We start from the raw sequence: 57,671 nt of genomic DNA, 5'->3' as shown, positions 1-57,671 counted from the left end.
AGGCCATCTTGTTGCTGTTTAAATTGACTCATTTCTCGCTTTAGTTGGTCTTTATCTTGGTTTAACTGCTGCAACACTTGCTGATGGGTACGTGCTAAAGATTGGCGCGCAAGCAGTTGTGAGCGGGAATTTGGTTTTCCCGCTCTTTTTAGGGCATCAGCCATTTTTTGATTCACTAGGACTAACTTGTCCCAGTTTTTAGCTTGGGCGTGAAACTGCAGCGCTTTTTCGAACTGCAGCCACTGCTCAATTGAGATTTGCCCAACCGGCTCTGACATCGGTAATTACCTTTGTGATGGGTTCAAGGGCGGTAACGCTGTTTTCAACGCTTGCAGTTACCAGTTGTCGACTGCAATAGTCATAGAGGCGGTTTAGGCCTGCGGCGACTTCACCACCGTTTTCAATATCGAGCATGGAGTCGAGTCCATGCACGATATTGAGGCACTTGTTGATACTCTGCCCTTTGTCTTCAAAGCTCTTACGCTGCATAAAGCCAGCTGTACGCTGAATTTCTTCTAACAGACCGTCGAGTAACATGCGTACCATCTCATGCGGATTGGCAGCTGCCGCTCTGGCATCTAAAGAGGTTTGTTTGTAAGCATTAAAGGGATCGTGCTCGTTCAACATTTTTTGTTCTTTCCTTAATAAAACAGTGCGCTAGCTGAGTTTAGCTGGCTAATGGTGGCTTCCATTGCAGTAAATTGAGCCAGATAAATTTGATATCTCTGCTCCATCTGCCTGTCATGATTGTCCATGCTGGTTTCGACTCGTTCGATCTGCTTCTCAAGGTTATCTTGCTTGAGATCCATAGAGCCTTGGAATTTAGTGAAGGGGTCGATGATAGTATCGAATCGGTCGATATAACTGCCTGTACCGGTAAACATGGCTTGTATCGCGTCGGGATCATCTTTTAGTGCTTTAGAGAGTTTATCTTGGTCGATATCCAGCTTGCCGTCACGGCCCATCTCAACACCAATATCCGATAGACGCATACCGTTTGGCGCAGCATCGAAGATGGCATCACGCATACCTTGTTGCAGCATTCGAATACTCGAGTCGCCCTTGAGTACGCCGAGCTGATCTTCGGTAATTGAAGAGTTGAAGTCGTCATCTTCTTCGTCTTTATCTTCATCTTCATTACTATCGCTGCTATCGTCATTCTCGTTATTGAGATCATCTAAGGCTTCACTGCCCATGGAGCGAGTTAATTTATTTATTTCATCCATCAAGTCGTTGAAGATATCGACGAAATCTTCAATTGCCTTTTCACTGGCGTCGGTATCAGATTGGATCTTGATACTACTGCTCTCTCCTGCAGCGTGGACCTTATTAAGCTCAATAGAGACGCCATCGATGACGTTGGCTAAGTTGTTGCTACTGCTCTTGATGTCGATGCCGTTAAGAGTCGCCAGTGCATCTTGCGCCGCTTTGCGCTCGGTCATTCCCCAGTCTGCACCATCCATCTTTACATCAATGGCGCTAGCTTCACCCGTCTCTTTTGATGTCAGCATAAGTTCGACCTGACCACCGGTTCTCACTAAAGAGGCTTGTACTCCAGGATTACCTGAGTGGTTATTGATGGCATCTCGTAGATCGGTAACCGTCTTTGTGCCATCAGCATTGAGAACGGCCATATCTATTTCTATGGTGTCTGCTGCGTTAGGGCCAACTTGAATGCTTAACATACCCGTCGTCGGTAGGATTTCGGTTTCGCTGGAAAAGCTTTTAGTTAATTGGTGTGCTTGCGCCAATTGCTTAACATGCAGATCATAGTTGCCCGTAGGCGCGCCACTTTCGACGGTGATCGAGGCATTATCATCGCTGATCGATGATGTTTTGCTCTCGAAAGCATCGCCATTGATTGTTTCCAATTTGCTGGTCATGCTATTTAGGCTGCGCTCGAGGATCTTATAGGCATCGAGCTGCGACTCATATTTGGTCATATTGCTTTCAAATATCTGATCTTTGCCCATACGTTCTGCGACGATAAGTTGTTCGGCGAATGAGGCGCCACCCATACCTGAAATCATTTGATCCTCCAATCTTGCTTCTATGCAACTGGCAATCTTTATGCCAATAGTTAAGTATTTGTTTTGTAGTGTTTTTGCTTGTTTTAGGGTGTGTGGTGGGTTAATTGATTTTCCGTTAGTCGCAGGGGAAGGGAAGTATTGCTTCCGCTTGAGACTTAGGTGTTATGTTCACCACAACCATGTAATTAGTAAGGCGACCTCAAGCAAGGGCCACTGAAGTTTTGCGGGGTATTTCTAACAAAAAAAAGGGCCCGAAGGCCCCTGATAGAAAGTTGGGATAATGGGGGGAGGATTAGCCCAATAGACCCATAACTAAACCAGTGTTTTGGTTTGAAGAAGACAGGATGTTAGTACCTGCTTGAACTAATAACTGGTTCTTAGTCATGGCTGCAGTTTCTACTGCGAAATCGGTATCCATGATACGACCAGCTGCCGCTTTAGTGTTCTCGGTAACGTTAGTTAGGTTAGATGCTGTGTGGCCTAGACGGTTGATGCTAGCACCTAGGTTAGAGCGTTGTGTACCAACGGCATCAATGATGGCGTCAACGTTGTCGATTTGAGCTTTAGCTGTTGCTGAGTCAGTGATTTCGCCAGCGAACAGTGTTTTAACTGCTGCAACATCAGTTTTAACCGTTAGCTGCTCAGATGCTGTGTTAGAGGCACCAATCTGGAAGCCTACACCTGTGTCTAAAGCGGTGAATAGCTTGTTTCCGCCGTATTCTGTGCTGTCGATAATACGGTTTGCTTCAGCGTTAAGTTCTTTATATTCAGCACCTAGCGCTTTGATGTCTTCAGCCGAGTTCACGCCGTTAGCTGCTTGTGTTGCTAATTCTTTTTGACGAGAAGCGATGTTGTTTAGCTCGTCTAATGCGCCATCGGCAGTCTGTAGCATAGAAGTTGCATCAGAAACGTTACGGTTAGCCGTTTCCATACCAGTTACGTTAGCGTTTAGGCGAGTTGCAATCTGTAGACCTGCAGCATCGTCAGACGCACTGTTGATACGTAGACCTGTAGATAGACGCTCCATAGCGTTGCTAAGTAGGTCGTTATTTTTAGTGACAGCATTTTGAGCGATGTTAGACGCGTTGTTAGTCATTACAGATAACATAGGATATTCCTTTGAGTTTTAAACTGATTGTTTGGTATCTATAACTTTAAAACGACACGCTAATTGAAAACTGAAAGTCATGGCCGATTTTATTTATTGACTTTAACTTAAGGCTTTGAATCAAAAGGTTTAAATATTTGGTTTTTTCATGGGTAATGACAAGGGAGGACTTTAGTTAATTGCTATTTTGGTCGCTTTCTATAGACATATCTAGGCTTGGCCAAAACTTGATTACAAAGAGAGCGAGAATGAAGCATTCACTCATTAGACCCGGTTTCGTCACTAACTTCAGCTGTATTGGCGGCGAGTGTGAAGATAGTTGTTGTTACGGTTGGAATATCCATATTGATAAGCAAAGTTACAAAAAAACATTAGCGCATAGCGAGCTGAAGGTTTTGGCTAAAACCGCCTTGAAGAAGGTCAAAAAGAGTGAGCAGGTGTGGGCGCAGGCAGTCCTAAATGAAGAGGGAGCCTGTGGCTTTTTAGATGAGAATAAGCTTTGTCAAATTCACGCTAAGGCTGGAGAAGCTCTACTGAGTAACACTTGCAAGACCTACCCAAGAATGTCACATATGAGGGGGGGAGATCGTTATGACAGTCTGTCATTATCTTGTCCTGAGGCGGCGAGAAATATTCTGCTTAGACCCGATGCGTTTAACTTGCAGCGTACTGAAATTGGGCACAGCCGTAGCTATAAGGCAGCCCCGCTTTGGGCGCAAAAAGCCTATGACTATTCGATTCAGTTACTGCTAAAACCTGAACAACCGCTGGAACTAGGTCTTACCGCTATCGGTATTTTGATGAACACTGTCGATAGAGCGGCTAAAGGAGAAGTTGAAAGTAGTGCCATCGATAGTATGTTTCAGCAGCTGATTGTCTTAAGTGATAACGGCCAGCTTAAGCAGCATTTTGAGGGGTTTAATCAAGATACTGACGTACACCAAATGCATGCATTTACCTCTATTCAGTTATGGCTAAATACTAATAAAGTGAGGCGTGGCCGGAGTCGATTTGAGCTAATAAACCAAGCTATTTGCTCAATGGCGGATGATGATAAAAACATTAGCATGAGCAGCATTAATCAGGCTTGGAAAGAGATTGCCGAACCTACATTAGGTGGCCATCAAGAGTTATTCAGTCGTTATCTGCTTTACTATTTTTACCACATGAACTTCCCTCAAGTCGATAAGCTCACACCATCGCAGGCCTTTAGAGTGATGCTGTTGGATTTCTTTATGTTGCGTTGTTATTTAGCCGTGATAGCCGCTAAAAATAATGGGCTGTCTGAGCACGATATCATTATGTGTTTTCAGGTGTATCACACCAATCGGCAGCATAAGGCTAACTACAGCCAATTCGCCGTTGATTTGCTAGATAAAGCGAAGTTTACAGATTTGGCCGCTATTTTGACCTTGCTGTCCTAGAGGTGAAGGCGGGGACTCCCGCCTTTTTTAGGCATATTTATGCTAGTAGGGCGGAGATCTGTGGCCGAGTGAAATTTGCTTGAGCCATTAATGAAGTCACTTGCAGGCTAAACGGTGAGGACTGCATCAGGCCGGTTACTTGAGTCAATGTTGAATCTAGATCCAGCTTAGCGTCTTTGTGTTGATTTACTTTTTGCAGCTGCTGCTTTAGATGTTGCTGACTGTTATTGAGCTCTTGTAGTTGAGATTCAACCTTGTGGCGAGTCTTGGCTATTTTAGCCATGGTCTGTTTGAGATCCGCGTGGCTATTGAAACGCCACTCTCTAGGATCCTGCCAGTTAAGTTCTTCACTGACTTTGATGGTTCTAGCATCACCCGCAGGCAAACGCTGCCCTTGCCCGGTCATCAATAATCCGGCTTGCACTTGCAGCCATTGCTGCTTGCTACTCTTGAAGATAATTCGACCTTCGCTACTACGAAGCACCTGCATATCCAGAGGCTTAAGCGCATTGTTGAGCCTGCTTACCAGCTCTGCCGGTTGTGCGTTCGCGGGTAAGAGCACTCGTACGGATTCACTGCCTAGCTGCATGTTGATCAGTTCATCACGGGGTTTTACCGCACTTAAGTCTACCGATTTCAAGCTGAAACTATGCTTGGCTGCGGGTCTTTGGCTAGATATAAGATTGAGTTGATGATCGACTAGAGGCTTACCTTGATAGCTGACCTCCAGTTGCGCTAGTTTTTGCTGTATCTGCAGACTAGGATTCATCTGCTGGCTGTCTAGTTTAGATGACTCCAGGTTAGATGAGAGTGATTGCTGGCTGTGACCTTGCAACTGCTTAAGCAGACTCTGTACTTGCTGTAGCCCCAGCTCAGCCACTTGAGATGCACTGATCTTATGCTGCCCCTGCGTGACCTTAGCCCAGCGGTTATAGCTCTCTAATCTGTGGCTTGGAATGCTAGCAACGTTTGCTTTGGTTTGCTCTTTAACTGGTAGCTGTACGCTAGCCGTGGGCGCAACCGTTTGGCTGCGCTGTTGAACATTGAGTGAGTCTGAAATCCCGTTGAGCATTAACTTCTCTTAAGCTGATTAGATCAAGGTTAAATTTAAATGTGATTGAACTTATATGTGATTAAACAGGGATAGCTGTGACACTTGCACAAAGGTTTGCTGAGTTATTTTAAGGGTTGTTAGCTTTAAGTTGTACTCGGCAGTGGCCTGAGCATAGTCTAAACCCTCTGTTTCACCTATCACTTCTTTATTAAAAAGTACGCGCTCTTCATGGGAAGCTTGCACCAAGCTTAAGGTATTTTGTTTACCACCTATGTCGGTGATAGCCGAGCTAATGCTGGTCAGGGTGTCATCTAAGCTGGTTTGCATATCAGTAGCAGCCTGACTAAATACCGGGTCGCCTGGAGCCAGTGTCGGGTCTTCGAGCGCCGCAATAAAGTCTTTGGTTTGGTTGAGGATATCTGTACTGCCGTTAGAGAAAATAAAGTCTGCAGCGGTGCTGTTAGCTGTCATCCAAGATGAACCAGAAGTTTGTACTTCACGAGTATTGGTATCGCCTTGATAGACATAGTTACCATCGGCGTCTTTGCCGATAGGAGGCGTATCCGTTTTGTTGCCTGAAAAAAGATAGTTACCGCTCTCATCTTTAGCGTTGAGGGTATCGGCAAATGCCTCTAATAACTCATTCATCTCGGCGGCGTAAGCGGCTCTATCTTCAGGCGATAAGCTGCCATTATTAGCCGAAACGGTAATTTCTCGCATACGTCCTTGCAACTCGACCATGCTCGACATATAGGTTTCAGAGCGGCTAAAGCTGGTGCTTAAAGACTCGGTATTTTTAATGTATTGGTTGGTCGCGGCCATATCTCGCTCATTGCCGATAACCTTTACCGCGCCGATAGGATCGTCCGATGGGCGCAGTATCGAGCTGCCCGTGGACATCATCTCGTTTAACTTGGCGATGTCAAATGTTGAGTTCTGCAGACTCTGTAAATTATTGCTGTAGAGATTAAGCATACTTACACGCATGAAGAGCTCCTTAAATACTGTTTAGAATAGTTTGAAATAGTTGATCGGCAGTCGAAATAACCTTGGCATTTGCCTGATAAGACTGTTGATAGATGATGAGGTTAACTCCCTCTTCATCCATGTTGACACCACTGGTACTGGCCCATTGTTTTTGGGCCTCCATCTGTAAGTTTTCTGCAGTCGTTTTTGACATCTGAGCTTGGCGAGAAGCCGAACCTAGTTCACCAATCTTACTGCCAAACGCGTCGCCCATGGTGGTGTCAACGCCCATTGAGCTAAAGGTAAAACTCTTGTTAGCAATGTCGACAAGCTCTTTAAGGTTGCTGTTATCGCCCGGAGTGCCGTCTTTACCAAAGGCAAGCATTTCAGCGTTGAAACCAGCGGTCATTTTTAGGCTGCCAGCAGGGTTTGTTGGGTCGTAGGTGAATAGGTCTTGGGTCGGTGTATTGCCATTCAAATCGGTACCGCCCGCGAGCACGGCATTAAACTCATCGGCCATAGTCATAGCAAGCTCATCGATAAATGCCATCGAGTCGACCAAGCTGTTATCACGATAGTCGATCAGCGCACCCAAGCTACCGCCTGCAGTTTCATCCAGTGGGAAGCTCGATTGGCCGAACTGAATGCTGATCTGGCTAAATTTAGGGTTGCTAGGATCTGGAGTGACTTCAAGCTTCGATGCAGTCGTACCCGACAGTAGCGGTTGCCCCTGAGCCAAAGAGATGTTGAGCATGCCACTAGAATCTTCGACCACATTGACGTCGATAATCGATGAAAGATCATCGATAGCTGAATCTCGCGCATCGAGCAGTGCCAAAGGCACATTGCCACTGGCATTCGATGATTGGATTTCGGCATTCAAGCTGGCGATGGTTTCTAATTGGGTATTGATCTCTTTTGCCGAGGCATTAATCTGGCCTTCAACTTGAGTCACTTGCGAGTTTAAGCCCTCACTGATTGAGTTAAAACGCTGGGTTAAGGCTTTTGCTTCGTTGAGTACACCTTGACGGTGGGCAATCTCGTTGGGTTGCTCCATCGCTGAGTTGAGTGAGGCAAACAGCAGATCGAGCCCTGCCGATATACTGTTACCCTCAGAGCCAAAAATCTGTTCTACCTGACCGAAATAGCTAGATTGGGTATTAGCATAGCCTAGGCCGCTGGTGGTGTTCCACAGCTGAGCTACTTCGTATTGGTCCGAGATGCGGCGAACGCCATCGACCATCACTCCTGAGCCGCTGCCGTAGACGCCATTACCCACAGAGCTTAGCATCACTTGCTGACGAGAATAGCCAGGTACCATAGCATTGTTGATGTTATTGGACGTGGCGGTCAGGGCTGCCATGCTGGCATTAAGTCCTGACATACCAATATTGAGCATGCTCATCTTGAATCCTTATCTCTATCGTTTTAAATGATGGCGAAGACTAATCAACACCGCAGTCAATTTAGGTTTGCGGCTTGGTAATAAATGGCAGTATCAAAGCCGGTTGCATCGCTGCGGTATTGGGACTGCTATTAACTTGCTTATTAGAGGCGACCATCTCAGGCTCAGACTTAAGCCCTGCCGATAATTGTTTGGTCATTACCTCTGCCAGCCCAGTGCTTTGCATCTGGCTTAGGCGTCCAGCAAGCTCGGCATCATGCCAGTCACGGTACATGCCATCATTTTGCGACGACAGTGGGCTGTCTTTGTCAGCCATCACGTCCGAGGCGCTGCGCATCTGTTTTAAAACGGTTTGCAGAAACTGGGCTTCAAATTGTTGGCTAACCAGCTTAAGTGCGCCTTGCTCACCGTTAGCCTTAATCAACTCACCCGCATCGAGTTGATTGAGATAACTGTGGTTATTGTCGAGTTTCATTAGATCACCACCAACTCTGCTTCAAGGGCACCAGCTTCGTTTAGGGCTTGCAAGATGGCCATCAGATCCATCGGTGATGCACCTAGACTGTTAACGGCGCGGACGATGTCATTAAGGGCAGTGCCTTCGGGCCAGACAAACATATGACCGTTGCCTTCATCGATACCGACCTGACTATCGGTGGTGACAACCGTTTCGCCCTGCGCTTGGCCCAGATAGGCACCATTGGGTTGGCTAACAAACTCCTGCTCAACGATGGTTACCGTGAGGTTGCCATGGCTGACTGCTGCCTTGCGAACTACCACATCGCCGCCCATGACCACAGTGCCAGTGCGACTGTTAAACACGACTCGTGGCGACTTTCGTCCCTGTTCGATTTGTAACTCTTCGAGCATCGACATAAAGGTAACGCGTTCGCGATTAGAGCTTGGCGCACGAACGATCACCTTGGCGCTGCTGTCGGCTTGAGCAACATCGGGGCCGAAGAGCTCGTTGACTGCACGTTCGATATTGCGGGCTGTCTTAAAGCTCGGGTCGATAAGGTTAAGTACTATGTTTTCATTGTCATTAAAGTTGCTGTGCATTGCCGCTTCCAGCAGTGCACCGTTAGGAATACTGCCCACGGTGGGTACATTGATGGTCACCGAGGTGCCGTTACGGCCTTGAGCCGATACGCCGCCGACGACTAAGTTACCCTGAGCCACAGCATAAATTTCACCATCGACTGCGCGCATAGGAGTCATCAATAGCGTGCCGCCACGTAAGCTTTTAGCGTCACCGAGTGATGACACGGTAATATCTAATGTTTGTCCAGGGCTTGCCAGTGGAGGTACCGTGGCATGAACGGCTACCGCTGCGACGTTTTTCAGTTTTGGGTCGGTCTTATCATCGATTTGCACGCCGAACTGTTTAAGCATGTTGACGATAGACTGACTAGTAAAACGCACTTGAGTACGGTCACCCGTGCCGTCTAGACCCACAACGAGGCCGTAACCCACTAGCTGGTTATCACGGAGCCCTTGTACATCGACAATATCCATCAGATAGCGATGCTGAGGCTGCGCCTTAACAGGGAGTAAAGGCGATAGGCTTAGCAACATACTGACCATAAAGATGGCTATTTTTTTCATTCACACAATCCTGACTTTTGAATACGCAAACAGATGATCACAGCGGGAACCAAGGGCTATTAAAGTAGCGAGCGGCCCAGCCCATGCGATTACTGTCGGAGATGGCGCCTTGACCACCGTAGATAATCCGTGCATCGGCGATACGCTGTGATGAGATAGTGTTGTCATTATCAATATCATCGGCACGGATCAGGCCTAACAAACGAAGATACTCATCACCTTGGTTTAGGCGTAACCATTTTTCCCCGCGGATCAGCAGGGCGCCATTAGGCAAAACCTTAGCGACGGTTACTGTGATTGAGCCCGATAGTTGGTTCTGTTGAGTGCTTGAGCCGGTGCCGTTAAAAGAGCGACCCATATTGGCTTCGCCGCTACCGGCAATACTGCTGGTGCCCGTCGTGCCTTGGCCGTCTATTGATACTCCACCCGATTTACTGGTTTTAGTATCGGCACGTTTACTCGAATAGGTTTTCTCATCCAGTGCTACCGTGAGAATGTCGCCTTCACGATATGCGCGCTTATCCTTAAACAGCGTCAGCATAAAGCCTGGACGGTAGACGCTACCGTTCTCAGCGTCCGGTAGGCTGTAATCAATTTCTGGTGGTGCCCACTCAGGTTTTCCTGGTGCTGTATCAGGTTCAGGAATATGAGCAACACAGCCAGACAGTAGTAACGTTAAACCTATGCCAAAGCCAATCCATAGAGATTGCATGTAGGAGCCCTTTTCGAGTTTCGTTGGTTGATAAGCCATGGTAGAGCCAGTCGATAAAGCGCTGGTTACAGCGCTTGATTGAGGAACTTAAGCATGTCGTCAGAAGCCGATACCACTTTGGCGTTCATCTCGTAGGCGCGCTGAGTCGAAATCATTTCGACCATCTCCTCGACCACGTTGACGTTAGCCCCCTCAAGTGCCCCTTGACGAATTTGCCCGAGCGCCTGATCGCCAGCAATACCTTCAACGGCAGCGCCTGATGCGCCTGTTTCGCGGTATAGGTTGTTACCACGAGCCTCGAGTCCAGCAGGATTCGTAAAGTTAACTAGGGTGATTTGCCCTAGCTCTTGTGCATCTGTCTGGCCTGCCATCTGCGCCGACACAATACCGTCACTGGCGATGGTGACAGTGAGGGCTTCTTCCGGGATCTCGATGTTAGGCACCAACGGTAAGCCCTGCGAGGTCACCATTAGGCCCTCGCTGTTGCGATAGAACTGACCATCACGAGAGTAGCTTAGCTCGCCGTTGGCCTCTTCGATTTGGAAAAAGCCTTGCCCCTCAATCGCCATATCCAACTGTTGGTTGGTAGTGAGCATGTCGCCTGGAGTAAACACCTTTTGAGTGCCGACGACACGGGTACCCGTACCGAGCTGCAGGCCTGATGGCAATTCATTCTGCTCATCGACTTGGCCACCAGGCTGGCGCTGCACTTGATAGAACAGGTCGTTGAAGGCGACGCGGTCGCGCTTAAAACCTGTGGTGTTAACGTTTGCCAAGTTGTTGGCAATGGTGGTCATCTTAGTATCTTGGGCGGTTAAGCCGGTTTTACTGACCCATAAAGCTGATTGCATCTGTGTTTCCTTTAAAGTCTAAGCTTTAAAAAATGTGTTTAAGCGTCGCGTAGCAGGCGGTTACCTGCTTCTGCGAGTTTTTCGGCGCTCTTCATCAGTTTGACCTGCACCTCGAATTGGCGGCTCAAGTCCATCGCGGCGATGAGTTCACCTACCGCTTGGACGTTACTGGCCTCGAGAAAACCGCTGCTTACGCTGACCTGCTCACTGGCGGGAAGAGGTTGACGGTCTGCGGGATACAGCAAGCCGTCTAAGCCTTTGCTCATGGCGCTGATATCAGGGTTAACCAGTTTGAGCTGGCCAACTTCTTCGATAATGCCGCCTTCGTCTGCAATGATGCTGAGTCTGCCGTCATCACCAACAAATAGTTCGCGATATTCAGGTAATACAATAGGGCCATCTAGGCCGGCAACGGGGCGACCGTCTAAGGTGAGCTGACCGTTAGCATCGGGGGTGATGGCTCCTGAGCGGGTATAGCCTTCGCCTTCAGCAGTCATTACCGCAAATAGACCTGAATCATTGATGGCTAGATCTAATGCTCTGCCTGTCGGATTCATCGCACCGGTTTGCTGGCTAAAGCCATTGCTTTGAGTCTGAGCCAATACGCGTGTCTGCAAGCTATTACCTGTAGGAGTCACGACCATAGCGTTGACTCGCTCTAGGTCCGCCTTAAAGCCTGTGGTGTCGGCGTTAGCTAGGTTGTTGGCGCGAATAGCTTGCGCCTCCATCACCCTTGCTGCGCCTTTGGCGGCGGTATATATCATTCTATCCATGAGTCAGCCTTAGATAGCGTTGAGCAAGGCTTGCTGCATGGTTGAGTTAGTATCTAACACCTTGGCATTAGACTGATAGTTACGCTGAGCCGTCATTAAGTTAACCATTTCGGCGGTTTGATCGACGTTTGAACCCTCAAGATAGCCGCCAGCGATTGAGCCTAGGGTGCCTGTAGTTGGTGTGCCGATAATTGGCTGACCCGCAGCGTTTGTTGCGGCCCAAGCGTTGTTGCTCACTGGCTCTAAACCGTTCGGGTTATTGAAGTCGGCTAGTACCACTTGGCCTTGTAGCTGCTCTTGGCCATTGGTATAAGTGCCATAAAGCATGCCACTATCATCTAAACGTATACCGTTAAGCTCACCCGAGGTGTAACCGTTCTGGCTTAGACTAGAGTTGTTATAGTCAGAAGCGTACTGAGTGCTCTTGTCATAGCTTAGGGCTAGGCTCATGTTTGATGCACCGCCGACAATATTGGGGTCGGTGATGTCGAGAGTGAGATCTTGTCCACCCGTGAGCATACCATTAGAGTCGAAGTTGAGCTGGTGGCCGCCAGCTGGAGTCACGTCTGTGTCGCCCATCATGTAGTGTACCGACCAAGTATTGTCAGCCGTCTTAACGTAGTATTGGGTGAGGGCATGCTCTTTACCCAGTGAGTCGTAGGCTGTTACCGTGCTCGATGAGTGATAGGTCGATGCGTCATCAGAATCGAACGGGGTCGCTGCCGGATCGATAGTCTCGACTCGGGCATCTAAGTTAGAGATCAGTCCGACTGTCGAGGTCGCTTTAGCGGGAAGAGCGCCAGCTTGAACTTGCAGGTCGGTGACATTACCCGTCTGTAGATTGCCTGTTGCGCCAACAGGGTAACCCTGTAAGCGACTACCCGCAGGATCGGTGATAAAGCCATCGGCATTTTGGTTGAACATGCCGGCTCTGGCATAAGTTGTGCTGCCATCTTGGCCGCTCAACATGAAGAAGCCTTCCCCTTGAATGCCCATATCTAGCTGACGACCGGTATAAGTTAAGCTACCGCCGGCAGAGAAGTTTTGGCTGGTGTTCATCACGTTCACACCGCCAGCTTGGCCGCCGTTATAGATGGCTGAGAACTCACTGCGACCACTGCGAAATCCAACGGTAGAAGAGTTAGCAATGTTATTACTGATGGTGTTTAGATCTTGTGTGGTTGCCTGTAGGCCACTTAACGCAATATTGAAAGACATGAATTAATCCTTTGCTAACCTGTTATGAAACTTCAGAGATTTCAAGCACTGAAATTGTGCCTAGACCATTACCTAGCTCAGCCATCATCATTCCCGATGCGCTGATAAAATGTATTTTTTCGATTTCAGCTTTTACGAAAGTATCAGCCTTTTTACTGACCTCTCCGGCCGTAGTGTTAGCCACAATGCTGTAGTCGCCCGGTGGCAGTTCTAATGCTTCTGGGTCGATAGTGAAGCCAGTATCTCCGGCTTCTTGCGGGCCCATTTCTAAGCTGTGTACCACTTCGCCATGTTCATCAACGATATCGATACTCAACTCTTCAACTGAGCTGCTGAGGTAAACTTTGCCGTCGAGTGGTGTATCGCCGAGGGTAAATTCAGAGGCGGGAACCATGGCATCTTTACCAACGAGTTGCGCCGACTGGACGATACCTAGGTTCTCCATGATCACCATCTGTGTCGATTGGTTAGCGCGCATCTGCTCTAAGCTTTCGACCTGAGAGAACTGAGCTAACTGGCTAACATACTCTGTACCGTCAATCGGATTCGTAGGGTCTTGGTTTTGAATTTGAGCAATCATCAAGGTCATAAATTCGTTCTTGATAGAGGCTGAGTCATTACCTGGTGAGTTAACCACATTATTAGTGTTGGTATTATTGGTGTTCGCTGTGCTGGTGACGTTCATTATTTCGCTCCTAACTGCAGTAAACCCTGCTGCATAGAACGAGCACGGTTCATGATCTCAACATTGGTCTCAAACGAGCGGCTGGCTGCCATCATGTCAGCCATCTCCTCAACGGTATTAACGTTGGAGTAAGCAACATAACCTTGCTCATCGGCGTAGGGATGATCCGGTTCATAGCGAAGGTCGAGTGGTGCATCTGACTGCACTATGGCAGAAACTTCGACGTGAGCTCCGGCGACTTGGCCTTCTTGAGTCTGCTTATAGATGGTCGAAAACACGGGCTTTAGTGCACGAAATGCCTCATCAGGGCTTTCTGCCGCTGCACCAGCATTGGCTAAGTTACTGGCAACCGTATTGAGTCGAATGGTTTGGGCGTTCATACCCGCACCCGCAATCTGGTAAATTTCTGCAAATGACATAGTGGACTTATTGACCTTCGATAGCTGTACGTAAACCTGAGATCTTCATATTGAGGAAGGTCAGGCTGGTTTGATAATCCATGGCGTTTTGTGAGTATCTTGCTTGCTCTTTGCCTAGTTCAACCGTGTTTTGGTCGGCCGATGTTTGATAAGGCACACGGTAGCTAGCCTGATAGCTACGGTCTGGAGACATGCCAGAATTGATCTGCAACATCACAGATTTGAAGTCGAGATCTCTCGCCTTATAGCCGGGAGTCTCAGCATTAGCTAAGTTACCTGCCAGCATCTTGCTGCGCTCGACTCTGAAATCTAACGTGTGCGGATGAATGCCTAATGCGGCATCAAGGTTGATAGCCATTACGACTCCTAGTATGGTATGTCCAGTTTTATTGCTGCTTGACTATTCAATTAGTGTGCCAATAGTTTTAAATGAGGTTTTTCAATGGTTTGCATAAATTTGTGGCACAAGATCGGAACCTGTGTTTCCTGCTTCCTCCTCAGTGTTTCCTGTTTACTTCCGCAGCAGAGTCTGGCGCAAGATTCGATGACAGCCCCTAAGCAGATTGAGCAAGCATTTACTCAGTTGTTATCAGAAGAATTAGGTCAGTGGCAGCAACAAGCCGGGCTAACCCAGCTAGATTCTGCTATTGAGATCAAGCTGCCATCGGGGGCAAAGAGGCTCGAACTTTGCCCTTCGAAAGTCAGCATCGATGCGGGCTCTGGTATTCCCTTGGGCAATGTGCAGCGTAAGGTGAGTTGTGATGCTCAGGGCTGGAGCCTCTACGTTCGAGCTTCGGTAAGTGTCAGTGTTAAAATTCCTGTCGCTAATCGTGTGCTTAAACGTGGTGAGCATATCTTGGCCGCGGATATTGATTGGAAAGTCGTTAAATTGCGCCCGTCAGATAGAGACTTAGTGACGGGGCTCGATGAGATAGTGGGTCGACAGGTGGTGCGTAAGGTACGGCGTTATCAAGCAATTAAAGCTGTGCAACTGAGTGCGCCGCAGTGGGTGAATATTGGTGACCGAGTCATTATCGAAGCCCGCAGCAATGGATTCTACGCTAATATGCCCGGTGAAGCGCTCGAAGGGGGCGGAGAGGGCGTGGCGATACGCGTCAGGAACCTAAGCTCTGGTAAAGTGATCAGCGCTTATCCGATCGCCAAAGGGCGGGTAGAGACGCAGTTTTAAGCCCTTAGCGGCAGCGAAAAGAGATTTAATTAATCACGGTGCTATTTCAGAATGGACTCTATGGTGTCGCTTTACTTCCTATAGTAGGCGTATTTGAGGCGGGCATTATGGAAATAAACAAGATAAACAGCACGATAAATGCTGAAATGGGCACTAGCAAGAGTAAGACTCAGGGCTTTATTCAGCCACTAGAGACTCCCGTTTTTGCAGAGATAAAGCCTCAGCAAGAGGTGAGTGCAGACTGCAGACTGATTGAGCATAGTCAGCAAAGCCTTGAACAACTTCCGGATTTTGATCTGGCGAAGGTCGCTGAAGTGCGTCAGTCTTTAATTGATGGCAGTTTTGAACTCGATATCGATAAGTTAGCCGACGCCATGGTGCTGCAGCATGGATGAGTCGGGTCAGAGCGTCAGTAAGCGAGAGTTAGTGCAGAGCATAGTGCGTGGTATTCGCCAAGATATCGATGGTTATAAGCAGCTTAAAAGTCTGTTGAAGCGCCAGCGCGAACTGATGCAGCGTCGAGATAATGCTGGCCTTAAGTATCATAACGAACACCAATCGAGCTTGTGTGACAGCCTGATGCACAAAGCTGGCGAGCGGCGCAGAATGTTGCAAGCGCTCGGTTTTGCGGGCGATGCTACTGGCATGGATGCGTTAATTGCCAGGCTTCCGCAATCATCGGCGAGCCAAGTCTCTATTTTATGGCAAAACTTGTTGCTGTTGGTCAAAGAGAGCCAGCAGGTTAATGAAGCCAATGGTAAGCTGCTGGTGGCTCAGCAAGAGGTGATAAGTCAGTTGCTTAATCGAGGTGGTGATAGCCATGTCGATTATGGTGAAATGCGTTAGGCTCTGCTTGCTGTCGCGTAGCGCGCGGCTAGATCATCTAACTGTTTCTGCTCCTGCTTCTGCTGTAACTGATGTTGCTGTTGCAGCCTTTCTCGATATAACCACTGTATGCCTTGCTGACGACCCAACTGCTTATGCCAAAGTTGATGCATTCTCTGCTGCTCCTGTTGTAGCAGCAGCTGTTTGCGGGTCAGTTGCTTTATCATCGGCTCGATGACTTGGATCATCTGGGCGCTATTTTGTAGCATCATTGCCGAGGCATTAGTGAGGTTTATCTGGGTGTAATCGGTCACCATCTGTCCGAGCTGGTGCTTTTGCTGATCTATGGTATCGATCTTACTCTGGGCGGCATTACGCTGCTGCCCAAGCTGGCTAAGTTTTTTCTCTTCTTGCTGACATAACCTGAGTAATTGCTTCATCTAATATTTTCCGTTGGCACCGTTTTAATCGTTACTTCATCTGGTCTTTTTATTGCTGCCCTGTAGATAGGGTAAATCCCATCTGGCTAACTAACTGCTCTAAGGCGCTGAGACTGCTTGTTAGGTCGGCTTGAGTGTGGGTTGCTTGGCGTAAAAATGCTGCCATCTGTGGATAGCTTCTCACCGCCATATCCATCTCTGCATCATGTCCCGCTTGATAGCCCCCTAATGGCAATAGCTCTTTAACCTCGTTATAACGGCTATTGAGGTGACGAAACCATTGCCCCTGTTCTAGACTACTCTGCTTTGCGACCTGAGTGGCTAAGCGACTGACCGATGCGCCAATATCGATTGCCGGGAAATGTCCCTGCTCGGCCAGTTTACGGTTAAGCACAATATGACCATCGAGAATTGCCCTTGCCGAGTCTGCAATGGGATCTTGCTGATCGTCCCCCTCCGTTAATACGGTATAAAAGGCGGTAAGTGTTCCGGTCGGGTGTTGGCTATTGCCAGCCATCTCTACCAAGCTAGGTAGCTGAGCAAATGCCGATGGCGGATAACCTTTGGTGGCTGGTGGCTCACCTAAGCTTAGGGCTATTTCACGCTGCGCCTGTGCGTATCGAGTCAATGAATCGACAAGCAGCAGCACCTGCTTACCCTGGTCGCGATAGGCCGCTGCAATATGGTGACATAGACGCATGGCACGCATTCGCATCAAGGGAGTGGTATCGGCGGGGGCGGCAACCACTACGGCGCGTTTACGCCCCTCTTCTCCTAGAGACTCCTCGATAAACTCTCTGACTTCTCGACCACGCTCGCCAATTAAGCCCACGACAACAACATCGGCTTCGGTAAAGCGGGTCATCATTCCAAGTAACACACTCTTACCGACACCCGAGCCCGCAAAAAGCCCTAGGCGCTGACCGCGGCCAACGGGGAGTAAGGCGTTTATTGATCGAATACCCACATCTAAGGGGTCACGAATGGGCTTACGTAATAAAGGGTTGATGCTCTTAAACTGCAGAGGCACGTGGGGGAGATGCTTGATACAACCTAGGTCATCGAGTGGTTGACCTAAACCATCGAGTACTCGGCCGAGTAGGCCAAGTCCCGTCGGTATCTGGCATCGCCCCTCTATGGGCATCACTCGAGCTCCGGGCATTAGGCCATTGGTGGGCTCGATAGGCATTAGGCAGAGGGTGTCTTTGTAGAAGCCGACGACTTCGGCCTCGACTAAGTGATTGTCGCGGCATTCGACATAGCAACGATCGCCAGTGCCAAGCTGACAACCAACGGCCTCAAGCAGCAAGCCGTTAACTCTGGTTAGTCGCCCGTAAACTTGGGCGACAGGGACCTTAGGCCAATCTAAAATATCGGCATTAAGCTTCAACGTCTGCCTCGTTTGTTACGCTGTCTACCTGTGATGAGTCTTGCAGGTGGGCTTCCACCTGAGCCATGCAGCGGTTGAGGCGGGTCTCTACCGATGCATCTGCGTCGGAAGTTTCACTTACAATACGGCATCCGCCAGCACTAATCGTTGCGTCCGGCACTAAGCTCCAAGATTGGATCTTGTCAGCGGCCAGCTCTTTGAGTTTGTCTACAGCACTTGGCTCCAGATGAATTTTAACTTGGCTAGGGTCATCTGGGAGGGCTGATAGGGTTTCTTCTATCAAGCTTAAAATTTGCTGTGGCTGTAGGGTTAGCTCGCAGCGGATAACCTGTAAAGACACGCGTCGAACAAGGTCGAGGATCAATGACTGCTGCTGCAAGATCTGCTGATTATGCCCCTCTTCGAGCAATGACTTTAGCGCGCCTAGTGGGGCAATAATACTGTTGAGCTGGTCATCGATATTATCTTTGCCTTTTTGCTGGCCTTCGATACGACCTTGGTTAAAGCCTGCAGCATAACCAGTTTGACGGCCTTCCTCTTCACCAGAGGTAAATCCGGCCTGATGGCCCTTTTGTACACCTTCGTCATAGCCTTTATCGAAGGCTTGCTGGAAGTCTTGCCAGTTAGCCGTTTCACTGCCGTTATTATCGAGCGGCGCAGTTAGAGGTGAAAAGCGATGACGGCGAGCATGGTGACCGATAAGGCGCCAGCGCGGATCGGTTTTTGTGATCAGTTGGCTCATTACTCTACCACCTGCTCTTCAAACAACTGCAGTTCGATTTGACCTTCATCCATCATCTGCTTAGCCAGCTCCATGATCTCTTTACGCGCCGCAATCGCTTGGCTTAATGGAACGGTACCAATTGCTTCAACTTGAGTTTCAATTGCCGAAGACATACGTTTTGGTAGGGCTCTAAGCAATGTCATCTTAAGCTCGCTGTCTATGCCTTTTAGCGCTAATGCCAGTACATCGGCGGGGACAATAGCCATGATCTCTTGCAGTGTTTCTGGTTTTTGTCGACCCAGAATAATGAAGTCGAACATGTTGTCGGCTACGTTATTTGCTAGCTGCTTGTCATGTAACTTGAGCATCTCCATTAACTGTTCTCTGTCGCCATCAAATCGATTGAGAATGTCGGCGACCTGACGAACACCACTAATTTGGGTGTGGCTTTTCTCCATTGCCATCAGCATGCAGCGCTCGACAAGCTGCTTAAGCTCATCAACCACTTCTCTGTCTAAATCGCCAAGCTGAGCGATACGAATAAGCACTTCATCTTGTCCTTCAGCTGGCAATCCTTGTAGTACTTGAGCGGCACTTTCAGGCGGTAATAAACCTAACAGTACGGCTTGTAGCTGGCAGTGTTCGTTGGCAATCTCACGTGCGAGCAACTGTGGGTCAACCCATTCTAGTCGTTTCACCAGTACCTTAATCTCATCACCATAGATGCTGTCGATTAGGCTTTTTGCCACCCGATCACCGAGTGCCAGATCTAAGGTTTTTTGTAAGTAGGTACGAGAAGCACGGGCGATACCCGACTGTTCTTGATAGCGGGTAAAGAATCGACCCAACACGGCCTCGGCTTCTTGTTGAGTAATACTCGATAGCCGCGCCATCTTATGACTTAGGTGCTGCACATCATTGCGATCTAAATGCGCCATGACCTGAGCTGCACCTTTTTCACCCATGCTAAGCAGCAACATGGCTGCTTGCTCTAGGTTGTCCATCTTGATTGTGAGTTCGTTATTCACTGTTTGGGTTACCTATCTTTTAACGCTAAATGCAATGAGATTAATTAAGCTTGATGAGTGTTTTGTTCACTATCTCTGTCGCTAATCCAATGGGAGATCACCTCTGCGACTCGTGCTGGTTCTTGGTTAGCGAGTAGACTTAGGTGCTCCATCTGCACTGTCAAAGGCGATCCTGGGGCTGGTAAGTTCAGGTTGCTGGTCCAGTTGCTGTTGATGTTGGCATTGTTGAGTGCAACCAAATTGTCCGCCGCTTCTTGGGCTGCATCTTGGCTCAAGTGTGCCGTTGCCGCTTCTGCTGGTGGCATCAATGGCTGTGTAGAAGGCAATGTGTCTTTAATATTGTGTTCAACGGTGCGGGTTAGATGCTGCACTAGTGGGCGTAATACAAAGAAAATCATGCCTAGGCCTAAAATCGCGCCGATAAAATAACGTAAATAGGCTTGATAGCTTTCGCCTTGCCACCACGGTAGCGGCTCAAATTCAGCAATTTTTACCGGGGCAAAATTGAAGCTGCTGATACTGAACTGATCACCACGAGCCGCTGAGTAACCAATGGCGTCTTGCACCATGGTGCTCATCTGGTCGAGTTGCGGTTGAGTCCAGCCTGTTTCGCCAGCCGCTTGGTTGTTGAGCAGTACCGAGATAGACAGGTTTTCTAGTTGCATCTGCTGGTAGCGGGTGTGTTTAACTGAACGACCGACTTCAAACTGACGACTCTCTTGTTGGTTTAGATTGCTAGTGCTGTTATTGGTCGCCGCATCTGCCGTTGGTGGTTGGTTGCTGAGTGCTCCAGGGATCCCGAGCGCCATATCACCGCTGGTTTGATTCGTGCTTTGCTTCTCTTGGCTAACAACGGTTTGAGGATCGAGGGACTCGCGTGTCTCTTCTACTTGGTTAAAGTTGACTAGTGCCGCCACTTGTACTTGGAAGTTGTCTTGGCCAAGAATAGGTTGCAACATGCTAGAGGCGCGATTGATTAGGCTCTGCTCTAACTCTTGGGTGTACTGCAGCTGTTTATCACGTGCTTGAGTTAGGTCTTGATTGGCATTAATTTCCGAGCTCAGGTGGTTACCTTCTTGGTCGACAATTTGTACTCGCTCCGGTGTCATGCCTGTTACGCTGCCTGCTACCAAGTTTGCGATAGAGGTGATCTGCTCAGGCTGCAAGTGTTGCCCGGCATAGAGATCTAACATCACTGAGGCCGAAGGTAACTCTGGTTGCTGACGAATAAACAGGGTCTTTTTCGGAATCGCTAAGTGGACTCGAGCGGTCTTGACTGACTTTAAGGCCATAATGGTGCGAGAGAGCTCACCCTCTAGGCTATAACGATACTTGGCCTGTTCCATAAACTGGCTGGTACCGATAGCTGAAGAATCGAGAGACTCCATCCCTGAAGGGACTTTAGCCTTTACACCGCGTGCGGCGAGCACCATACGGGCATTGCCGACTCTATCTTCAGGGACAAGGATCAAACCAGAGGTAGGATCGAGACGATAGCTGATGCCTTCGGCTTCGAGTACCTCAATAATATGCGAGGTCTCAACATTTTCTTGATTGCCATATAGCGGGCTATAACCTTGCCCAGTGCTCCACAGCATTAACACGATGACACAAGCTGCAACTATGGCCAAAATAGCTAAGGTTGCTGCATGTCGGTCTCCTCGACTGAACTGATGCCATTTCTGCTTTAACGAATTAAGACGATCATTGTTGCCATTTACGTCTGTCATGACAGGGCTGGTTTGAGTCAATGTGGTTGACATGCTTTTAGTTATCCTTGCTCAAAAAGGCTGTTGAGTTTTTGGGCGTTAATACAATAGTGGTTGTAGGGTGCGGCATGGTTTAGATCGGCATTTTCATAACGTCATCGAACGCTTGCACGAGACGGTTTCGAATTTGAATCATGGCTGAGAATGCAAGACTGGATTTTTGTGACGCAACCATAGCGCCAACAAGGTCGTCACTTTGACCACTGTCTACGGCAGCCACTAAGGCTGACGATGCATTTTGATCAGCATTAATTGAGGAGACTTTATGCTTCATTAGTTCAGTAAATGAGGCGGGTTGTAGTCCAAAATCTCTTGGGTTTGGGCCGACCTTAATCGCCCCTTTTGCCATCTCAGAATGAATATTGAGTTGCTGGATCATTGACTGAGTGCTGGCGATATTGGCATTTGACATATCTGTTCCTTATTTATTCGTAAAGCCGATTATGCAGCATGACCCGATTGCGACAGGATCTGGTCGATATCAATGCCTTCTTCACGCATCTGTACTAACTTGTATCTTAATGCTCTGGTAGTCATACCTAAGGCTTGAGCCGTGTTGTTACGGTGGCCGTTATAGCGCTTAAGGGTATCTATGATGTACTGGAATTCTGCTTGACGTTTTGAGGCTTTAAGACCTAACTCATTTTGTTCCACCAAGGCTGAGCCATCTTGATTCACGAGACCTAGCTCTTCGGCTTGTAAGGCTTGACCGCGACGCATCACTAGGGCTCGTTGAATGGTATTTTCTAGTTCACGCACATTGCCAGGCCAGTCATGACTTAAGAGTAAGTTTCGTGCTTGCTCACTGAAGTAGCATTGCTGATTAGCAGCAAGGATTTTATAGCGCTGCAAGAAATGCTCGGCGATAGGCAAGATATCCTCTTTGCGCTGACGCAGTGGCAAGATCTTGATCGGCAACACATCTAAGCGGTAGAAGAGATCTTCTCTAAATTTGCCATCTTGCACTGCTTGGCGCAGATCTTTATTGGTGGCGGCAATGACCCGAATATCTAGCGTAATCGATTTGTGACTGCCTAATCGTTCAACCTCTCTCTCTTGCAATACACGCAGTAGCTTAGCTTGCAACAGCAGTGGCATTTCACCTATTTCGTCGAGCAGCAGCGTACCGCCATTAGCGAGTTCGAATTTACCGATTTGGTCAGTTGTCGCCCCTGTAAATGCGCCTTTGACGTGTCCAAACAGAATTGACTCTAAAATACTTTCAGGGATAGCGGCGCAGTTAATTGCAATAAAGGGTTTATCTGTACGATTGGAGTGACGATGAATATAACGAGCCAGCGGTTCTTTGCCGGTGCCGCTTTCGCCAGTGAGTAGTACCGTCGCTTCGGTATTGGCGGCACGATGGGCCAGCATTAGCAGCTGGCGACTTACAGGTGCAGCGCAAATTAACTCGTTATTAGGGAGTTCTAACCTGCGCAGCCTCTGGAGCAGTGAGCACAGCTGTTCTTCATCTATCGGCAATAATAGATAATCTTGCACACCACACTGCATGGCAATACTGGCGAGCTCAGTTTGTTCTGGGTTGAGTAGCGCCACTTGGTGCTTACCCGGAAATTGTCGCAGTTGTACTGCCACATTCTGACTTGTGCAATGAGAAAGGTTGACCAGGCTTAACCAAGGACTCTTTTTACTATCGGATTCCCAGAGGTTGAAGCCTTGTTGTAGAAGTCTATTTTTGCTCGGTGGTGATAGCTCAGCGTCGACAAACCTTAAACTAGAACGATTCATTTTTTGCTCTCAAAGCTGAGGTTGTGACGGAGTTAGCCGCGGATTTTACTAGGCGTAAAGTGACTCGACGGTTTAGCTCTCGGCCTTCAGTGTTGTTATTGCTGGCGACTGGCGCTCGGGTGCCGTGATGCCTTGTTTGAATCATCTTTGCCGATACGCCCAGCTCTATTAAGCGAGATACCACTTCATCGGCTCGCTCTTTACTGAGCACCAAGTTCGCTAAATGGTCACCAGAAGCGTCGGCATGACCGTCGACTAAGATCTCAACAATACTCGAATCGGCTTGAAGGTAACGATAAACGGCATACAGATCTTGTTCGTGAGAATTATTTAAAAGGCTTGAGCTAGGGGCAAACAAGAGCTCTATGCGTCGTAAGTAGGTGAAAGGTTTTGGCAGTAATTGCTGACGACAGAGTCTAAATTGATTCGCCACCAAGCGAGTCGACACTGGGCTTGAGCTGATCTGATAGCCACTGGTATCGGCAGCCTGGATATTAACTTGCCAGGTATACCCTTGTTCTAGGGCTTCTAAAAATGCAGCGGTATTTTTCTGGCTGATTGCTTGTGATCCAAACCAATTCAATGAGGTCGTTGCAATTGGCTGATGCGCTTGCGCCTGCCAAGAAGCGGGAACCACTAGGGCTTGGCTCTGAGCGTTATTTAAATTAAGCCAGTCAGCTTGCAAAGCAAAATTGAGTGCTTCTCCTGGTTTGGCATTTAATGAGAGCGTGCCGAAGCTTTCTACTCTATGAGTGATCTCACAGCCGAATTGATCTCCAGAAAATTGCCAGTGAGCTTTCTCAAAAGGAGTTTGATAGTTAACTGGCGCCGCAAGTGCGCTATTTGTGACGTTTGTACAAATAAAAATTAAACAGATTAATATATAAACTGATAGTTTCAATTGTTCATAACCCTTAAAATTAGAGAGCGTGACTTTATTATTTTGTAGTTAGATTTTTAAGGTTGCCAATTAAACACGTAATACTAAAGCATGTAAAACTATTTATTTGTATTTTGTGTGCGAATCAAGTTTTTGAAACTTTGATTAAAGTAAGGTGTATTTATTTTAGATGTGCTGTAAGCTTGCCGCTATTATTTTGATGGCGTGTAGTTGTTTGTTTTTAATACTGCGCTTTCTTTGTGCTTTTTATTGTTCAACATTTCAATGCTTTTATGTGTATGTTTTTGTTGGTGTTTAAATGTTTTTGTTGAAAGTTGCAAAATAAATTAAAGTTTTCTTTAATACTGTCGCCTTATAGGTGCTTTTTATTTGTTTTTTTTGAGTGTACGTATTTCCTGTTAATTATTTTAGTTGGTTTAAATAATATTCTAGCTTGCCATTAAAAAATGAGTTTTTATTTAGCCATTATTTTGTCGAGCGTCATTTAAATAGCGCTTTTACTTTTGCGTCGATTATTTGACGTTCTTTTGTTGTGGAATTTAGGATGAAAACAACCGCGAAAGCAAGCTTAATAAAATCTAGCCAAGGAGTAGATGTTAGACCTGTGGCTTTGATAAAAGAAAAGCTGGCTAGAAGTCGATTATTAATGCAGTTGGAGTCATGCCGACGACCAATAATGGATGCTGTTAATGAATTATTGACCCCAATAACTCGGCAGGGACATTACGGACTGTCAAAAGTATCGCTCAGCGCAAAAGCCAATGTCGTCACCCCTCAATTACATCATGCTTGGTTTTTGCTGAGTTATAACCGTATCGATTTGGGTTGGTGGTTAATAGATAAGTGCACCTTGGACCAGCTTGCCAGTGGCTATTATGGTAGCTGCTCTAGTGCGCTGCAGTCTCCAATGAGAGCCCCGAGTCAGTCAGAGTATCGCTTGGTCAAACGTTTGATGATGGCGGTGATAAGAACACTGCCGGTAACCGAGATAGATGAAGATAAATTGGAACTAGAATTGGTGATGAATACTACACCGATTAAAGCTCCGGTGTGTTGTGAATTAGCTTTCCCAGCAGCCCATGCTGGACCTGCTCTCTGCTTTTATATGGCAGAGCATCTATTGGAATTGATGGCTGAGCAGCCAAGCCAATATCAGGCTGACCCTGAGTTATCTTTAAAGTTGGCACATAGACTCAAACAGATCCCATTGAGAACCCTACTCGAATTAGGGCATCAGAGTATGCCAGTTACTTCACTGCAGAGTTTGGCTGTTGGCGATATTTTGCCGATGAATCTGCATTCTCGCTGCCCTGTTACCGTGGGTAAACGTCCACTTTTTTACGCCACAGTTCATACCCATGAGGGACAGATGGTGGCCAAATTGACCCAAGAAGCCTTTCAAATGGAGGAACAATCCAATGGCTGAACATAATATTCTACAAGATGAAGACTTTTTACTCGATGATGACTTTTTTGCTGAAGAGCAGAGCCACAAACCAAAGGTTCAGGCTAAGCCAGTAAAAGATATGTCATTTTTCCATCAGCTTCCGGTACACGTGACTTTAGAGCTTGCCAGCGTAGAGATGTCTCTCGGCGAGTTGGCACAGATGGGGGAGGGAGATGTGGTCGCACTCGACCGTATGGTGGGAGAGCCGCTAGATATTCGAGTTAATGGTGCATTGCTCGGACGTGGGGAAGTCGTTGAGGTGAATGGTCGTTATGGGGTGCGCTTGCTTGAAGTTGAAGCGACCAGCCTAACTGGAGCTGTTGATTAACTATGTGGCGAGTGTTGCTGGTTTTTGTGTTGAGTTTTTCATCGGCGGCTTATGCGAGTGATGGCTTAACGTTATTTTCTCTGGCAGATGGTGATAAGACACAGGCGGTGAGTGTAAAGCTGGAAATTTTAGCCTTGATGACAGTGCTGAGTTTTCTGCCCGCATTATTAATGATGCTCACCAGCTTCACTCGAATCATTGTCGTGTTAGCCATTCTGCGTCAAGCCTTAGGTTTGCAACAAAGCCCGCCCAACAAGGTATTAATCGGTATCGCTTTAGTGATGACCATTTTTATTATGCGACCCGTCGGGCAAGAGATCTATGACGATGCTTTTCTACCTTACGATATGGGACAGATAGAGCTTCCTGAGGCTGTGGCACGTGGCGAGGTGCCACTACGTCAGTTTATGTTGGCACAAACTCGTGAGACGGATCTTGAGCAGATGCTGAAGATTGCCGACGAACCGATCACATTAACGGCCGATGAAATTCCATTCTTTGTCCTGATGCCTGCATTTGTATTGAGTGAACTAAAGACCGCATTTCAGATTGGTTTCCTGCTGTTCTTGCCTTTTTTGGTGATCGATTTGGTGGTTGCGAGCGTGTTGATGTCTATGGGTATGATGATGCTGTCGCCCCTTATTATCTCTTTGCCATTTAAATTAATGGTGTTTGTGTTAGTCGATGGTTGGTCTATGACGGTGAGTACCTTGGTGGCAAGTTATGGTTAGCGCCTTGTTTAATCACAAAGTTGGCTCACAGAGAGATTGTTGATGAAGACTGGAAATAATGATGAAACATTCAATATTTCGATCATAGATATGATTTATCTAACGTTGAGTTTATTGGTGTCAGCGTTAGTAATATTCAATGATTGGCCAGCTGTAATTAGTTTTTTGAACAATGGAGTAGCTTAGCGCGATGGGCGTAAATGAACTCACAGCGCTATTTGCTGAAGCTATCTTTCTTGTGGTTGCTATGGTGGGCGTCTTGGTTGTCCCTGGACTGCTGGTCGGCTTGTTTATCGCGGTTTTTCAAGCTGCGACTCAGGTGAATGAACAAACCCTTAGCTTCTTACCAAGGCTGGTGATCACGCTATTGATGGTCGTGTTTGCGGGAGAGTGGTTGCTGATGAAAATCTGTGACTTCTTTGATCGCTTATTTATCAATATTCCCCATATTATCGGTTGAGGACGAATAGCTTGTTATCGCTTACCTCAATCCAAAGCAGCATCTTGAACGGGGCATCTTGTTGGCTAAGTATGGCTGGCTTGCCATTATTGAACCTAGCCCATAAAGAAGCTTTTACTGCTACAGCTTACCGGATAAGGAGGCGCCTTTGCTGTCTCTGACTTCTGTCCAAATAAGCACTTTTATCGGTACTTTCTGGTGGCCGTTTTGCCGTATTATGGGGGCATTTATGGTGATGCCCTTTTTGGGCAATGCCTACATTCCTGCTACTGTGCGTATCCTATTAGCGATTAGTATATCGGCGCTAATAGCCCCTATGCTACCGCCCTTTCCTGCGGTCGATGCTATCTCTTTTCAGGCTCTGATATTAGCGGTAGAGCAGTTACTCATTGGTTTTATGTTGGCGCTGTTTTTGTCAATTATGATCCATGTTATGACGCTATTTGGTGCCATGATGTCGATGCAGATGGGGTTGTCGATGGCGGTGATGAACGATCCATCCAGTGGTGGCGCAAACCCGATTCTTGGCTTGTGGTTTATGCTCTATGGCACCTTGCTGTTTTTAGCGCTAGATGGCCATTTGGTCGCGATTGGGATCTTAGTCGATAGCTTTCACTTGTGGCCTATTGGCATGGGCGTGTTTGATTTACCGCTAATGGGGCTGATTGCGCGGTTCTCTTGGATCTTTGCCGCCGCTTTTATGTTGGCTCTGCCTGCTATTCTTGCCATGTTGGTGGTTAATCTTACCTTTGGCGTATTGAGCCGAGCGGCCCCTTCATTAAACGTATTTGCCTTAGGTTTTCCTATGTCGATGTTGATGGGGTTGCTGTGTGTATTTTTCTCATTTAGCGGATTACCGACTCGTTATAGTGACCTCTGTTTGGATGCGCTATCAGCCATGTACCAGTTTATTGGTGGCACAGCGTGAGTAATAAGGACTCTGGCCAGAGTAAAACGGAAAAGGCGACCCCCCAGAAATTAAAGAAGGCCCGTGAACAGGGGCAAGTTCCGCGTTCAAAAGATCTGGCATCTTCGGCGTTGATCATCGGCTGCTCTCTATTGCTGACGACAACGGCAGACTGGATTGCTGCCAAGGTTGCCGCAATGACACGAATTAATATGTCATTTACCAAGGCACAGCTGGATGAGCCTGGGATGATGGCGCGCCATTTAGCCTACTCGCTATTGGAGGTGCTTAATATTCTTGGGCCACTGTTTTTGATGGTGGCATTAATCGCTATGGTGGCCGGCGCCATGCCGGGCGGGCCGATATTTAATTTTAACAATGCTAACTTTAAATACAGTCGTATCGACCCGATTGCTGGACTCGGACGAATGGCATCGGTTAAGTCATTGGTCGAGTTGGTTAAGTCCATTCTAAAAATTGTACTGCTTATTGGCATCATGCTGCTGTTCCTGCAGAAGAACTTTCAAGCCTTGATGGCAGTGAGCCAGTTACCTATCGACGAAGCGGTGACTCGCGGCATTGAGATGTTGAGTCTGGCTATGTTCTATATGGGTTTAGGTCTGCTAGTGATCACCTTTATCGATGTGCCCTATCAGTATTGGCATCATCACAAAGAGCTCAGAATGTCGCTGCAAGAGGTGAAGGACGAGTATAAACAGCAAGATGGTAAACCAGAAGTTAAAGCCAAAATTCGACAAATGCAGCAACGTATTAGTCGATCTCGTGCCGATGTTTCTGTACCTAAAGCCGACGTATTACTGGTTAACCCCAGCCATTATGCCGTAGCACTTAAATATGACATGAATAAGGCTGATGCCCCCTATGTGCTAGCAAAGGGCACCGATGAGTTAGCGCTTTATATGCGTGATATCGCTAAGCGAAATGATGTTGAGGTGTTAGAACTGCCACCCTTAACGCGTGCCATCTACTACTCGACTCAAGTGGAGCAGCAGATCCCCTCTGGTCTGTTTATCGCAATTGCTCACGTCTTAACTTATGTGATGCAACTTAGAGCGGCACGCCAAGGTCAGCAGGCCAAGCCCGAGCCCTTGCCTCACTTCTATATTCCGAAAAATTTACAACATGATTAAAGGTTATTTGCATTAATGAACTGGTTCAAGCGTACTTTTGCCGGTAGCCCAGGCTATATCGGTATTCCAATCATGCTACTTGCTGTTTTGGCGATGGTGATCCTGCCTTTGCCACCATGGTTATTAGATATCCTGTTTACCTTTAACATCGTTCTAGCTGTGATGGTGCTATTGGTCGGTGTATCGATCCGTAGACCACTGGAGTTTTCGGTATTCCCTACTGTATTGCTACTAGCGACCCTATTGCGTTTAACCCTAAACGTGGCTTCGACCCGTGTGGTGTTAATCGAAGGTCATGAGGGAGGGGATGCTGCAGGTAAGGTGATCCAAGCTTTTGGTGAGGTCGTGATCGGTGGTAACTATGTCGTCGGTGCCGTGATCTTCCTGATCTTGATGATCATCAACTTCGTGGTGATCACTAAGGGTGGAGAGCGTATTTCAGAGGTGTCGGCGCGTTTTACCCTCGATGCCTTGCCTGGTAAGCAGATGGCGATCGATGCCGACTTAAATGCGGGCGTATTGACTCAGGATCAGGCGAGAGACAGGCGCCAAGAGGTGGCACGCGAAGCCGACTTCTATGGCTCGATGGATGGTGCCTCCAAATTTGTACGTGGTGATGCCATTGCCAGTATTCTGATTTTAGTCATTAACATGCTTGGTGGCTTGGCGATCGGCATTTTCATGCATGACTTGAGCACTAGCGAAGCATTTAAGACCTATGCCTTGCTGACGATTGGTGATGGCCTCGTTGCACAAATTCCATCACTATTGCTTGCCACTGCGGCAGCGATTATCGTTACTCGAGTGTCTGACGCCGAAGAGATGCCTGAGCAGTTGCGTCAGCAGTTATTAGCAAGTCCAAAAACGTTAATAACTTCAGCTGGAGTGATGTTTATTCTCGGTATCGTGCCGGGAATGCCGACGTTTGTGTTCCTGTCGTTTGCAGTCCTGTTGGCCTTTGTCGCTTGGAAGCAGAGCCAAAGACAACCCGAAATAGCCGAGTCTAAAGTTGAGCAGTTACGGGAAACTAGCCTGAGTGAACCATCTGCTCCGAGTTGGGATGCGCTTCCTTATACCGATCTGATTGAGGTTCGTTTAGGTTACCGCTTAGTGCACTTAGTCGAGCGCAGTAAGGGGGCTGAGCTGCAAAAGCGTCTAACGGGGATCCGTCGTACCCTGTCCGAACAGGCGGGTTTTTTACTGTCAGAGGTGCGAGTTCGCGATAACTTATCGCTGGCTCCTAATGCATACCAGATTAATTTGATGGGTAATCCGGTCGTTACGGCTGAGCTTGAGCCGGATCGCTTGATGGCGATTAAGAGTGGCCCGGTATTTGGCGATATCGACGGGGTGATCACCAAGGAGCCTGCCTATCAGATGGACGCTATCTGGATTGAGCAAGACAATAAGGCTAAGGCGTTAAACCTTGGTTATTCCGTGGTGGATAACGCCACGGTTATCGCCACTCATGTGAGCAAACTTATCCGTGAGTCGCTGCCTGATATGTTGCAGCATGATGATGTGCTTGCCTTAAGTGACCGCCTTGCTAAGCAGAGTCCTAAGTTGGCCGAGTCTCTCAATAGTGCTTTAACGCCTATCTTGCAGTTGAAGGTGTATCGCTTACTGCTTAAAGAGCAGGTATCGCTGAAAGATATTCGCACCATAGCGACCACTTTGCTCGATTGCAGTGAAAACAGTAAAGATCCTGTTTTGCTTGCTGCCGATGTACGCTGTGCACTGCGTCACTCGATTCTGCACTCTATCGTGGGTATCGAGCCTAAGCTCAATGTGATGACATTGGCACCTGAATTAGAGCAAACTCTGATGACAGCCTTGAACCAGTCTCAGCAACAGGGCAAGGGCTCGCTAGATAGCTTCCCGGTGGACCCACAACTGTTAGCGCAGCTACAACAGCGTATGCCGCAATTGTTAGCGCAGGCTAAGGAGCATGGCCATAGCCCGCTGTTGTTGGTATCGCCACAGCTGCGACCAATATTGGCTCGCTATGCCTTGGCGTTTGCTCGTGGATTACACGTATTGTCTTACAATGAGATCCCAGAGACTCGGGAGCTGATGGTGGCAGGGCAGTTAGGTTAATCGAAAACAAAAAAGGGATAGCTAGCTATCCCTTTTTATTGCTCGGAGATCGATTAACGCACTTGCTTTAAGAAGTCGCACAATGCGTTGATGGCAAGGTTGCGTGGCGTATCGCGTTCCATAAAGATCTCATGGCGGGCATAAGGGATTTTTGTCAACTTACACAGGCCGTTAATGGCGCGCTTTTGAGCACGATTGTCGACGATGGAGTCCTCTTCAGCTTGTAAGATCAGTAAAGGGATTTTGCTGTTTCGTGCCGCATCAATTGCTTGCTCGGCGGCATCGATGGATTCAACTAGCCAATGGTTGGTGGGTGAGCCTAGCTGTAGCTGTGGCTGCTGTCGATAGAGTTCGCGGTAATCGTCATAGCGCAACTTACTGTGGGTTAGATCATTCTTATCGAATGGTTCGGCATGGTAGTCTTTGCCACCTAAGATATAGTTGGGTTGCTTATGGTTATCTAACAGTGAAGCTAAAGCGCGGATAAAACCTCTAGGGAGTGGCAGTTTGATACCGTACATGGGGGCCGAAAATACCGCGGCTTTGAAGGTCGCTGGATACTGACTTAGATAAAGCGTACCGATAGCTCCCCCCATCGAATGGCCAACCAGATAGTAGTTTTCCATTGAATGCGGTTTGACTATCTTAGTGACAAATTCGGCGAAATCGTCGACATATCGCTGGAACTTGTCGATATACCCCTGATGTGGATTGGCTGTTGTGCGTGCCGATAAGCCCTGGCCGCGATGATCCAGTGCAAACAGGCTGTAGCCACGCTGATAAAGATCAAACATCAGCTCCTTATATTTCAGATAGGATTCTACTCGGCCACTACTGATGACTATGGTACCGATACTGTCTGGGTGAGTAATGCGGGCGTAGGCTAAAGTGATGTCGTCATGAGTCTTAAAGCTCGATTGCGTCACTTGCTGCCAGAAGACTTTTTGCTCAGGACTATTAAGGTGATGTTCTGATGAAAAGCGGGTTGTGGTTTGATTTGGCATATAGGCTTCGCTAGCTATCGACATAAACAGTATCTATTCGATTATCGGTTGGGTTAGCCGCAGTGTAGCAAACTTGTTCAGCCAGACTCTAGCCTTAAAAAGAGCCGATTAAAAAGGCCGCGATTGCGGCCTTATCTTTATACTGATTGATATTACTGTAATCGCAGATTAGATAGTGGCTTTTTGCTGCGCGATAAAGTCGTTTATCAGTTGCTCTAGAATCGACATAGGCACGGAACCATTGGCCAGTACGGCATCATGGAAGGCACGAATATCGAAGTCCCCCCCAAGCTCGGCTTCAGTCTGAGCGCGAAGACGCTTAATCGTCAGCTCGCCAATCTTGTATGACAGGGCTTGTCCTGGCCAGTTAATGTAGCGGTCAATTTCGGTGTTGACGTTATGCATCGATAGCGCGGTATTGCTGGCCATAAAGTCGATAGCCTGTTGGCGAGTCCAGCCTTTAGCGTGCATGCCCGTATCGACCACTAGGCGTGCGGCGCGCCACATCTCATAAGTTAAGCGACCAAAGTTGCTATAGGGATCTTGGTAGAAGCCAGCTTCCAAGCCTAGGTATTCAGAATAGAGGCCCCATCCTTCACCAAAAGCCGAGATATAGCTGTAACGGCGGAAGTTCGGCAGATCCGTTAGCTCCTGATTTAGGGAGATCTGTAGGTGGTGGCCGGGTACGGCTTCGTGTAGGGTCAGTGCCTCCATCTCGTATAGTGGGCGCTTATCAAGGGCATAAGTATTGACCCAGTAATAGCCCGGCTCGTCATCGCGACTCGAGCCTGAGTAACGCCCCGTGGTGTATTTAGGCGCAATTTCGGCAGGTACAGGCTCAATACCGTACGGCTGGCGCGGCAACTTACCGAAATACTTTGGTAGCATGGCATCTGCCTTCTTGGCAATAAAGGCGGCTTCCTTGAGTAGCTCCTCTGCGGTCTTTGGGTAAAACTGTGGATCGGTTCTTAAAAAGTCTAGAAACTCGGCAAAGTTGCCCTCAAAGCCAACCTGTTCGATGATCTGCTGCATCTCGGCGCGAATGCGCTTAACTTCCTGTAAGCCCAGCTGATGTACTTCATCTGAGGTCATATCTAAAGTGGTGTAATAGCGAACGCGGTTCTCGTAGAAGGCTTTACCATCGGGAAGATCATAGGTGGCGATGCTTATCCGAGTGTTAGGGATATATTCGGTAGTGATGAAATCGAAGAAGGCTTGGTATTGGGGCAACACAGTGTCTTGCACTAAGGCGCGGCCTTGTTTGGTCAGTTGCGCCTTCTCAGCGTCACTGAAATGGGCAGGATACTGAGTGAATGGTTTGAAATAACCACTCTCTTCTACAGGGACGATAAAGGCGGTGATGCTGGTCTCAAATCCTTTGAGTGTGGCTTTGGCTGGGGTGATGCCAGCTGCTAGGCCTTGCTTTAGCCAGTAGGTTTGTTGATTGAAGTGCTCCGGCAGGGCTTGCAACTGCTTCATGTAGTTTTGGTAGTCTTCAACCTTAGCAAAGCGTCCCTTAGCAATCGAGGCGATGTAGGCGTGAAAGCCACCTTCGGCCGAGATAGGCATGTAGTGATCTTTGTAGTGATACTGATCGACATCGTTTTGTAACTGGTCTCGCAAAATTTGCGCGTTAATCGCATCTTCTTTATTCAGGCTGTTGCTGTCTATTTGCTGCAATTGTTTGAGTAGCTGTTGCTTGCGTTGATTTAGCGCTTCGAGTGCGGCGGGCGATAGGTCTTGCAGTTTGCCCGCGGCCGTCTTATCACCTAGAGAGTAGGCAAAGCTAGGGCTGGCATCGAGGGATACTTGCCAGGCGGCATCGATAAGCGACTGCAGTTGAGCATTGGCTGCAACTTGCTCGGTGATGACATTTTGCTGAGACGCAGTTGTAGGTGCAGTTTGGCAGGCGCTTAGGCCTAACACCAGTACAGAGGGAAGTAGGTACTTATACATGAATAGTCCATTATCGTTTTAATTATGAGCTTGAATATACCGTTACGGTCATCAAAGGTCACGGATGAAAATTAAACGAAATGTGACAAGGTGGGCTTTCAGCTTTTTCAGGCACAAAAAAACCGGCATAAGCCGGTTTTTATAGAGTCTAATCAAGTTCGATTAGATCACGCGAGAGAACTGCTGCTGTCTTGCTTTCTCACGGTAGTAAACATCGAAACAGATGCAGATGTTACGGATCAATAGGCGGCCTGTAGGGCTGATAGTGATCTTACGGTCTGTAATGTCGACGAGCTTATCATCGATAAAGGTTTGCAGTAGTTTCAAGTCTTCTGCAAAGTACTCTTCGAAGTTGATGTTTAGCTTCTCTTCAATCTGTGCCATATCGAGGTCGAAGTGACAGATAAGCTGCTTGATCACTACGCGGCGAATTTCGTCGTCACGGTTTAAGCTACAACCTTTCCAAAGCGCATGGCCATTAGCATCGATAGACTCGAAGTATGGACGAATGTCTTTCTGGTTCTGTGCGTAGCAATCGCCAATCTGGCTGATTGAAGACACGCCAAGACCCAATAGATCACACTCTTCTTGCGTAGTGTAACCTTGGAAGTTACGGTGCAGACGACCTTCATTCTGTAAGATTGAAAGCTCATCATCTGGCTTAGCAAAGTGGTCCATACCAATGTACTGGTAACCCGCACCTGTTAGGGTCTCGATAGTTTGATGCAACATATCAAGCTTTTGCTGTGGCGATGCTAGGTCTTCGTCTTTAATCTTACGCTGGGCCGCAAAACGTGATGGTAGGTGAGCGTAGTTAAATACTGATAGACGATCTGGGTTTAGGTCCAGAACGCGTTGCATGGTTTCAGCAAAGGTCTCAGGTGTCTGGTGTGGCAAGCCGTAGATAAGGTCGATGTTAGTCGAAACAAAACCTAGCTCTTTAGCGCGTGCCATTAGGTCGAAGATAAACTGCTCATCTTGCTCGCGGTTTACTGCAACTTGAACCTTCTTGTTGAAGTCTTGAACACCGATTGAGATACGGTTAAAGCCCGCTTCTTTTAGGGTGTCGAGCATCGAAAGCTCGATTTCACGAGGATCGACTTCAATTGAGTATTCGCCTACTTCAGCAACGTTAAAGTTAGCTTTAACCAGTGCTGATAGGGTAAGAATTTGCTCAGGTGTTAGGAATGTCGGCGTACCGCCACCCCAGTGAATTTGGGTTACTAAATAGTCTTTAAACAGCGGAGCACGCTTTACGATTTCAGCTGCTAAGTATTCGATATACTGATCGGCTTTATGATGGTGACGAGTGATAACTTTATTGCAGCCACAGTAGTAACAAAGCTTGGCGCAGAAAGGAATATGGATATAAAGAGAAAGTTTGTCACTCTTGCTGTTCTTGATAGAAGTCAGCAATTTTTCCTCGGTAAACGAGTCATCGAATTCCAAGGCCGTCGGATAAGAAGTATAACGTGGACCGCTATAATTGTACTTTTCGATCATTGACTGATCCCAACTAATTGGGGTGGGCTGCTTCAAGGCGTGTCCTCCGGCGTATAGTTTAGCAACATGTGAAGTATGCATGGTTATTTGTTGAATAACCTTGATCCATGTTGTAAAAATTTAATGTGCGTAGCAAAGTATGACTGAATATCGCTGAAAATGAGGTGTATGTCTGTGGTCTTTAGAAGATTTTGTGCACAGACTCACCCTAATATAAGCAAAATATGTCATATCTGCGATTTATATGTCGCTCTATTTAAAGCCTGTCATCTCAATCGCATCAGTGTATTTAGTGTAGCGGGCCAAGTTTTAGTTCACTGAGTCGCTTGGCTTCTTCTAATATTTTAGCCTCTAGCTCACTTTCTGAACGCATCCGAGCGAAGTCGAGTTTCATACGTTCTTGTTTTTCTAAGGCTTTGCGCTGATCTTTAATCGGATGCTCTTTAATGACTTCAAAATGCTCAAAAGTGGCTGGGTAGTGATTAGCGACTAGCTCTGAGATCCCCACTAACTGTGACAGCTTCACTATGCGCATCACGCCTTCTGACAGTTCACAGCGTTCTTCTACCATTGCATTAGCGATATAACGAATATTGTCGAGCAGTTCATTCGCCTTAGCCTTGGCCGCATCGGCTTGCTCTTGTTTGTGTTTTAATTTGAGTAGTTTCTGTTTGCGCACTTGAATAAGCAGGTAGGTCGCATAGGCTGAAAGCGCTGCGATGATTATTACACCGAGAACAATAAAGGCTGTTGTCATACTAAACCCTTGTTGGTAGGAGTGGGATACAGGTGACGATTATGGATAAAAAAATGGCATCCATAAAGATGCCATTTTAATTCTAGAATTTAGTCTTTGTCGAAGTAGTCTTTTAACAGATCTGCACCAGACTCGAACTTATCAAATAGGTCGTCATCACTAACGGCCTTTTTGTTTTTCGGCTCATCGTCTTCTTCGTCATTAATGCCAAGTCTATCCATCAGCGCTTCAATCTGGTTTAACTGTTTGTTTAACCATGTTTGATCGTCTTGGCTGAGGTTTTTACCTTCTTCAAGCATATCGAGTAGGCTATTGAGTCTTGGATCTTCCTCAAGCTTCAATAATTTCTGCTCATCAGTCAGTTTCGGCCCTTTTGGCTTCTTCTCAACTTTTACTTCTGTGTTGATATGCAGTTGAACAGGCTTTTTGCTGCCGTGGCGCGGATCGGCGCTTTTAGCTTTGCCGCCGTTAGCTTGGCTTTCAATCATCGAAGCGTTATGACGACTTCCCGCTTTATTGCCAGCAACTTGTTTCTTGCCTGCAAGAACTCTATCTTTCTTCTTGGTTCTTGGGGCTAATTTAGGAGCATTCTCGTTGCTCTTACGCGTTTTCTTACTACGGGACATGATCGCTTATCTCGATAACTTAAAAGACTCTGTTGTTGAAAAGCGCCTCGGCTCATGCAACAACTGAAGTTTGGTCGCGTGTTATATCAGATCCTGATGGTTTTTGCACCAGAATGAGATCATTTGCTGCAAATAATAGCTTAAAACCGACTCTGTTTGCTAGAAACTCAAAGGTTGCCCGCTGATAAAAGCTCACATGGGTCAGATTATTCTTATGGTGCCACTTATCGAATGCGTTTAATTCACTGAGTAATGGTGTACAAATTGCCATCCAACCACCGGGTTTGAGTAGGTGGCTAAGCAGTTCCCATTCTTTGTAGGGAAAACGAAAATGCTCAAACACTTGATAGCAGCAGATGAAGTCATATTCTTGTTTGAGCTGGCTACTCCATGGCGCTTGGCTGGGATCATATTGATAAAGCTGATGGCCTCTAGCGTTAATTTTTTGCAGAGTCTTGCTGTCTAAGGTGCGGCCAAAGTTAAGCCCTAGCAATGGATTAGTACCATCTTCGCATTGACTGACGAGGTCAAGCATAAATCGCGCAAGCGGTTTTTGTTTGTTATTGGCGAGGCGATACTTTTGAAGTTCAGCGCTAGGGGGGAGGTGAGAGCTGGCATCGGCAAAAACCAGTTGGCAGTGATGGCAATGATATAGACAGCGCTTCTTATTCGCATAAAATCGAACGGTATCGCCACTATGACAGAGAGGGCATCTACGCATATATTTACTTCAAACCAACAAGTTAACTCATTTGAGTATAAATCAAGATAGTAGAGCGATAAATAAAAAAAGGCGACAGATTAATCTGTCGCCTCTATAAAAGTGCCAAGTTAGGCACCAATTCTGATTTCAAGTATCCATACTTGCTATGTGACTATCCCGGTCAATATCCATCTTGTTTTTTAGTCTGCTTCCATGCATGTCTTTTAGTTTATGGTCTTCCCGACACTTTATTATTAGACCTGTCGCCATCCTGACAACAGTTTCCGTAGATGGTCTTTAAAGACACATCACAATTTATATTCGTCCATCCAATGACGCCTAAGTAACCATCCCTGTATATTTTTTAAGTATCTTCCAGTGATAACAAGCTTCCCGCAAGTGCATCCTAAGCAATAGCTTCCTATGCTGTGCTTGTATCCTACAAACACGTACTTGTTGGTGCTGTTTCTCTGAATGTAAGGTTTAATGCTAAATAGCGTTATGGCCTTCCTAACCAAATCCTTACTAAAATTCTTACGACCTGGACTTCAAACTGAAATCGCGACTCTTATTATTTTTAGAGAGTGGTCTCAATAATATTATTATTATTTAGTTAATTTATTCTTATATCTTAAATGCATAGATACCGAAATCTGAAAGTTATTATTAAATAATTTTTGTACTAACAGTTGGGTTCATCTCGGTACGGGGTCATTTAACCCTAAATCTGTGATCTCTGTCAAGAGTGTTTTGCCAGTAGTTTACGTAAACGTAAATGCAATGATATAAAAAAGGACGGTTAATCCGTCCTTTTTAAGATCTTATTAAGATTATACTAATATTTACTTAAGGCTTGATATATATTTAGATAATGCGTCGATATCATAGCTATCTAGCTTTTTAGCGACATCTTGCATCATGCCATTTAAGTCGTTGTTACGATTTGTATCGTGGAACTTATTAAGCTGGATCTTGATATAGTTTGCATGCTGGCCATCAATTGCAGGGAAGCCAGCAAGCTCCATACCGTCACCTTTTGGTCCATGACATGCAATACAAGCTGTGATGCCACGAGTTGCGTCACCATTCTTATAGAGTTGTGCACCTAGCTCTGGAATATCTTTAACATCGATGTCGTTCTTTGCTTGGCTGGCATAAAATGCAGAAATATCGGCAATGTCTTGATCGCTAAGTGCTATAGACATACCACCCATGATTGGATCCATACGACCTTCTTTTCCACCAGTTTGTGCTGCACTGCGGAAATCATGTAACTGTTTTTCTAGATATGTACTGTGTTGACCTGCAAGTTTAGGGTACATGTCTATCATGCTATTGCCGTCGATACCGTGGCAAGCAGAACAAACAATGGCTTTAGTTTTTCCTGCTTCAGCATTTCCTTCTGCCATTGCAGGTGAAGATATTGTGGCTAAAACAGACAGCGCAAGAGCTAACTTTTTCATGGCGTTCCAACTTCTTATTAAAATATTTGTCTTGAGCTTACTAGGAAGACCCGCAAGCGTGATAAAATGTATTTTATGTGATCGGGGTAATATTTTACACAAAATTGTGAAAATGTAAGCAACTCTTCGATATTTATAAAGGTTAGTTGATAAAATTTTGGAGTTAATTGTGAGTGAATCTCGTATCGATTTCCGTAAAGCAGAGTTTTTAATTAGTGCGCCAGATATTGCGCACTTGAATGAGTACCTCCCTGGCGACGTTGGGGTTGAGATCGCATTTGCGGGTCGTTCGAACGCGGGTAAGTCGAGTGCTTTGAATTTACTGACAGAGCAAAAAATTGCTCGAACGAGTAAAACACCTGGACGTACGCAGTTAATTAACGTTTTTAAGTTGGATAAGCACCGCCGTCTGGTCGACTTGCCAGGTTACGGCTTTGCTCAGGTACCGTTAGCGCTGAAGCTTAAGTGGCAACAGGCGTTAGGTGAGTATCTACTTAAGCGTGATTGTTTAAGTGGTGTGGTAGTGCTAATGGATATTCGTCATCCGCTAAAAGATCTTGATATGCAGATGATTGAGTGGGCAGTTGAAAGCCATATTCCTGTTTTAGCGCTATTAACCAAAGCCGATAAGCTTGGTCAAAGTGACAGAATGAAGATGGTCAACGAGGTGCGTAAGAAATTGAGCAACTTCGATGACGCCGTAAAGGTAGAGCCTTTTTCTTCATTAAAGGGAATAGGTAAGAGTAAGGTTCTAAGTATTCTTGATGGTTGGTGTAAGCCTGAATGGCTAATGCAGCAAATTGAAGCCGATGCGATAGCGGCTGCTCAAGCGGAAGCTGGCAAAGAGTAACCTCTCTGTACTAAAAACTAATTCTACAGATTACGCTCCTTCTTAAGGGGCGTTTTTTTTGTCGTTTTTCTAGGAAAGGTAGCGGAATTAGGTAAAAAAAAACCGACGGAATAAACCATCGGCGTAAATTAGCTCTTTTGGGGAGAAGCTAAATTCAACAAGACTCAAGCTCAATCAAACTGTGTTGATATCGCTCAATGAACACAGCATAACTCGAATTTTATTCAATTTAAAGTAATTACTCTAAAATTTATTTCAGACGAAAAAAAGCCCCAGCAAATTAGATTTGCTGGGGCGCCATAATTTGGCCATCCACTATAAAATAGTGAACGTAAAAAAAAGGTCTGAAAGATAGAACATCTTAACCTCTGTACCCTACGCAGAGAATATTACTCCATTAACCGCTGTATGAAAAACAGTTTCTGTAAAAAACGTACAATAATGTGATGAATATCTCAAAGTGTGCTCAATAAAAACACAGTTATTGATCGCAAAATTTCAGTTTAATAGCTGCATATCAACAATTTATTGTATTTATGGTTTGTTTTTTGTTGCAAAGATATTTTTCTGTTTTATGCGTCGTTTTTTATATGAAATAGTAAAATCTTTCGTAAGTGAAAGATTAGGTTAGTTTGATGGGGCTTTACTGGGGAAGTTAGTCATTTATTGATAATGGCTTAACAAATTGATGCATAGCAGTCGTTGCATGCAAGTGAGCTTGGGCTGGAAGTAGCTGACAGCAAGGCTGTCAGCTATTACTAAAGGCTATAGTTAGTGGGCTTGTTCCCAGTTATCACCGATACCAGCTTCTGCGAGTAATTCTACATCGAGCTTTGCGGCAGCGGCCATCAATTCACATACCTTCGCTTGTAAGCTATCAGCTTTGGCTTCATCGACTTCAAACACCAATTCATCGTGCACCTGCATGATCATGATGATTTCGCCGTCTGTTTCAGTTTCAATCCAGTTGGCAATATTGATCATCGCCTTTTTGATGATATCTGCCGCAGTGCCTTGCATTGGTGCGTTGATTGCTGCGCGTTCAGCTGCCTGTCTACGCATCGCGTTTCTATCTTTAATCGCAGGTAGATAGAGGCGACGACCAAACAGTGTCGATACATAGCCAAGATCAGCTGCAATAGCACGGGTCTCTTCCATGTATTTAAGTACACCAGGGTAGCGTTTAAAGTAAGTGTCGATATAGCTCTGCGCTTCGGAGCGAGGAATATCAAGCTGCTTGGCCAAACCAAATGCCGACATACCATAAATTAAACCAAAGTTAACGGCTTTAGCGCGGCGACGCTGATCTGTGGTGACCTCGCTAAAGTCAACATCGAAGACTTCTGCAGCAGTCGCTTTATGAATGTCCTTGCCTTCGGCAAAGGCGGTGAGTAAGCCCTTGTCTTGTGAAAGGTGCGCCATAATCCTCAATTCGATTTGTGAGTAATCGGCTGCGAGGATCTTTTTACCCTCAGGTGCGATAAACGCATGACGAATACGGCGTCCCTCTTCGGTACGGATTGGGATGTTCTGTAGGTTAGGTTCACTCGATGACAAACGACCTGTGGCAGCATTAGCTTGATGATAACTAGTATGTACTCGACCCGTTTGAGCGTTAACCATTAATGGCAGTTTATCGGTGTAGGTGCTTTTTAGCTTAGCAAGGCTACGGTGCTCTAAGATGATCTTAGGTAGCGGATAATCTAGCGCAAGCTCAACCAACACTTCTTCTGCTGTTGACGGTGCGCCTTTAGGGGTTTTTTTGATAACCGGGTAGCCGAGTTTTTCAAAAAATAGCTCTTGCAGCTGTTTTGGAGAGCTCAAGTTAAATGCTTGGCCTGCTATCTCGTGAGCCTTGTGTTCTAGCTCATCAATTTTGCGGGCTAATTCTTCACTTTGCTGGCCGAGCAACATGCTATCGATCAACACGCCTTGGCGTTCGATAGTCGATAATGTATTAACCAGTGGCATTTCAATATCAGTGAATACGCTGGCCAGCTCTGGCAGCTTTTCTAGTCTTGACCAAAGGTGCTGATGAAGGCGCAGGGTTATATCGGCATCTTCTGCGGCATATGGCGCTGCTGTTTCGAGTGAAATTTGATTAAAGGTGAGCTGTTTAACCCCTTTGCCAGCAATTTCTTCGAAACTGATGTTCTTATGGCCAAGGTACTTAAGCGCTAAATCATCCATGTTGTGTTTTGAAGCGACTGAGTTAAATACGTAAGACTCAAGCATGGTATCAAATTGCACGCCAAGTAAGCAGATGCCTGCGTTAGCGAATATGCTGATATCGTACTTGAGGTTTTGGCCAACTTTTTTAAGGTTTTCGTCTTCAAGTAGTGGTTGTAGCTTTTCAAATACAACGGCTTTATCGAGTTGCTCTGGCGCATCGATATAGTCATGAGCGAGTGGAAGATAAGCGGCTTTGCCTGCTTCAACCGCAAAGGAGATCCCGACTAGCTTAGCTTCCATATAATTTAGGCTAGTCGTTTCGGTATCGATGGCAATCAGTTCGGCTGACTTTAACTTTTCAATCCAGCGGTCGAGTTGCTCTAGGGTAAGAATGATGTCGTACTCAACTTCGATATCAAGCTTTGCAGCTGGCGCATCATCTTCAGACTCTGCGGCCGTGGCTTTATCGCCTTTGTTATCGAGCACCTCTGCTAGCCAGCGTTTAAACTCCATCTCACCGTAACACTTAATTAGCTCGTCTTTATTCGCAGGCTCAATAGACAGTTGATGCCAATCCTGCTCAAGTTCTACGTCTAACTTGATGGTCGCCAGCTCGTAACTGAGTTTGAGCATGTCAGCGTGCTCAATAATCTTAGCGGGCATGGTCTTAGAACCACGGAAACCCAGCTCTGGCATTTTTTCTGGTGCAGCTAAAATATTAGCGACAGAACCAACACCTGTAAGCATTGCTAGTGCCGTTTTTTCACCGACACCAGGTAAGCCTGGAATATTATCGGCTTTATCGCCCTGCAAGGCTAATAGGTCGATAATCCGTTCAGGACCGACACCAAACTTCTCTGTGACCTCTGCAGGCCCCATAATGGTATTGGTCATGGTATTGATTAAGGTGATGTTGTCATCGACCAGCTGCGCCATATCCTTATCGCCGGTGCTGATTAACACCGCTCGGCCTTCTTTACTTGCCTGAGTTGCGATAGTACCTATCACATCGTCGGCCTCGACACCTGAAATGCAAACAAGAGGTAAACCGAGCGCCTTAATGATTCTGTGCAGGGGCTCAATCTGGTTGCGCAGATCATCGGGCATAGGTGGACGCTGCGCCTTATATTCCGAGTACATTTCGTTGCGGAATGTTTTGCCTTTTGCATCAAACACAACAGCCATTTGTGTTGGCTTATATTGATTGAGCAGGCTACGAAGCATATTGATTACGCCATAGACGGCGCCAGTTGCTTCCCCTTTAGAATTTGTTAGGTGAGGTGGTGCATAGTAAGCGCGGTACAGGTAAGAAGAACCATCCACAAGAATTAAAGGGTTGTCGGCAATTTTAGGCATAGTTTAGTATTTATTTATCGGAGTTCGATGATGGCGCTAGCATGCCATATTAGGGCAATTTCGGCCACGTAAAAATATCACAAAGCCTGTGGATAACTCTGTGTATGGAACAGGGTAACTCAATCTTGATAAAAAAGAGGAATAAAAGCTGTAAAGCTTAAGTTATTGAAAAATAGCTAATAAAATTAAAAGTGTGAAGTGAGTTTTATTTTAGCTATTTGAACTAATTATGTGGACTTTTTATTTTTATGCGTATTCTGAACCCATTCCTTGGTTAAATATTATTCACTTGATAAAGTGATGACCTAACTTAGCATGATAATTAATCTGATCAAGCGGTTTATTACATTTCTGTTAAAACAATATGATATATAAAGAGGCTTTTTAATGAAAAAAATAGCGGTTCTTTTAAGTGGCTGTGGTGTTTACGATGGTACGGAGTTACATGAGTCTGTTTTAGCACTATTGGAGATCACTAAATCGGGTGCAAGTTATCAATGTTTCGCGCCTAATATTCCTCAATACCATGTAGTGAGTCATTTAACGGGCGAAGTGCAAGAGAACGAAACTCGCAATGTTTTAGTGGAATCAGCAAGAATTGCTCGTGGTGACATTAAGGCGGTAGATGAACTGAATATTGCTGAGTTTGATGCTTTGGTGATCCCTGGCGGTTTTGGTGCAGCTAAGAATTTATGTGACTTTGCCGTTACTGAAGCTGAGTATTCGGTCGAACCCAGTGTTGAGCGCTTTATTTCACAGTTTGCCAGCGCCCATAAGCCTGTGGGCTTTATCTGTATCTCGCCAATCATGATCCCTAAACTATACGGACATGGGGTGAGTGGCACTATTGGATCCGATGAGGCCACTGCTGCAGCTTTTGAACAACAAGGTGGACAGCATCATGCCGTTTCTGTTCATGATATTGTGGTTGATGAAAAACATAAAGTCGTGAGTACGCCAGCCTATATGTTGGCGAACGATATTGTTGAAGCGCATTCAGGTATTAGTAAATTGGTCGAGAAAGTGTTGCAAATGGCTGAGTAGATTGCCTTAAGCGATAAATTAGCCCGCAAGTATTGCGGGCTAAGCTTTAATTATTAGCGCTTTAATAACTAGCGCTAAAGAGTGGTTAGATTTTACGGGTTTTACTATCGATAAATCCCTGGATTACACCTACAAGTAAGCCACCTAGGTGAGCACCATTAGCGATAGACAAGCCAAACATGTCGGTGAAGCCCAAAACTAGCCAAAGCAGCATAAAGCCGATATAAGCAGGTGGCAGGCCGATGCCTAACTCTGGCCGCTTAACCCCCATCACCCAAGTGTAACCGACTACCGCGTACACCACTCCCGACAAGCCGCCAAAGTTTGGCCCTGCCATATAGTACTGCAAGATATTGGGTAGAGTACCGCCCACGATGAGCAGAATAAACAGTGGGGTAAAGCCGATTTTGTTTTCTATCTTGCCACCCAAATACCACCACCACAGGAGGTTAAAGATGATGTGCATGGCAGAGAAATGCATCAGGCTAGGGGTAAAAAGTCGCCAAAATTCACTTAAGGTCGCAGAGGGTATTGCACCAAAAAATGATAATTGCTCAAAGATTGGGTTGGCAAAACCAAGACTCATTGCGCCGTAGATGATTACACAGACAAAAAAGACTAATAAGGTCAGTGGGCCAGCTCCAGTGACAAACTGGCTAACGAGCTGCAGGCTTGGATTACCGTAATCGAGTTTGGTTTGAGTATTACCATTTTCCCATGACGCCACGAGATACTTTTCGTCGTAGGGGTTGTGAATAAAGGCTTGGAATTCACGATGAGCGCGGTCGAAATGATTTTGATCGTGGATCATTAGTGCCACACCTTGCTCGGTCGGCACCAGCTCACAATCAATGTTCAGCCCTTTGAGGTAGTCAATGAGTGCCTGCGCCGCTCGGCCGTTAGGAAGCCTGCCAATCTCAATCATTCGATTATCCTCGTGCTAGTTTGAGGTAGTTAATGAGAGCCTGTGCTGCTCGGCTGTTTGGAAGCCTGCCAATCTCAATCATTCAGTTACCCTTGTGCTAGTTTATAGATGCGCTAGATGCCAGGCACTGTAACCGCCGTCTAAGCTATAGACATCGTCAAAGCCCTGCTCATTAAGATAGGCGGCTGCACTTTGACTGCTGTTACCATGATAACAAACTACGACGATTGGCAGATCCATATCGGCATCACCAATATAGTGCGCCAAGTTCTCATTGTTGAGGTTAAAGGCGCCGTCGATGTGGCCAGCTTCATAACTTGCAGCATCTCGAATGTCGACAATCTGCAACTCTGCTGATGTTTGCTGCATTTGAATGAGTTCGCTTACGCTTAGGTGTTGAAACGCTGACATAAGAATCCTGAGTTCATGGTGTAGTGACAATATAGTGTAGTAACAAATAGTGTCGTGATAAAAAGGGGCTGCAATACGATAAGTGTATTACAGCCACTATTAGAGATTAAGCTTTAGCAAGCTAAAGTCTAGTCCCAGTTCAGGATAACTTTACCAGATTGGCCTGAACGCATCGCATCGAAACCTTGCTGGAACTCATCGATACTGAAGTGATGAGTGATGATTGGAGAGATATCTAGGCCTGATTGGATAAGGCTGGCCATCTTGTACCAGGTCTCGAACATCTCGCGACCATAAATACCTTTGATGATCAGTCCTTTGAATATCACCTTGCTCCAGTCAATGGCCATCTCACCACCAGGAATACCTAGCATGGCAATCTTACCGCCGTGGTTCATAGTATCGAGCATTGAGTGGAATGCACTTGGTACACCGGACATCTCTAGGCCAACATCGAAGCCCTCAGTCATGCCAAGCTCTTGCATTACATCTTCTAGCTTCTCTTTAGCAACGTTCACCGCACGGGTTGCGCCCATCTTCTGTGCTAACTCTAGACGGTATTCGTTGACGTCGGTGATCACCACATGGCGCGCTCCTACGTGACGACATACTGCTGCAGCCATGATGCCGATAGGGCCTGCACCAGTAATGAGTACATCTTCACCGACCAGATCAAATGATAATGCCGTGTGCACCGCATTACCGAATGGATCGAAGATAGAAGCTAAATCATCAGAGATATCATCTGGAATTTTAAAGGCGTTAAATGCCGGAATAACTAAGTATTCGGCAAAAGCGCCTTCACGGTTTACACCCACACCAGAGGTATTACGACATAGGTGGGTACGTCCACCGCGGCAGTTACGGCAGTGACCACAAGTGATATGGCCTTCACCAGAGACGCGGTCGCCAATAGTGAAACCACGAACTTCTTGGCCCATGCCCACGACTTCACCTACATACTCATGACCCACAACCATAGGTACAGGAATGGTGTTTTGTGACCATTCATCCCAGTTGTAGATATGAACATCGGTGCCACAGATGGCGGTCTTGCGGATTTTAATCAGTAGATCGTTATGGCCCACTTCTGGCTTAGGCGCATCGACCATCCAGATGCCTTCTTCAGGCTTTAATTTGCTCAGTGCTTTCATCTTATAACCTATTACAAGCTTGCTGTTGCAGCTCGATAAATGTCATTCAATAAGGGCTACCTATGTAGCCCTTGTTGGTTTAACTTTAGCCGATAATACCCATCTCTTTTGCGATGCGGGTAAAGGCTTCAATCGCTTTATCGATCTGCTCTTTAGTGTGGGCAGCAGACATTTGCGTACGAATACGAGCTTGGCCTTTTGGTACCACAGGGAAAGAGAAACCGATGACGTAGATATTTTCAGTTAATAGACGGTTAGCAAAATCACCCGCTAACTTAGCATCGCCAATCATCACTGGAATGATCGCATGATCGGCGCCACCAAGGGTGAAACCTGCTGCAGACATCTGCTCACGGAAGTAACGGCTGTTTTCCCAAACCGCTTCACGTAGCGCCTGGCCAGACTTAAGCATCTCAAGCACATGGATAGAGGCCGTCACAATTGAAGGCGCCAATGAGTTTGAGAATAGGTAAGGGCGAGAGCGCTGACGTAACCAGTCGATCACCTCTTTCTTACCTGAGGTGAAGCCACCCGATGCACCACCAAGTGCCTTACCTAATGTGCCAGTGATGATGTCTACGCGATCCATCACTTCGCAATATTCATGTGTACCACGACCTTCTTGACCGACAAAGCCCACAGCGTGTGAGTCATCGACCATCACTAGTGCGCCGTACTTGTCGGCAAGATCGCACACACCCTTTAGGTTGGCGATAACGCCGTCCATCGAGAATACGCCATCGGTAGCGATCATGATATTGCGTGCGCCAGCTTCTTTAGCGGCGATAAGCTGCGCTTCTAAATCGGCCATGTCGTTGTTGGCATAACGGAAACGTTTAGCCTTACATAAACGTACGCCATCGATAATTGATGCATGGTTTAGTGCGTCAGAAATAATCGCATCTTCTGCGCTTAATAAGGTTTCAAACAGACCGGCGTTAGCATCGAAGCATGAAGAGTAAAGAATGGTGTCTTCCATGCCTAAGAATGCGCTAAGGCTAGCTTCTAGGGTCTTATGGATATCTTGAGTACCACAGATAAAGCGTACCGATGCCATGCCAAAACCGTGTGCGTTCAGACCCGCTTGAGCGGCTTTGATAAGCTCTGGGTGATTGGCTAAACCAAGGTAGTTGTTGGCACAAAAATTAATAACTTGGTCGCCATTAACTTCAATTGCAGTTTGTTGAGGAGAAACAATGATCCGCTCACTTTTATACAAGCCTTCGGCTTTTACGTCGGCAAGCTGTTGATTTATTTGGTCGTAGAATGAGGTCTTAGGCACCTTTATTCTCCTTAATTAGCATTATTTTGAGTATTGGAGTGCTGGCATTTTAACCCTAATCGGCGCGGCTCTACAGCCTTTTTTTAAGGCTAAAATAGGGATTATTTAGATTAGGGAATACGTGGAATTTACATTAGCTAAACTAATGATCAACTTTCGAAGGGTTTTTCTGGAAATTAAAGAATTAGTGTAACAAGAGTCACTTAAATTAGCGCATGACAGCTTGTTCATGCGCCTAGATACACCTTTAGAGCATTTGCGAACGGTAGTGCTCTTCTAGTCGTAAAAAGGTGGCTTGCGAACTTGGAGTGGCGTAGGACTTAAATAGCATGATCACTCGCAATAAGCCTTCATATAGTGACTCTTTGGTGATCGAGCCGATGTTTGACTGAGTTTGAGTGAGCTTATAGCTGATCCAAAAGCTAACTAACATTTTTATGGTGTCGGCCAAAGGCTTAAGATCTTCGGGATTAATCGCGAGAAATCCATCTTGGTTTAGTTTTTCTAGTACACCGGTTGAGCGTGCCAATACGTCTTGCTGAGCCTTAAGATAACGATTTTTTAAGGCTTCATCGCGGCTAAGAATGTCGGCAAGGTTGGCATACATAAAGCGGAACTGCCAAAGGGTGTAAAACATCGCATCGAAATAACCGACTAATAGATCAACATCGACCTCTTTATCGACATAGGGCTGAAAACCAGACTCGAGATGTTGCTCATAGAGACTGAATATTGAGCGGATGATGTCTTCTTTATTACGGAAATGGTAGTAGAGATTACCGGGGCTGATATTAAGGTGGGCGGCGATATGATTGGTTGTGATTGCTCTTTCGCCATGTTCATTAAACAACTCTAAACTGGCTTGTACGATTTTGTCACGGGTCTTCATATTCATCCTAAATGATTAATATCCAGTATTATTAACTCGGCATGCCATTGACCGTTAACTGCCTCTATTTATGCCAATCCTGTTTGAATTACACATGTGTAATTACGTTAAGGTTTAACTATCATGTTAGCATTAACGCAATTGTTCAAGTAAAACGCAAGAAAGTAGCAAATTTCATGAATCGTAGCCTCTATTCTTTAGCTTTATATTTAATTAGCCCTCTATTGCTGGTGTATCTTGCTGTGCGCGCCTTTAAAAGCAAAGACTATCGTGGTCGCTGGAATGAGCGATTCGGCCTTAAGTCGCTAAAGCAAACCGATCTCTTGGTACATTCGGTATCAATGGGGGAGACCTTAGCGGCTATTCCTCTAATAAAGCAGATCCAACTGCAACACCCGCAGTTAAGCATTACCATCACCACAACCAGCCCAACGGGCTCTGCCGAGGTTGCACGCGCCTTTGGGAATAGTGTGCAACACTGCTATTTACCTTTCGATCTCGCTTGGTGCGCCAAGCGTTTTGTAAAGCAAGTCGCGCCTAAGTGCTGCATCATCATGGAAACCGAGCTTTGGCCTAATCTAATCCATTACCTTAAACAAGCGGGGACGCAGGTCTTATTAGCTAATGCGCGTTTGTCGCAAAAGTCGGCCGACTCCTACCGTAAGCATCACAAGTTAACCACGCCAATGCTTAAGCTGCTCGATGGTATTGCGGCGCAGTCACAGCAGGCTGCAGAGCGCTTTATCGCTTTGGGTGTTGCGCCGGAACGAGTCACGGTTTGTGGCAGCTTAAAGTTCGATATCAATATCGATAAGCAGCGCATCGATACAGCAATAAAACTCAGAGCACAGTGGCTGGCAACGGATAAACCGGTTTGGGTGGCAGGCTCGGTGCATCCGGGAGAGTTTGATGCGTTAATTATGGCGCATCAACAACTGCTAGCGAAATACCCCAATGCCATGATGGTGATGGTGCCGCGCCACCCTGAGCAATTTGACGCAGCGGCGCAAGCAATTAAGTCGGCAGGGTTAACCCTTATTCGACGTAGCATGGCTAAGCCTGTATTGCCTGAAACCCAGGTTGTATTGGGTAACACCATGGGCGAGTTGTTGACCTTTTATGGCGCTGCCGATCAAGCCTTTGTCGGGGGCTCAATAATCGTCCATGGCGGCCATAATCCACTAGAGCCTGCGGCTATGGGGTTACCTGTGATGATGGGGCCACATTACCGTGATTTTAATGAAATCACTCAGCTACTTGAGTCTGCGGGGGCGCTAAAAGTCGTTGATTCAGCAGAGGCTCTGGCAGAACGCTTGATCTATTTATTCGATGATAAGGCGGCTTATAACCAAGCGAGCGCAGCTGCAAGGGCTGTGGTTGAGCAGAACCGGGGTTCGCTCACAAAGCAGTTGGAGGTAGTGGAGTCGTTTATTAACGGTTAGCGCGAATACCGTTTAGATGGAGCATAAAAAAGGTCTGCAGCTTGTGTAGACCTTTTTTAGTTTGGCTGTGGCTTATCGAGAGATTAAGTTGACAGGAAAGCTACTGATTGAGTTTGGCTTGATAGGCCTGATGCAGTTGCTGCCAATTTTCTTCGGCAAATGCTAAGTTTGCTAGTTTGCTTAGCTCTTTTCTAAAGGAGCGCAGTAAACGGCTCATGTTTGCCTGCTGCCATTGAGCATTCGGCTTTCTTAACTCACCACGATCAAAATCAATCAGGTAAAACTTATCTGCGCAGATAAGAATATTCTTCGCATTGAGATCCGCGTGATAAACGCCGTGATTGTGGAACTCAGCAATCGCTTCACCTAAAGTTTGCCACTGCAGCTCGCTCATCGAAGACTTACTGAGTCTGGCGACTAAATCTTCCGCCCCTTCTACCCGCTCTATGATTAAGTCAGCCCGATAGAACAGACCCGAGCGTTCAACATTGGCGGCGATCGGTTTTGGTACCGCAAAACCTTGATCAAATAGGGTTTCCAGCAGCGCTAATTCCGCCACCGCACGAGTTTTTTCTAATCCGGTAAACAGGTATTGGTCACGGCTAATCTTTTCAATCAAACCACCACGGTAGTAGTGGCGAAGTACCCACTGGTTTTGTTCGCTAGCAACGCGGCTGGCATCGACGAACCAAGTGGTATAGCGCCCTTTAGATGAGCCGGTAATGGCAGATTGCTGGCGCCAAAAGTCGGCACCAAACCAGTTAGGTTCGATATCTGATGGCGTATGTTGGCAATAAGCGATACTGCCTTTAGCGGTTTTTTTAAACTTCATAGGTAGAATTGTAAGCTAAAGCGTGGAACCTACAGGCATTCTACATTAAGATCGGTTAATTGCGCTAAATAACCTTCGAGCACTAATGAGCTTATCTACTTCAAGTGACCATCAGAACCCTAAATCGAGCAGCATAGACTTAAGCAATGCTGAGTCGCTATGCCTATTAAGGCTGTCTGCTATTGGTGATGTTTGCCATGCTGTGGCCATGGTTCAGGCGATTCAGCGTCGCTACCCTCAGCTTAAGATCACTTGGATTTTGGGTAAGGTTGAGTATCAGCTGCTTAAACACCTAGAAGGGGTGGAGTTTGTGATTTTTGATAAATCACAAGGTTGGCGTAGCTACTTCAACTTAAAGCGAGCGCTTAAGGGACGCAAATTCGATGTGTTACTGCATATGCAGATTGCCCTGCGCGCAACCATCGCGTCACTAGCCATCTCGGCTAAAGTACGCATTGGTTTCGATCGTTTTAGAGCTAAGGAAGGTCAATGGTTAGTGACCAATCATGCTATTGAACCTCAGGCGACGCCACATGTGTTGGAAGGCTTTATGGGATTTGCCAAGGCTGTCGGGGTGACGGATTTGACTCCAAGCTGGAGTATTCCTGTACCTGTTGCAGATACTGAGTTTGCTAAGGCGCTTATCCCCGATGGCAGTCGAGTATTGGTGATCTGCGCCGCCGCCAGTAAAGCGGAGCGTAACTGGTTGCCGGAGCGCTACGCTGCGGTGGCTGACTATGCGGTAGCCAAGGGGTATCGCGTTATCTTATGTGGCGGTCCAACACCACTTGAGCGTGAACTTGCCGAGAAGATACAAGCAGCGGCTAAATCAGAATTAGAGAACCAAGTGGGCAAAACCTCTTTGCTGCAACTGCTGGCAGTGCTTAAGCAGGCGAGTGTAGTGTTAGCGCCAGATACCGGCCCCGCGCATATGGCGGTGACTCAGGGCACGCCTGTAATTGGTTTATATGCTCACTCAAACCCAGGGCGTACTGGCCCATATACCTGCTTAGATTCTGTTGTGAGCGTCTACGAGCAAGTCATCGCGGAGCAAAAACAGGGGGATATTCCTTGGGGTACACGTGCTAAGGGCGAGCATTTGATGGAACTGATTGATGTAGACAAGGTGATTACTCAGTTAGATCTCTTGTTACGTCACCCTCAAGCATAAATATTTGTTAGTATGCCCATTAGTATAACGCTTCTTTGCAGTTTGATAAGTTGAGTCAATGACCCTAGCCGCTCCTAAATTTCTGTTTGTTCCTGTATCTTCTGCCGAGGGGGTCGGTGAGTACATGCGCTCACTGATCATTGCCGATGAGGTTAAGCGGCGCTGGCCTAATGCGACGATTCAATTTATTTTAAGTCGCCAGGCACCTTATGCCTTAACGTGTCCCTATCCCGCCGCACTTTTGGATGATACTCCAACCAAGAATATTAAGGCCGTGAATGACTTTATGTCTTTCTTCCTACCCGACTTTGTCATCTTTGATGCATCGGGCCGGCGCTCGCAATTGGTGCATGCAAATAAATTAGGCGCAAAAGTTATTTTCCTGAGTCAGCATAAGCGCAAGCGCAGCAGAGGAATGAAAGTATTGCGAGCGCGAGTGACAGATAGCCATTGGGTTGTGCAACCTGAGTTTGTTATCGGCCCAATTAACTGGTTAGATAGGCTAAAACTTAAGTTAATTGATAAGCCTGAACCGACTGTCACAGGTCCTATCTTTGTTAATCCAAATCGAGATAGCCAAGCAGCACTTTTAAAGCAGTATGATTTAACTGCTGGTGGATTCATTCTGTTTAATGCTGGGTCTGGGGGGCATACCAATAGTCACGGCTATATTGTGGAAGAGTTTGCTCGTGCCGCTGCCAACATCTATCGGGCGACTCAGCTCCCTTGCGTTGTCGTATATGGACCCAATTACCCGAATGCTATGCCAGTAGTCGAAGGGGTGACAGCGATAAAAGAGTTGAATCACTGTGAGCTCATCGATCTACTCGATGCCGCAAAAGTCGCGATATTAAGTGGTGGCGATACATTATTGCAGGCTATTGCACTAAAGATACCGACCTTAGCTGTAGCGGTAGCGAAAGATCAAAATTATCGCCTCAAGGTCTGTAAAGAGAACGGGCTAACTGTGGGAAGTGACAACGATGCTAGGCAGATGTCGGGTGGACTGATTGAATTAATCAAGGCTGAAAATCTAGGTAGATTAGAGGCGGCCTTAGCTCAGTGTGAATGCATCAATGGCTTAGATATAGGTATGAATATCATTACTGATTTGTACCGCAAAAAATTTGGAGTTTCGCAATGAGAATTGCAATCGCGATTGATAGTTTAGCTGGTGGTGGTGCAGAGAAAGTGATGCTAACGCTGGCAAAAGAGTTTACGGAGATGGGGCACGAACCTCACTTCTTAGTTATGACTGATAGCGTCGCGTTTGACATTCCTAATGGATTACCTGTGCATGTTTGTTTTGCCAGTAAGGATAGAGACCTTAAACGTTCATGGCATTTAGCTCCAGCGGTCAAGAAGCTAACCAATAAAATTCGCAGTATCGAGCAAGAGGTGGGTAAATTTGATCTCGTTTTATCTAACTTAGATAAAACTAACCGCTTGATGGTGAAAACTAAGGTTTCACCGTTGTTTGTGGTGGTTCACGCCTCAGTAGAGGAGGAGCTTACACGGCACGCTAAGTTGGGACCTTTTGCGTATTTAAAGAAGCTATGGGCAAAAAAAGCATTAAATGGGCAGCATTTAGTGACAGTGTCTGAAGGCATTGCCAATGAGATTTTGCAGACAAAGCGTATAGAGCCAACCTCTATCCGCTGCATCTATAACCCATTTGAATTTGAAGATATTAACGCGTTATCGCAGCAAGAATCGCAAGGGATCCCTGATAGCGATTATTTGATCCATATTGGCCGATACGTAAAGCAGAAGCGTCATGACGTGCTGTTCCAGTCAATTTCGCAGATGGAGAGTCAAATCCCAGTGGTACTCTTATGTCATAATCCTAAAAAGGCGCTAAAGGCGGCTAAGAAGTTTGGGGTGGGACATAGGGTGATTATTCCTGGTTTCCAGTCGAATCCATTTCCATGGATTAAAAACGCCAAAGCCTTGGTGTTGAGCTCAGACTTCGAGGGCTTACCGACCGTTTTGATTGAGTCCCTAGCCTGTGGTACGCCTGTGGTGAGTACTGATTGCCCTCATGGACCGAAGGAAATAATGACCGGAGAGCTAGCAAGATTTTTAGTACCTCGTCGTGATCCTAAGGCGTTAGCAAGTAAGTTAGATGAAGTTTTGCTATCACCACCATCTTTGGCAGAAGTCGATATTTTAGCAAAAGTACAAGCAGCACGGATTGCTCAAGAGTATTTGGCATTGGTTAAATAAACATTGAAGAGTTTGTGAGGGAAATTGTTGTGAGTGCAAACAACAAACGTTATTTACTGTATATAGCGCAGAATTATTCATATGCAATGTTACGGCCGTTGCAAGCTGCAATTTGGGCTAGAGGCGATGAGGCTCGATGGTTTCTAGAGGGGAACGAGGTCGATCCAGCCTTCTTGAATGCAGCAGAGAAGCGATTGTTAACCATTGAAGAGGTTAAATCTTGGCAGCCTGATGCGGTATTCGTTCCTGGTAATGTGGTGCCGCGCTTTATTCCCGGAATTAAGGTCGGTGTATTTCATGGCTTTAACGCAGGCAAGATGAACCATAGAGGTCGTGAAGATCACTTTGAAATCCGTGATTGTTTTGATCTGTACTGTACTCAGGGCCCTGCAACAACACTGCCTTTTGAGCGGCTTGCTGAAAAGTTTGGTACTTTTAAAGTTGCTGAAACAGGCTGGCCGACACTGGATCCTATGTTTCAACAAGGCTTAGAGCGACCTTACGATATTGAGGGGGACGATAGGCCTGTAGTCCTGTTCTGTTCAACATTTTCTCGTAGTTTATCTTGTGCTCCGGTAGTTTATGAAAAAATTAAGGCGCTATCCGAGCAAGGAAACTGGCGTTGGTTGGTACAGTTCCATCCTAAGATGAGCCAAGATATAGTGGATAAATATAAGGCGCTTGAAAGCGAGAACCTGACGTTTATTGAAACGGATAATGTCTTACCGCTACTAAAAGCTGCAGATGTAATGCTATGCGACACCTCATCGATTTTGATTATGTTCTTGCTGCAGGGTAAACCGGTAGTGACTTTTAACAACCAGACCAATCGCTCGCACCTAGTTAATGTTGAAGCGCTTGAAGATATTGAGCCTGCATTAGAGAAAGTGTTGAGTCATCCACCAGAGCTGATGGCCGAAATTGAGCATTATTGTGATGATATCCACCCATTTCGAGATGGTCAGTCGAGTGAGCGTGTTCTCGCCGCGACTGACAAGCTGATTGAAAATGGTATTGACGATCTAAAACCTAAGCCGATGAATTTATTGCGTCATCTTAAGATGCGTAAAAAGCTGGGTTATTGGAAATTTAATTAGTATCAAACGGTTTGAAGTTCTTAGATTGGTGCTTTGTAATCAGTTGCATCAATCGAGGGCTGGAGAGTTAGTAAGTGAAAGTTTTTGTTATTAGTTTAAAAAGCTCTATAGAGCGACATAAAAAGGTGGCTGAAGCCTTAAAAGAGGTTCCCTTTTCCTTTTTTGATGCTGAAAATATCAAGGATAATCCGCAACATAGTATTTTTTCACTCTATGATAGTCGCAAGACCAAGAGGTATAAGGGTTATGAGTTAACTATCCCTGAATTGGGATGTTTTGCTAGTCATATCTCTTTATGGAAGCAGTGCCTTGCCGATAACGAAGTGTTTTTAATTCTGGAAGATAATTTAGCGTTATTTGGTGATCTAGAGAGTCAGTTAGACAATATTGAGTCATTAACGCATAAATATGGTGTAGTGAAACTGGGTAATGTTTTTGAGAGGAAATTTGTTGATATCGAGCCTATCGATGAGCAGTACAAATTGATTTCAAACTTGAAAGGCGCTTGTGGCACCTCTGCTTATGCTATTACTCCGCAGGCTGCGCAAAACTACCTTAACCAAGTCGATGGTTTTTTTGAGCCAGTAGATGACTTTATGGATAATGAGTGGCGAACAAACCAGACGCTATATAGCTACCACCCTAAGCTAGTCTCTAGAAGCGCCGCGGCGTCAATTATTGGCCTGCGAAAAAATAAAACCAAGTTAGGCATATTTAATAAGCTAACGGTAGAGTTTTATCGACTGTTGAAACAGTTCAAACAGTCAAGATATAACAAAAATCATAAATAGCTTTGTTGTGCACAATCCTGTCATTGAGAGCGACTTTTACATCTTTGTGCAGTCGCTATCAGCTTGAGAATACCTTGATTAAGTTGTGAATGGCAGTTTTTAACACACTTGAGGGCGAGGTAAAATATCAGAAACGCTTGTACTTCAATAAAATTAAATAGCAAACCAACATACGTCTAATCTCTTGCCATTTGTCTTTAAATAAATCACTGAGATTGAGGTTTATTTGTTCTGTTGCCTCGTTGAGTGTTTGGTTCCATCTCTTTTTATCATTTGGAGATAAAAGGCTTTTCCAACTACTATATTTTTTATAAACAGTTCTAAATGTTCTTAATAAATTTTTAGTAGACTGGTAGTTCAGCTTTTTACAATTGAAGTTATGTGATATGTAGTTATTTAGATATAATGCCACGCGAAGTTTGTCACATAGTTTTACATCAAAACTTCTTGTTAATGAGTTTGGGTTGTCATGATAATAATAAATTCCATCACACATGCAAACATTTTTAGATTTTAGATATATAAATCTTGACACCAACTCATCTGCATAGTTAACTCTTTCACCTTTCAAGTATTTATCAACTTCATTATAAGCTGATAGATAGGTATTTTTTTTGACTAATCCATTGGC

Annotated in this window: 58 protein-coding genes (2 of these 58 running past the window's edge); 19 read left to right on the top strand and 39 right to left on the bottom strand. The window is 46.2% G+C overall.

The window, feature by feature from the left end; genetic code table 11:
• The 4 genes from fliT to SHAL_RS22045 form a co-directional block, all read right to left on the bottom strand.
• A protein-coding gene (gene fliT / locus SHAL_RS22060) for a flagellar protein FliT (RefSeq protein ID WP_012279307.1) crosses the window boundary here: on the bottom strand, positions 1–278 show its 5' portion. It extends 49 nt beyond the left edge of the window; only the first 278 of its 327 coding nucleotides appear in the window; it begins with the start codon at positions 276–278; its stop codon lies beyond the left edge, outside the window.
• Entirely contained in the window at positions 247–627 is a 381-nt protein-coding gene (gene fliS, locus SHAL_RS22055) for a flagellar export chaperone FliS (RefSeq protein ID WP_012279306.1), read from the bottom strand. Before fliS ends, fliT begins: the two co-directional genes overlap by 32 nt.
• A 14-nt stretch (positions 628–641) precedes the next feature.
• On the bottom strand, positions 642–2,030 hold the full coding sequence (fliD, locus tag SHAL_RS22050; RefSeq protein WP_012279305.1) for a flagellar filament capping protein FliD: 1,389 nt from the start codon (positions 2,028–2,030) through the stop codon (positions 642–644).
• 292 nt (positions 2,031–2,322) lie between these two features.
• Positions 2,323–3,138, bottom strand: a complete 816-nt coding sequence (locus SHAL_RS22045) for a flagellin N-terminal helical domain-containing protein (protein ID WP_012279304.1) — start codon at positions 3,136–3,138, stop codon at positions 2,323–2,325.
• 248 nt (positions 3,139–3,386) lie between these two features.
• On the opposite strand from SHAL_RS22045, the gene fliB reads away from it, so the two are divergent.
• Entirely contained in the window at positions 3,387–4,562 is a 1,176-nt protein-coding gene (fliB, locus tag SHAL_RS22040; protein ID WP_012279303.1) for a flagellin lysine-N-methylase, read from the top strand.
• A 37-nt stretch (positions 4,563–4,599) separates the two neighbouring features.
• On the opposite strand, the gene SHAL_RS22035 is transcribed toward fliB, so the two are convergent.
• The 12 genes from SHAL_RS22035 to SHAL_RS21980 all read right to left on the bottom strand — a co-directional run bounded on the left by SHAL_RS22035 (position 4,600) and on the right by SHAL_RS21980 (position 14,608).
• Positions 4,600–5,634 (bottom strand): hypothetical protein, encoded by a 1,035-nt coding sequence (locus SHAL_RS22035; RefSeq protein WP_012279302.1) that lies wholly within the window; start codon positions 5,632–5,634, stop codon positions 4,600–4,602.
• A gap of 51 nt (positions 5,635–5,685) precedes the next feature.
• Positions 5,686–6,603 (bottom strand): flagellar hook-associated protein FlgL, encoded by a 918-nt coding sequence (gene flgL, locus SHAL_RS22030; protein ID WP_012279301.1) that lies wholly within the window; start codon positions 6,601–6,603, stop codon positions 5,686–5,688.
• 10 nt (positions 6,604–6,613) lie between these two features.
• Positions 6,614–7,987, bottom strand: a complete 1,374-nt coding sequence (gene flgK / locus SHAL_RS22025) for a flagellar hook-associated protein FlgK (protein WP_012279300.1) — start codon at positions 7,985–7,987, stop codon at positions 6,614–6,616.
• A gap of 61 nt (positions 7,988–8,048) precedes the next feature.
• Positions 8,049–8,462 (bottom strand): rod-binding protein, encoded by a 414-nt coding sequence (locus tag SHAL_RS22020; RefSeq protein WP_012279299.1) that lies wholly within the window; start codon positions 8,460–8,462, stop codon positions 8,049–8,051.
• A complete protein-coding gene (locus SHAL_RS22015) occupies positions 8,462–9,592 on the bottom strand; it encodes a flagellar basal body P-ring protein FlgI (RefSeq protein ID WP_012279298.1) in 1,131 nt (376 codons plus the stop codon). Before SHAL_RS22015 ends, SHAL_RS22020 begins: the two co-directional genes overlap by 1 nt.
• A gap of 37 nt (positions 9,593–9,629) precedes the next feature.
• A complete protein-coding gene (flgH, locus tag SHAL_RS22010; RefSeq protein ID WP_012279297.1) occupies positions 9,630–10,304 on the bottom strand; it encodes a flagellar basal body L-ring protein FlgH in 675 nt (224 codons plus the stop codon).
• A gap of 65 nt (positions 10,305–10,369) precedes the next feature.
• Positions 10,370–11,155, bottom strand: coding sequence for a flagellar basal-body rod protein FlgG (gene flgG, locus SHAL_RS22005; RefSeq protein ID WP_012279296.1), 786 nt, complete (start codon positions 11,153–11,155; stop codon positions 10,370–10,372).
• 38 nt (positions 11,156–11,193) lie between these two features.
• A complete protein-coding gene (locus SHAL_RS22000; protein WP_012279295.1) occupies positions 11,194–11,928 on the bottom strand; it encodes a flagellar basal body rod protein FlgF in 735 nt (244 codons plus the stop codon).
• Positions 11,929–11,937: 9 nt separating this feature from the next.
• Positions 11,938–13,146: a flagellar hook protein FlgE gene (gene flgE, locus SHAL_RS21995; protein WP_012279294.1), complete on the bottom strand. Its 1,209-nt coding sequence runs from the start codon at positions 13,144–13,146 to the stop codon at positions 11,938–11,940.
• A 22-nt stretch (positions 13,147–13,168) separates the two neighbouring features.
• Positions 13,169–13,831, bottom strand: a complete 663-nt coding sequence (locus SHAL_RS21990) for a flagellar hook capping FlgD N-terminal domain-containing protein (RefSeq protein WP_012279293.1) — start codon at positions 13,829–13,831, stop codon at positions 13,169–13,171.
• The gene (flgC, locus tag SHAL_RS21985) at positions 13,831–14,250 is read right to left on the bottom strand and encodes a flagellar basal body rod protein FlgC (protein ID WP_012279292.1); all 420 of its coding nucleotides are present in this window, start codon (positions 14,248–14,250) and stop codon (positions 13,831–13,833) included. Before flgC ends, SHAL_RS21990 begins: the two co-directional genes overlap by 1 nt.
• A 7-nt stretch (positions 14,251–14,257) precedes the next feature.
• Positions 14,258–14,608, bottom strand: coding sequence for a flagellar basal body rod protein FlgB (locus SHAL_RS21980; protein ID WP_012279291.1), 351 nt, complete (start codon positions 14,606–14,608; stop codon positions 14,258–14,260).
• A gap of 186 nt (positions 14,609–14,794) precedes the next feature.
• Between SHAL_RS21980 and flgA the strand changes: the two genes are divergently transcribed.
• The 3 genes from flgA to flgN all read left to right on the top strand — a co-directional run bounded on the left by flgA (position 14,795) and on the right by flgN (position 16,285).
• Positions 14,795–15,439 (top strand): flagellar basal body P-ring formation chaperone FlgA, encoded by a 645-nt coding sequence (flgA, locus tag SHAL_RS21975; RefSeq protein ID WP_223296228.1) that lies wholly within the window; start codon positions 14,795–14,797, stop codon positions 15,437–15,439.
• A gap of 107 nt (positions 15,440–15,546) precedes the next feature.
• A complete protein-coding gene (gene flgM, locus SHAL_RS21970) occupies positions 15,547–15,834 on the top strand; it encodes a flagellar biosynthesis anti-sigma factor FlgM (protein WP_012279289.1) in 288 nt (95 codons plus the stop codon).
• Positions 15,827–16,285: a flagellar protein FlgN gene (gene flgN, locus SHAL_RS21965; protein ID WP_012279288.1), complete on the top strand. Its 459-nt coding sequence runs from the start codon at positions 15,827–15,829 to the stop codon at positions 16,283–16,285. Before flgM ends, flgN begins: the two co-directional genes overlap by 8 nt.
• Here flgN and SHAL_RS21960 read toward each other — a convergent pair.
• The 8 genes from SHAL_RS21960 to SHAL_RS21925 form a co-directional block, all read right to left on the bottom strand.
• A complete protein-coding gene (locus SHAL_RS21960) occupies positions 16,282–16,704 on the bottom strand; it encodes a flagellar FliJ family protein (RefSeq protein WP_012279287.1) in 423 nt (140 codons plus the stop codon). The genes flgN and SHAL_RS21960 overlap by 4 nt on opposite strands.
• A 49-nt stretch (positions 16,705–16,753) precedes the next feature.
• The gene (locus tag SHAL_RS21955) at positions 16,754–18,094 is read right to left on the bottom strand and encodes a FliI/YscN family ATPase (RefSeq protein ID WP_012279286.1); all 1,341 of its coding nucleotides are present in this window, start codon (positions 18,092–18,094) and stop codon (positions 16,754–16,756) included.
• Positions 18,084–18,836 carry a flagellar assembly protein FliH gene (fliH, locus tag SHAL_RS21950; RefSeq protein WP_012279285.1) on the bottom strand — a complete coding sequence of 251 codons (753 nt, stop codon included), beginning with the start codon at positions 18,834–18,836 and terminating at the stop codon, positions 18,084–18,086. Before fliH ends, SHAL_RS21955 begins: the two co-directional genes overlap by 11 nt.
• Positions 18,836–19,822 carry a flagellar motor switch protein FliG gene (locus tag SHAL_RS21945; protein ID WP_012279284.1) on the bottom strand — a complete coding sequence of 329 codons (987 nt, stop codon included), beginning with the start codon at positions 19,820–19,822 and terminating at the stop codon, positions 18,836–18,838. Before SHAL_RS21945 ends, fliH begins: the two co-directional genes overlap by 1 nt.
• A gap of 68 nt (positions 19,823–19,890) precedes the next feature.
• Positions 19,891–21,609: a flagellar basal-body MS-ring/collar protein FliF gene (gene fliF / locus SHAL_RS21940; RefSeq protein WP_012279283.1), complete on the bottom strand. Its 1,719-nt coding sequence runs from the start codon at positions 21,607–21,609 to the stop codon at positions 19,891–19,893.
• Positions 21,610–21,688: 79 nt separating this feature from the next.
• Positions 21,689–22,027: a flagellar hook-basal body complex protein FliE gene (fliE, locus tag SHAL_RS21935; RefSeq protein ID WP_012279282.1), complete on the bottom strand. Its 339-nt coding sequence runs from the start codon at positions 22,025–22,027 to the stop codon at positions 21,689–21,691.
• 29 nt (positions 22,028–22,056) lie between these two features.
• Positions 22,057–23,364 carry a sigma-54 interaction domain-containing protein gene (locus SHAL_RS21930; protein ID WP_012279281.1) on the bottom strand — a complete coding sequence of 436 codons (1,308 nt, stop codon included), beginning with the start codon at positions 23,362–23,364 and terminating at the stop codon, positions 22,057–22,059.
• Positions 23,351–24,265, bottom strand: coding sequence for a MotY family protein (locus SHAL_RS21925; RefSeq protein ID WP_012279280.1), 915 nt, complete (start codon positions 24,263–24,265; stop codon positions 23,351–23,353). Before SHAL_RS21925 ends, SHAL_RS21930 begins: the two co-directional genes overlap by 14 nt.
• Before the next feature lie 544 nt (positions 24,266–24,809).
• Between SHAL_RS21925 and SHAL_RS21920 the strand changes: the two genes are divergently transcribed.
• The 7 genes from SHAL_RS21920 to flhA all read left to right on the top strand — a co-directional run bounded on the left by SHAL_RS21920 (position 24,810) and on the right by flhA (position 31,386).
• Positions 24,810–25,691: a FliM/FliN family flagellar motor switch protein gene (locus tag SHAL_RS21920; RefSeq protein WP_012279279.1), complete on the top strand. Its 882-nt coding sequence runs from the start codon at positions 24,810–24,812 to the stop codon at positions 25,689–25,691.
• Entirely contained in the window at positions 25,684–26,040 is a 357-nt protein-coding gene (gene fliN / locus SHAL_RS21915) for a flagellar motor switch protein FliN (RefSeq protein WP_012279278.1), read from the top strand. The genes SHAL_RS21920 and fliN overlap by 8 nt, the downstream gene beginning before the upstream one ends.
• A 2-nt stretch (positions 26,041–26,042) precedes the next feature.
• Entirely contained in the window at positions 26,043–26,771 is a 729-nt protein-coding gene (gene fliP, locus SHAL_RS21910) for a flagellar type III secretion system pore protein FliP (protein ID WP_012279277.1), read from the top strand.
• Positions 26,772–26,961: 190 nt separating this feature from the next.
• Positions 26,962–27,231, top strand: a complete 270-nt coding sequence (locus tag SHAL_RS21905) for a flagellar biosynthetic protein FliQ (RefSeq protein ID WP_012279276.1) — start codon at positions 26,962–26,964, stop codon at positions 27,229–27,231.
• Between the two features lie 148 nt (positions 27,232–27,379).
• Positions 27,380–28,159: a flagellar biosynthetic protein FliR gene (fliR, locus tag SHAL_RS21900; protein WP_049763894.1), complete on the top strand. Its 780-nt coding sequence runs from the start codon at positions 27,380–27,382 to the stop codon at positions 28,157–28,159.
• Positions 28,156–29,289, top strand: coding sequence for a flagellar biosynthesis protein FlhB (flhB, locus tag SHAL_RS21895; protein ID WP_012279274.1), 1,134 nt, complete (start codon positions 28,156–28,158; stop codon positions 29,287–29,289). The genes fliR and flhB overlap by 4 nt, the downstream gene beginning before the upstream one ends.
• 15 nt (positions 29,290–29,304) lie before the next feature.
• Complete coding sequence (flhA, locus tag SHAL_RS21890; protein WP_012279273.1) at positions 29,305–31,386, top strand: flagellar biosynthesis protein FlhA; 2,082 nt, start codon at positions 29,305–29,307, stop codon at positions 31,384–31,386.
• 53 nt (positions 31,387–31,439) lie between these two features.
• Here the strand turns inward: flhA and SHAL_RS21885 are convergent, their stop codons facing one another.
• The 7 genes from SHAL_RS21885 to SHAL_RS21855 all read right to left on the bottom strand — a co-directional run bounded on the left by SHAL_RS21885 (position 31,440) and on the right by SHAL_RS21855 (position 39,398).
• Positions 31,440–32,414, bottom strand: a complete 975-nt coding sequence (locus tag SHAL_RS21885) for an alpha/beta fold hydrolase (protein ID WP_012279272.1) — start codon at positions 32,412–32,414, stop codon at positions 31,440–31,442.
• 144 nt (positions 32,415–32,558) lie between these two features.
• Entirely contained in the window at positions 32,559–34,346 is a 1,788-nt protein-coding gene (locus SHAL_RS21880; RefSeq protein ID WP_012279271.1) for a DUF885 domain-containing protein, read from the bottom strand.
• A gap of 162 nt (positions 34,347–34,508) precedes the next feature.
• Positions 34,509–35,885, bottom strand: a complete 1,377-nt coding sequence (gene hemN, locus SHAL_RS21875) for an oxygen-independent coproporphyrinogen III oxidase (protein WP_083758350.1) — start codon at positions 35,883–35,885, stop codon at positions 34,509–34,511.
• Positions 35,886–36,138: 253 nt separating this feature from the next.
• Positions 36,139–36,606, bottom strand: coding sequence for a DUF2489 domain-containing protein (locus tag SHAL_RS21870; RefSeq protein ID WP_012279269.1), 468 nt, complete (start codon positions 36,604–36,606; stop codon positions 36,139–36,141).
• Positions 36,607–36,695: 89 nt separating this feature from the next.
• Positions 36,696–37,232: a Der GTPase-activating protein YihI gene (yihI, locus tag SHAL_RS21865; RefSeq protein WP_012279268.1), complete on the bottom strand. Its 537-nt coding sequence runs from the start codon at positions 37,230–37,232 to the stop codon at positions 36,696–36,698.
• A gap of 52 nt (positions 37,233–37,284) precedes the next feature.
• Positions 37,285–37,953, bottom strand: coding sequence for a methyltransferase domain-containing protein (locus SHAL_RS21860; protein ID WP_012279267.1), 669 nt, complete (start codon positions 37,951–37,953; stop codon positions 37,285–37,287).
• An 824-nt stretch (positions 37,954–38,777) separates the two neighbouring features.
• Positions 38,778–39,398: a c-type cytochrome gene (locus SHAL_RS21855; protein WP_012279266.1), complete on the bottom strand. Its 621-nt coding sequence runs from the start codon at positions 39,396–39,398 to the stop codon at positions 38,778–38,780.
• 169 nt (positions 39,399–39,567) lie between these two features.
• On the opposite strand from SHAL_RS21855, the gene yihA reads away from it, so the two are divergent.
• The gene (gene yihA, locus SHAL_RS21850) at positions 39,568–40,248 is read left to right on the top strand and encodes a ribosome biogenesis GTP-binding protein YihA/YsxC (protein WP_012279265.1); all 681 of its coding nucleotides are present in this window, start codon (positions 39,568–39,570) and stop codon (positions 40,246–40,248) included.
• A gap of 771 nt (positions 40,249–41,019) precedes the next feature.
• On the opposite strand, the gene polA is transcribed toward yihA, so the two are convergent.
• Positions 41,020–43,776 (bottom strand): DNA polymerase I, encoded by a 2,757-nt coding sequence (gene polA, locus SHAL_RS21845; RefSeq protein ID WP_012279264.1) that lies wholly within the window; start codon positions 43,774–43,776, stop codon positions 41,020–41,022.
• Positions 43,777–44,163: 387 nt separating this feature from the next.
• Here polA and elbB point away from each other — a divergent pair, with 387 nt between their 5' ends.
• A complete protein-coding gene (gene elbB / locus SHAL_RS21840) occupies positions 44,164–44,820 on the top strand; it encodes an isoprenoid biosynthesis glyoxalase ElbB (RefSeq protein WP_012279263.1) in 657 nt (218 codons plus the stop codon).
• A gap of 85 nt (positions 44,821–44,905) precedes the next feature.
• On the opposite strand, the gene glpG is transcribed toward elbB, so the two are convergent.
• The 5 genes from glpG to SHAL_RS21815 form a co-directional block, all read right to left on the bottom strand.
• Positions 44,906–45,745, bottom strand: coding sequence for a rhomboid family intramembrane serine protease GlpG (gene glpG, locus SHAL_RS21835; RefSeq protein ID WP_012279262.1), 840 nt, complete (start codon positions 45,743–45,745; stop codon positions 44,906–44,908).
• Positions 45,746–45,847: 102 nt separating this feature from the next.
• Complete coding sequence (glpE, locus tag SHAL_RS21830; RefSeq protein ID WP_012279261.1) at positions 45,848–46,156, bottom strand: thiosulfate sulfurtransferase GlpE; 309 nt, start codon at positions 46,154–46,156, stop codon at positions 45,848–45,850.
• 128 nt (positions 46,157–46,284) lie between these two features.
• Complete coding sequence (gene tdh, locus SHAL_RS21825; RefSeq protein WP_012279260.1) at positions 46,285–47,310, bottom strand: L-threonine 3-dehydrogenase; 1,026 nt, start codon at positions 47,308–47,310, stop codon at positions 46,285–46,287.
• Between the two features lie 85 nt (positions 47,311–47,395).
• Entirely contained in the window at positions 47,396–48,592 is a 1,197-nt protein-coding gene (locus tag SHAL_RS21820) for a glycine C-acetyltransferase (protein ID WP_012279259.1), read from the bottom strand.
• Positions 48,593–48,839: 247 nt separating this feature from the next.
• A complete protein-coding gene (locus tag SHAL_RS21815) occupies positions 48,840–49,481 on the bottom strand; it encodes a TetR/AcrR family transcriptional regulator (protein ID WP_012279258.1) in 642 nt (213 codons plus the stop codon).
• Between the two features lie 176 nt (positions 49,482–49,657).
• Here SHAL_RS21815 and waaA point away from each other — a divergent pair, with 176 nt between their 5' ends.
• Positions 49,658–50,923: a lipid IV(A) 3-deoxy-D-manno-octulosonic acid transferase gene (gene waaA, locus SHAL_RS21810; protein WP_012279257.1), complete on the top strand. Its 1,266-nt coding sequence runs from the start codon at positions 49,658–49,660 to the stop codon at positions 50,921–50,923.
• A 100-nt stretch (positions 50,924–51,023) separates the two neighbouring features.
• Here the strand turns inward: waaA and SHAL_RS21805 are convergent, their stop codons facing one another.
• Complete coding sequence (locus SHAL_RS21805; protein WP_012279256.1) at positions 51,024–51,755, bottom strand: 3-deoxy-D-manno-octulosonic acid kinase; 732 nt, start codon at positions 51,753–51,755, stop codon at positions 51,024–51,026.
• Between the two features lie 85 nt (positions 51,756–51,840).
• On the opposite strand from SHAL_RS21805, the gene SHAL_RS21800 reads away from it, so the two are divergent.
• The 5 genes from SHAL_RS21800 to SHAL_RS21780 all read left to right on the top strand — a co-directional run bounded on the left by SHAL_RS21800 (position 51,841) and on the right by SHAL_RS21780 (position 57,040).
• Positions 51,841–52,926, top strand: a complete 1,086-nt coding sequence (locus SHAL_RS21800) for a glycosyltransferase family 9 protein (RefSeq protein ID WP_012279255.1) — start codon at positions 51,841–51,843, stop codon at positions 52,924–52,926.
• A gap of 58 nt (positions 52,927–52,984) precedes the next feature.
• The gene (locus tag SHAL_RS21795; RefSeq protein WP_012279254.1) at positions 52,985–54,070 is read left to right on the top strand and encodes a hypothetical protein; all 1,086 of its coding nucleotides are present in this window, start codon (positions 52,985–52,987) and stop codon (positions 54,068–54,070) included.
• Positions 54,067–55,152 carry a glycosyltransferase gene (locus SHAL_RS21790; RefSeq protein ID WP_012279253.1) on the top strand — a complete coding sequence of 362 codons (1,086 nt, stop codon included), beginning with the start codon at positions 54,067–54,069 and terminating at the stop codon, positions 55,150–55,152. Before SHAL_RS21795 ends, SHAL_RS21790 begins: the two co-directional genes overlap by 4 nt.
• 86 nt (positions 55,153–55,238) lie before the next feature.
• The gene (locus tag SHAL_RS21785) at positions 55,239–56,249 is read left to right on the top strand and encodes a CDP-glycerol glycerophosphotransferase family protein (RefSeq protein WP_083758332.1); all 1,011 of its coding nucleotides are present in this window, start codon (positions 55,239–55,241) and stop codon (positions 56,247–56,249) included.
• Positions 56,250–56,323: 74 nt separating this feature from the next.
• A complete protein-coding gene (locus SHAL_RS21780; RefSeq protein WP_012279251.1) occupies positions 56,324–57,040 on the top strand; it encodes a glycosyltransferase family 25 protein in 717 nt (238 codons plus the stop codon).
• Positions 57,041–57,167: 127 nt separating this feature from the next.
• Here SHAL_RS21780 and SHAL_RS21775 read toward each other — a convergent pair whose 3' ends face one another.
• Positions 57,168–57,671, bottom strand: partial view of a glycosyltransferase family 2 protein gene (locus SHAL_RS21775; protein WP_012279250.1) — the 3' portion only. 483 nt of this gene lie beyond the right edge of the window; 504 of the gene's 987 nt are visible here — the last part of the coding sequence; its start codon lies beyond the right edge, outside the window; it ends in the stop codon at positions 57,168–57,170.

This window comes from Shewanella halifaxensis HAW-EB4, assembly GCF_000019185.1.
Taxonomy (GTDB): domain Bacteria; phylum Pseudomonadota; class Gammaproteobacteria; order Enterobacterales; family Shewanellaceae; genus Shewanella; species Shewanella halifaxensis.
This window is presented reverse-complemented; position numbering and strand designations above follow the sequence as displayed.

Coding starts and splice junctions, on each gene's coding strand:
- yihI (WP_012279268.1), bottom strand. CDS start 37,232: ATGTCCCGTAGTAAGAAAACGCGTAAGAGCAACGAGAATGCTCCTAAA.
- SHAL_RS21920 (WP_012279279.1), top strand. CDS start 24,810: ATGAAAACAACCGCGAAAGCAAGCTTAATAAAATCTAGCCAAGGAGTA.
- SHAL_RS22020 (WP_012279299.1), bottom strand. CDS start 8,462: ATGAAACTCGACAATAACCACAGTTATCTCAATCAACTCGATGCGGGT.
- flhA (WP_012279273.1), top strand. CDS start 29,305: ATGAACTGGTTCAAGCGTACTTTTGCCGGTAGCCCAGGCTATATCGGT.
- SHAL_RS21795 (WP_012279254.1), top strand. CDS start 52,985: ATGACCCTAGCCGCTCCTAAATTTCTGTTTGTTCCTGTATCTTCTGCC.
- fliP (WP_012279277.1), top strand. CDS start 26,043: ATGTGGCGAGTGTTGCTGGTTTTTGTGTTGAGTTTTTCATCGGCGGCT.
- SHAL_RS21860 (WP_012279267.1), bottom strand. CDS start 37,953: ATGCGTAGATGCCCTCTCTGTCATAGTGGCGATACCGTTCGATTTTAT.
- SHAL_RS21990 (WP_012279293.1), bottom strand. CDS start 13,831: ATGAACGTCACCAGCACAGCGAACACCAATAATACCAACACTAATAAT.
- fliE (WP_012279282.1), bottom strand. CDS start 22,027: ATGTCAAATGCCAATATCGCCAGCACTCAGTCAATGATCCAGCAACTC.
- SHAL_RS22015 (WP_012279298.1), bottom strand. CDS start 9,592: ATGAAAAAAATAGCCATCTTTATGGTCAGTATGTTGCTAAGCCTATCG.
- SHAL_RS22000 (WP_012279295.1), bottom strand. CDS start 11,928: ATGGATAGAATGATATATACCGCCGCCAAAGGCGCAGCAAGGGTGATG.
- SHAL_RS21885 (WP_012279272.1), bottom strand. CDS start 32,414: ATGTCGATAGCTAGCGAAGCCTATATGCCAAATCAAACCACAACCCGC.
- SHAL_RS21960 (WP_012279287.1), bottom strand. CDS start 16,704: ATGAAGCAATTACTCAGGTTATGTCAGCAAGAAGAGAAAAAACTTAGC.
- fliD (WP_012279305.1), bottom strand. CDS start 2,030: ATGATTTCAGGTATGGGTGGCGCCTCATTCGCCGAACAACTTATCGTC.
- tdh (WP_012279260.1), bottom strand. CDS start 47,310: ATGAAAGCACTGAGCAAATTAAAGCCTGAAGAAGGCATCTGGATGGTC.
- flgL (WP_012279301.1), bottom strand. CDS start 6,603: ATGCGTGTAAGTATGCTTAATCTCTACAGCAATAATTTACAGAGTCTG.
- flgN (WP_012279288.1), top strand. CDS start 15,827: ATGGATGAGTCGGGTCAGAGCGTCAGTAAGCGAGAGTTAGTGCAGAGC.
- fliB (WP_012279303.1), top strand. CDS start 3,387: ATGAAGCATTCACTCATTAGACCCGGTTTCGTCACTAACTTCAGCTGT.
- flgH (WP_012279297.1), bottom strand. CDS start 10,304: ATGCAATCTCTATGGATTGGCTTTGGCATAGGTTTAACGTTACTACTG.
- flgG (WP_012279296.1), bottom strand. CDS start 11,155: ATGCAATCAGCTTTATGGGTCAGTAAAACCGGCTTAACCGCCCAAGAT.
- glpE (WP_012279261.1), bottom strand. CDS start 46,156: ATGTCAGCGTTTCAACACCTAAGCGTAAGCGAACTCATTCAAATGCAG.
- polA (WP_012279264.1), bottom strand. CDS start 43,776: ATGCCTAAAATTGCCGACAACCCTTTAATTCTTGTGGATGGTTCTTCT.
- SHAL_RS21855 (WP_012279266.1), bottom strand. CDS start 39,398: ATGAAAAAGTTAGCTCTTGCGCTGTCTGTTTTAGCCACAATATCTTCA.
- SHAL_RS21880 (WP_012279271.1), bottom strand. CDS start 34,346: ATGTATAAGTACCTACTTCCCTCTGTACTGGTGTTAGGCCTAAGCGCC.
- SHAL_RS21800 (WP_012279255.1), top strand. CDS start 51,841: ATGAGCTTATCTACTTCAAGTGACCATCAGAACCCTAAATCGAGCAGC.
- SHAL_RS21870 (WP_012279269.1), bottom strand. CDS start 36,606: ATGACAACAGCCTTTATTGTTCTCGGTGTAATAATCATCGCAGCGCTT.
- fliS (WP_012279306.1), bottom strand. CDS start 627: ATGTTGAACGAGCACGATCCCTTTAATGCTTACAAACAAACCTCTTTA.
- flgK (WP_012279300.1), bottom strand. CDS start 7,987: ATGAGCATGCTCAATATTGGTATGTCAGGACTTAATGCCAGCATGGCA.
- SHAL_RS22045 (WP_012279304.1), bottom strand. CDS start 3,138: ATGTTATCTGTAATGACTAACAACGCGTCTAACATCGCTCAAAATGCT.
- flgA (WP_223296228.1), top strand. CDS start 14,795: ATGACAGCCCCTAAGCAGATTGAGCAAGCATTTACTCAGTTGTTATCA.
- fliF (WP_012279283.1), bottom strand. CDS start 21,609: ATGTCAACCACATTGACTCAAACCAGCCCTGTCATGACAGACGTAAAT.
- SHAL_RS21785 (WP_083758332.1), top strand. CDS start 55,239: ATGTTACGGCCGTTGCAAGCTGCAATTTGGGCTAGAGGCGATGAGGCT.
- SHAL_RS21805 (WP_012279256.1), bottom strand. CDS start 51,755: ATGAAGTTTAAAAAAACCGCTAAAGGCAGTATCGCTTATTGCCAACAT.
- fliH (WP_012279285.1), bottom strand. CDS start 18,836: ATGAGCCAACTGATCACAAAAACCGATCCGCGCTGGCGCCTTATCGGT.
- SHAL_RS21905 (WP_012279276.1), top strand. CDS start 26,962: ATGGGCGTAAATGAACTCACAGCGCTATTTGCTGAAGCTATCTTTCTT.
- elbB (WP_012279263.1), top strand. CDS start 44,164: ATGAAAAAAATAGCGGTTCTTTTAAGTGGCTGTGGTGTTTACGATGGT.
- SHAL_RS21980 (WP_012279291.1), bottom strand. CDS start 14,608: ATGGCTATCAACCTTGATGCCGCATTAGGCATTCATCCGCACACGTTA.
- SHAL_RS21815 (WP_012279258.1), bottom strand. CDS start 49,481: ATGAAGACCCGTGACAAAATCGTACAAGCCAGTTTAGAGTTGTTTAAT.
- SHAL_RS21790 (WP_012279253.1), top strand. CDS start 54,067: ATGAGAATTGCAATCGCGATTGATAGTTTAGCTGGTGGTGGTGCAGAG.
- flgM (WP_012279289.1), top strand. CDS start 15,547: ATGGAAATAAACAAGATAAACAGCACGATAAATGCTGAAATGGGCACT.
- glpG (WP_012279262.1), bottom strand. CDS start 45,745: ATGATTGAGATTGGCAGGCTTCCTAACGGCCGAGCGGCGCAGGCACTC.
- waaA (WP_012279257.1), top strand. CDS start 49,658: ATGAATCGTAGCCTCTATTCTTTAGCTTTATATTTAATTAGCCCTCTA.
- fliN (WP_012279278.1), top strand. CDS start 25,684: ATGGCTGAACATAATATTCTACAAGATGAAGACTTTTTACTCGATGAT.
- SHAL_RS21930 (WP_012279281.1), bottom strand. CDS start 23,364: ATGAATCGTTCTAGTTTAAGGTTTGTCGACGCTGAGCTATCACCACCG.
- SHAL_RS21945 (WP_012279284.1), bottom strand. CDS start 19,822: ATGGACAACCTAGAGCAAGCAGCCATGTTGCTGCTTAGCATGGGTGAA.
- flgE (WP_012279294.1), bottom strand. CDS start 13,146: ATGTCTTTCAATATTGCGTTAAGTGGCCTACAGGCAACCACACAAGAT.
- SHAL_RS22035 (WP_012279302.1), bottom strand. CDS start 5,634: ATGCTCAACGGGATTTCAGACTCACTCAATGTTCAACAGCGCAGCCAA.
- flgC (WP_012279292.1), bottom strand. CDS start 14,250: ATGTCATTTGCAGAAATTTACCAGATTGCGGGTGCGGGTATGAACGCC.